Source organism: Pseudarthrobacter sp. WHRI 8279 (genome assembly GCF_040224115.2).
In the GTDB taxonomy this organism is placed as follows: domain Bacteria; phylum Actinomycetota; class Actinomycetes; order Actinomycetales; family Micrococcaceae; genus Arthrobacter.
Map to the genome: position 1 here is coordinate 1889277 of NZ_CP168162.1, position 54935 is coordinate 1944211.

A 54935-nucleotide genomic window follows, 5' to 3' on the forward strand; every position below is an offset into this window, starting at 1 on the left:
GACGCGGGTGTGCCCATCGTCCTGGGCCAGTCCGGGACTCCTGCTGCGGCGGCCCTGTCAGGTATCGCTGGGCAGCTGGCAGCAAAACCGCGTGGGTTGGCCGGCATGAAACTGGGGCTTCAGCCGCGCTGAGCCGGCGCCAGCCATCCAGCGAGGCTCAGCCAGTTGGGTGCCGGCAGACGAATGCAGTGCCGTGAAACCCGTGCAGGCGTTCTAGGTGGCTTCGGTGTCGAAGGGGGCAGCTTCGCCGGGCGGCAGTGACTGGATCACGCGTTCAGGCCGCTTCGGCGCGGTGTCGGCTGCCACGGCGGCGGCTCCGGAGACGGCGGCCACTGCGGCCGGCGCGCCTGCGCTGACGGGTTTGGAATCGTCGTCGAGGAGCGCCTCTTTAATGATGCGCCGGGGATCGTACTGCCGGGGGTCGTACTTCTTCCAATCGACATCATCGATGTCGATCCCGACTTCTTCCTTGATCTGCTCGCGGGCACCGGAGGCCATGCGCCGGACTTCCTTGACCAGGTTCGCCAGCTTCTGGGTGTATTCGGGCAGCCGCTGGGGGCCGATCACCAGAACGCCAATGATCAGCAGAAGAAAGAACTCCGGGCCGTTGATTCCAAACACTTTAGGAAGATTACCCTCTCCGGGCTGCCAGTGACGATTTCAACCCGGGGCCCGGGAGAAGTGCATGCGCTATGGGGTGAAAAAGGCCACGATCCGGTTCGCTCCCCGCTGCAGCCGCGTGGTGAGCGGCTCCCCTCCTGCTTCGGGGGACGCCGATGCTCCGGCGGCAACCCCTTCTTCAGCCCTGGCGCCCAGGCGCTGCAGGATGGCGACGGCGTCATCGGCCCGTTCCGCCGGCAGGTCGGACTCGTAAGTGAAGCTGTGCCCCGGTGTCCGGTAGGTTGCCAGCCACGGCGATGACTGCAGAACGAGAAGGTTGGCACCCGCTTCCCGGTCGGCAGTTCCAGCCTGCTCTCCAACGGCTTGCGCGGGAAGCCGCTGTTCGGTCACGGTGGCGTAGTGGGACCCGTCCGTCAGCCGCAGCTCGACCGCCGGCTGCCCGTTGAGCACCGTAGCCTTCGCCGACTCAAGGTGGAAGCCCATCGCTTCAAGTTCCGGGCAGGCCCAGCCTTCTGAGCGAAGCAGGGTGAGCTGTTCAGCGTTCAACTGCCTGCCGTCCGCCGGTGTCCGGGACGAAACTTGCGAGAAAGCGGCGGGATTCCCTGGGGCCTCCCCTGGCAGGGGATCCCCGGCCGCCGCAAAGGCACCTGCAGCCAGGACAGCTGCCGCGGCCGTGCTGCCGCCGGCGGCCAGCGCCAGGACCCGGACAGCCGTGCGGGGCTGCGCGGGCCGTTGCAAGGGAACCTGGGGGACGGCGGCGAGCTCCTGTGTCCGTGCCAGCAGCCGGGCCGTCAGGTCATCGCTGGCGGGAGGGATGGGGGCATCGCGGAGCCGCTCCAGGTACTGGCGTTCCCGCCGCACCGCTGCAGAGCATTCGTGGCAGGACTGGAGATGGCTGCTGGTGCGCTGGTGCCTGCGTCCGAAGGGAGCCGGGGACCTCATGCGCCGTTCAGAGGATGCCGGCGATACGCGGCATGGACAGTTTCCGGCGCGACTGCTGGGGACGCGGGTCCCGGTGCGCCAGCTTCTCCCGAAGCATGGTCCGGCCGCGGTGGATCCGTGAGCGGACCGTGCCAAGCTTCACGCCCAGCGCTTCCGCCACTTCGTCGTAGGACAGGCCTTCGAGGTCGCAGAGGACGACGGCGGCGCGGAAGTCCGGGGGAAGTTCCTCGAGCGCAGCCTGGACATCCAGGTCCAGGTTGTTGAGCTCGAAGCTCTGTTCCGGACCGGGCTCACGGCCGGGAAGCCGCGACTCCGCATCCTCGGCGAGGGCGTCGAACCTGATCCGGGTTTTCCGGCGCGCCTGGTCCAGGAAGAGGTTGGTGGTGATCCGGTGCAGCCAGCCGTCAAGCGTGCCTGGCTTGAAGTTCTCCAGTGAGCGGAAGACGCGGACAAACACCTCCTGGGTGAGGTCCTCGGCGTCGTACTTGTTGCCCGTCAGGCGGTAAGCCAGCCGGTAGACCTTCGCCGAGTGGTTGGTGACCACTTCTTCCCAGGTGGGACGAACCCACTCAACCTCAGGATGGTTTGTTGCAGGGACAGGTGCCACAACTGAAGATGACATCGTCCACTCCCCTCGTGGAATACTAACGCCCGGATACTGTTGACATCTCTGATTCGGCGCCGGTCACCTTTTGGATGAGCGGATATTAATCATTTCAAACTTGTCTGGGAATTTCCTGATTGTGGAAAAGTTCAGCCCTAGGCGCAACCGCCCGCCTCCCCTGCCGTTGCCACCGGACACAGTAGGCTGTAAAGGACATTCCCTGCCGCCCAGAAAGCGAAACCCATGAGCGCCGACAAGTCCACCAGCTGGTCCTATGCAGAAGATCTTCCTGCTGAGGATGAGGTCATGCTTCGGGCCAGGGAGCGCTCCTTCGAGCTTGGCGTGACGCCCATTGGTCCGGGAGTGGGAGCAGTCCTCACTGTGCTGGCTGCCGCGTCCAAAGCCCAGACCGCCGTCGAGATCGGGACAGGGGCTGGAGTTTCAGGTGTGTGCCTGCTCCGCGGCCTTGGCCCACAGTCCGTGCTCACCACCATTGACGTGGACGTCGAACACCTTCGGGCGGCGCGGGAGGCGTTCTCCGAGGCGGGCAGCCCGGCAAACCGTACCCGGACCATTTCCGGCCGGGCGGGCGACGTCCTTCCCCGCCTGACAGACCGTGCCTATGACCTGGTGTTCATTGACGCCGACAAACCCGGGCTTCCCCGATACGTGGAACAGGCCATCCGGCTACTGAAGCCTGCAGGGCTACTGATCATTAACGACGCGCTGGACAAGGACAAGGTGGCCAACCCGGCAAGCCGCGAAGCCAACACCGTGGTCCTTCGCCAGGTGGGCAAGGCGATCCGCGACGACGACAGGCTGGCTTCGGCCATGCTCCCCACCGGCGACGGCCTGCTGGTAGCGGTCAAGAAATAGGGATCCGAAAAAGGCAGGGCCCGCAGCCGGTGGCTGCAGGCCCTGCCTTTTCACGATTATTCGGTAACGCCGACCAGGCATTCCTTGAGGTTGGCTGCCTCGGCAGCGTTCAGCTCGACCACCAGACGCCCGCCGCCTTCGAGCGGGACGCGCATGATCAGGCTGCGGCCCTCCTTGGTGACTTCCATTGGGCCGTCGCCGGTGCGTGGTTTCATAGCCGCCATGAGGAATTCCCCTCCATTTAGTCCCAGGACTGATCAGCCCGGGCGGGCTGTGTCCGCATGTAGATGAAAGCTGCCATGGCGGAGTGGTTGGACACCGCCCGGGCTGCGCGTATTCTGAATGCTTTTTGTCCTTGCTTACTAACTATTATCGCGGAATTACCCGCACGTAGCTAATCGATGGACATTTCCTGCGTGCCGCTATTTCCGCCCTGACCTGCGCGGAAGCCCCAATGGCCAGGGTGGATAATCCCCTGGCTAGGGAGGGTAATCCCCTCCGCCCGGCAATTGCGCCCAGGCCCACAGCCACACGATCCAGACAATCTGCAGCAGCAGGAACATGAGCACCACCGTCCCGCGGTAGGCCCGGGACATGGAGGCCAGGGCGGCTCCCAACGCCAGCGGAAACAGTGGCAGCAGCATGCGGAAGGTGCTGGTCTGCGGATGCAGGAACACCACCAGGTAGGCCATATAGCAGGCGCACCACAAGCGGAGTTCGACGCCGAGCTGCCGGACGGCGGGCAGGAAGAGCATGGCGGCGAAGAGCGCCACGTAAATGAAGGGGGCCAGTACCCCCAACACCGGCCCGAAAAGGCTGATGCCGGTGTCGAACCATGGCTTGAAGGGCACCAGGTCGTGGCCGCGCCATACCGTTTCCGTTTTGGTGTAGGCCTGGATGTCTCCGGTGGCCGCCCAGGCTGCCGCGGGCCAGGCGAGCGCCATGGCGCCTCCGACGCCGATCAGGACGGCGAGTGCTGCGAGGTCACGGGTGGCATGGGTTCCTTCCCGCTGCCCTGCGGGCGGTGGTGCATTGCGGAACCGATCTTTGCCGAACCGCGCCCAGAGATGGTGCAGGAGGAGCAGCCCCAGGGTGGCGGCAAAGGGAACGCCTACCGGGCGGGACAGGCACAGGAGCACCACCACGGGAATGGCCCAGAGGTACTGCCTCCGGATCACCAGCAGCAATGCTGCGGCGAGGAGCAGCAGGGACAGCGGTTCGGCATATGGCACCTGCAGGACGGCCGAGACGGGGAAGGTAGCGAAGAAGGCAACACCCCAAAGCGCGGGCGCGTGGGAGGCCTTGTGCCGGAAAAGGACGTAGACAACCAGCGCCGCTCCCCAGCCCGCAAGCATGGCGATGATGGTCAGGGCAGCTGCGGGAGCCATGCCGGTAAGTCCGCTGAGCCCTCCGGCCAGGGCAGGAAACAAGGGATAGAAGGCCCACGTGTTTTCCTGGACGTTGCCTGCGGCGTCCGTCGGGAGGACGGAAGGGTAGCCGCCGGCAATGACCTGGGCATACCAGCGGGCGTCCCAGATGTTGATGAAGTTCCAGTAATCGGGCTTGGCCGGGAACCAGGGGTTCGGGCCTTGGTGGAGGGCAGCAGCCATGAAGATGCAGGCGCTGGCCAGGCGGGCGGCCAAGTAGATGGCGGTAACCTGCAGCCACCACGGCAAGCCTCGGAGGGCCGCTCCCGCCTGCCCGGCTAACCCTTGAAGCGAGGGGAGGATGCCTGCGCGGCGCCGCGCCACTGTGCTCACAGCGTGTTCTCTCCAGTGGGCCCGGTCCCGCCGGCTTCCGTGGCGGCGTCCTCCTGCAGGGCCAGCAGCTCTGCCCGCAAGGCGTCAATCTCCTCCTGTTTGGAGGCGAGCTGGTCCCGCAATTCATCCAGGACCTGGTCCACCTGGTCCATCCGGTAGCCCCGGAGGCCAAGGGAGAAGCGCACGCGGTCCACATCCTCCGGCGCGGCCCGGGCAGGAAGCAGGACAGGGGGAAGGTTGGCAGGCGGCTGTTCAAAGCCGCCGTCGAGCAGGACGGGCAACGGACCGTTGCCTTTCCTGCCGGAACGCAGCCCGAGGCCCACCCAGAAAACTGCCCCGACCAGCCCGATGGCCAGGAAAACCAGAAAGAAACTCACCGTTCCATCGTGCCAGACCGGGTGGCTGCCGCCAGCCCGGACACCCGGGCGGGCCCGGCTACTCCGGCCGCTGCTCTCCCTTGAAGGAGGGCGTAACTGCCCCGTGGAGCACACGATCAACGGCCTCGGCGGGATCGTCAACCACCTGGATCAGGTCCAGGTCCTTTTCGGAGACCATGCCTTCGGCCACCAGGGTGCCCCTGATCCACTCGATCATTGGACCCCAGAAGTCGACGCCGAGGAGGACGATCGGGAAGGATGTCACCTTCCGCGTCTGCACCAGGACCATGGCCTCGAACAACTCGTCGAGGGTTCCCAGCCCGCCGGGCAGGACGATGAACCCCTGGGCGTATTTGACGAACATCGTTTTGCGGGCAAAAAAGTACCGGAAGTTGATGCCCAGGTCCACCCACTGGTTCAGACCCTGCTCGAACGGCAGCTCGATCCCCAGGCCCACGGACACGCCGTTGCCCTCCACGGTGCCGCGGTTGGCGGCCTCCATGGATCCGGGGCCGCCGCCGGTGATGACGGCAACGCCGGCCTCCGCCAGTTTCCGCCCCACCTCCACGCCCATCTCGTAGTAGGGGCTGCCGGGCTTGGTGCGTGCTGAACCGAAGACGCTCACGGCCTTGCCGATGTCCGCCAGGGCACCGAAGCCTTCCACGAACTCGCTCTGGATTCGCAGGACCCGCCAGGGATCGGTGTGGACGAACTGCCCGGGGCCCTTGGTATCAAGCAGATGCTGGTCCGACATCTCCACGGCCGCTTGTTTGCGGCGCAGCTCAAGGGGCCCCTTGCGGCGTGGTTGGGAATTTCTTGCCGGATCTGCACTGATGCTCATTCCCCTAGGCTAACCTGCCAGCCGGAGGTATCTCTTGAATCACGATCCGCAGGAACATGGGGTGATTCGCGTCATAAGCCTGTGTTGTTCGCTAGATTCTTCCTATGACTACTCATGTGCCCGGCGATGCCCTCGTCTCCCTGAACGCCGTAAACAAGCATTACGGCCAGCTGCACGTACTGAAGGACATCAACCTCCAGGTCCGCAAGGGCGAGGTTGTTGTGGTCATCGGGCCTTCGGGCTCCGGTAAGTCCACCCTTTGCCGCGCCATCAACCGCCTCGAAACGATCGAAGGCGGGACCATCAGCATCGATGGAAAGGTCCTGCCCGAGGAAGGCAAGGAACTGGCGCAACTGCGTGCCGACGTCGGAATGGTCTTCCAGTCCTTCAACCTTTTCGCCCACAAAACCATCCTCGAAAACGTGACCCTCGGGCCCATCAAGGTCAAAGGCGTCTCCAAGGCAGCCGCGGACAAGGACGCAATGGCGCTCCTTGAACGCGTTGGCGTGGGCCACCAGGCCCCGAAGCTCCCGGCGCAGCTGTCCGGCGGGCAGCAGCAGCGCGTCGCGATCGCCCGGGCGCTGGCCATGAAGCCCAAGGTCATGCTCTTTGACGAGCCCACCTCGGCCCTCGACCCGGAAATGATCAATGAGGTCCTGGACGTCATGATCCAGCTGGCCAAGGAGGGCATGACCATGATCGTGGTCACCCACGAGATGGGATTCGCCCGCAAGGCCGCGGACCGCGTCGTATTTATGGCGGACGGCCAGATCGTTGAGGACGCCACCCCGGAGGAGTTCTTCACCAATCCGAAGAGCGACCGCGCCAAGGACTTCCTGTCCAAGCTCCTCACCCACTGATCCACCCGGACAAACACTCCAAGTTCGCACCCAGGCCGTGACCCACGGCCGCAATGAAAGGAATGTCATGAAGGCATTTATGACCCGGCGGAAGTCATTCTTCGTGGCGGCTACCGCCGCTCTCGCCCTGTCCCTGAGCGCCTGCGGCGGGGGCGGCACCGACGCCGGGGGCGATCCCTCGGTTGCTGCAGAGCCCACGTTCGCTGCCGGCACCACCATGGAAAAGCTCGCCTCGGCCGGCACCATCAAGATCGGCACCAAGTACGACCAGCCCCTCTTCGGCCAGGTGGGCCTGGACGGCAAGCCCATCGGCTTCGACGTCGAGATCGGCAAGCTGATCGCGGCCGAGCTGGGCATCCCGGCTGACAAGATCGAATGGTCCGAGACTGTTTCCGCCAACCGCGAGCCGTTCATCGAACAGGGCAAGGTTGACCTGGTCATCGCCACGTACACCATCAACGACAAGCGCAAGCAGGTCGTCAGCTTTGCGGGCCCGTACTACGAGGCCGGCCAGGCGCTGATGGTCAACGCAGACAATGACTCCATTAAGACCCCCGAAGACGTCCGCGGCAAGAAGGTGTGCTCGGTGACGGGCTCCACCCCGGCCGCCACCATCGTGGACCAGTACGGAGCGGAACTCGTTCCGGCTGCAACCTACTCGGCCTGCCTTGAGCCGCTGCGCAACAAGCAGGTAGAAGCCGTCACCACGGACAACGTGATCCTGGCCGGCTTCGTGGACAAGGAGCCGGAAGCCTTCAAGCTCGCCTCCGACGAGACCTTCACCAAGGAGCCCTACGGCATCGGCCTGAAGAAGGACGACACCGAGTTCCGCAACTGGATCAACGACCAGCTGGAAAAGTTCGAGGAAAACGGGTCCTACAAGAAGGCCTGGGAGGACACTGCGGGCTCGGTCATCAAGACTGCCCCCGAGCTGCCCGAGATTGACCGTTACTAAGTAACCCCAGTGGTTGCCGGGGCTGCTCCGCGGCCCCGGCAACCACCGTCTCCGCTTCCGTCCACGCCCACATCCAAAGGATCCTATGGACGTCATTCTTGAGAACCTTCCCCTCTACTGGAACGGTTTTCTTCGCACGCTTTTCCTCTCCGCCGTTTCCGGCGTCATCGCGCTGGTACTCGGCACCCTCCTCGCAGCAGCCAGGGTTTCCCCTGTGGCAGCGCTCCGCGGATTCAGCACCGTTTACGTGGAGGTCCTCCGGAACACTCCGCTGACCATTGCCTTCTTCTTCGCCGCAATTGTCCTTCCCCGGCTCGGAGTGAAGTTCGAGCAGTTCGAAATTGCCGCCATCATTGCACTGAGCACCTACACCGCAGCGTTCATCGCCGAAGCTGTCCGCTCGGGTGTCAACAGCGTTCCGGTGGGCCAGGCCGAAGCGGCCCGCAGCATCGGGATGAACTTCGGGCAGGTCCTGAACCTCATCATCCTGCCGCAGGCCCTGCGGACGGTGGTCCCGCCGCTTATCAACATCCTGATCGCACTGGTCAAGAACTCCTCGGTTGCCGGCGCATTCTTCGTCCTGGAGCTGTTCGGCTACGGCCGGCAGCTGGCAAACGCCAACGGTGACGCCGTCATCCCCGTCCTGCTGGGCGTTGCGTTCTTCTATCTGCTCCTCACCGTTCCGCTGGGCATCCTGGCCAGCACGGTGGAACGAAAGGTGGCGATTGCCCGATGAGCTCAGTCCTCTACGACGTGCCAGGCCCCAAAGCCCGGCGCATTTCCCTGATCGGATCCATCGTGGGTTCGCTGCTGATCCTGGGCCTGCTGGCCTGGATCATCATGACTTTCGCGCAGCAGGGCATCTTTGAAGGACGCCGCTGGCAGATCTTCACCCGGGCCGATGTATGGACGCTCCTGGGCAACGGCCTGGGCGCAACGCTCAGCGCTGCAGCCCTCGCGGCTGTCATCGCCTTCCCCCTGGGCCTGCTGCTCTGCCTGCTCCGCATCTCGGATGTGGCCTTCATCCGGATCCCCATCCGGGTGGTGCTGGAATTCCTCCGCGGCATGCCGGTAGTCCTCATGATGCTGTTCGTCCTGCTGGGCTTCGGCACCTCGCCGTTCATTGCTGTTGTCACCGGCCTGGTGCTGTACAACTCCGCAGTGTTCGCCGAAATCATCCGTGCCGGCATCCAGTCGCTGCCCAAGGGGCAGCGAGAGGCCGGGCTTGCCATCGGCCTGACCAGCTTCAAGTCACGCATGCTGATCGAGCTGCCGCAGGCGATCAGGCGCATGATGCCGTCCCTGGTGGCGCAGATGGTGGTGCTCCTCAAGGACACCTCGCTCGGCTACATCGTGGCGTACGGCGAGCTCCTTCGCGCCGTGCAGGTCATGGCGGACTTCCTGGGTACGCAGTTCCTGTTCCCGATCTTCTTCGTGGCGGCAGCCATCTACATCGCCATCAACATCCTCGTTTCGAGGATCGCGGTGTGGATCGAGCGGCGCGGATCGAAGAAGGCGGCTGGCGGCGTGGCTAAGGCCGAGCCCGAAAAGGCTGAAGCACCCGTTCCCTGATCGTTCTCCCTGCAACGATGGCCCGGACCAACTGGTCCGGGCCATCGTTTTAAGTTCAGGTTGCGAGCCAGTCCTGCAGCGCCCGCAGGCAGGTGCGGATGGCATCCGCGTGGACGTGTTCGTTGTCCTTGTGGGCCAGCAGCGCGTCCCCCGGACCGAAGTTCACCGCCGGGATCCCCAGCTCGCTGAAACGGGCGACGTCGGTCCAGCCGTATTTGGGCTTCGGCTCGGCTCCCACGGCGGCAACGAAGGACGCGGCAGCCGGGTGGTTCAGTCCGGGCCGGGCTCCTGCGGCAGCATCCGTGCGCACAACGTCGAAACCCGCCAGCAGCTCCCGCACTACGGCTTCAGCCTGGTCGGGGTTTTTGTCCGGCGCGAACCGGTAGTTGATTTCCACCACGCACCGGTCCGGAATCACATTGCCGGCCGTACCGCCGTTGATCTTCACGGCGTTGAGGCTTTCGCGGTACTCGAGTCCGTCCACAGCGATGGTCTGCGGTTCGTAACCGGCCAGCCTCGCCAGGACGGGTGCCGCGGCGTGGATGGCGTTGCTGCCCATCCAGGCGCGGGCGGAGTGTGCCGCCTCCCCCACCGTTGCCACCTCGAACCTGCTGGTGCCGTTGCAGCCGCCCTCCACCGTGCCGTCCGTCGGTTCCAGGAGGATGGCGAAGTCGCCGTGGAGCAGGTGGCCGTGGTTGCGGACCAGGCGCCCCAGGCCGCTCTTGACGGCTTCCACTTCCTCGTGGTCGTAAAACACGAAGGTGACGTCCCGCTTCGGCGCGGCGCCGTCGTCGAACATTGTGGCCGCCAGGGCCAGCTGGACCGCAACGCCGCCCTTCATGTCCGTGGCACCCCGCCCGTACAGGATCCCCTCCCCCGGGATACCGGACTCCCAGCTGGAAGGCACGGTCCCTTTGGCACCCCCTGCCAGCGGCAGCGGCACCGTATCGAGGTGCCCTGCAAGGATGACGCGCTCCGGGCGGCCCAATTCGGTGCGGGCAATGATCGAATCGCCGTCACGGAGCACGCTCAGCTGGGGAATGGCCAGCAGGGCCGCCTCCACGGCGTCCGCGAGTTCCTTTTCGTTCCCGGACACGCTGTCGATGTCCATGATGGCGGCAGTAAGGAGCGCAACATCCTGGCGGAGGTCGAGCTGCAGGGTGGAAGGCTGGGGAGTGGTTTCGGCAGTCACGAAGCCAGTCTAGTTCGGACCCTGTCCCCGCCCGTCGATAGACTGGGGCCATGACTGAGACTGCTTCTTCTGCCGTGCCCGAAACCTCGCCTGCATCCACTGACCACCGCTCTGCCTACGGCTTCGGCGTGGCCACCGTTTCCACCAGGGACGCCAGCGTCCTGGATGTCTGGTTTCCTGCTCCGGCCCTTGGCGTGGCCGCCGAAAACCTGCGTTCGGTCGAGAACGCGGATGAGGCGCTGACCAGCATTGCCGAAAATGGTGCCGACCAGGACCGCGGCACCGAGCAGAAGGTCGTTTTCGTCCAGATCCACCTCGATGAAGCCCCGGCAGATACCGCCGACGCCTACCTGCGGCTGCACCTCCTCTCGCACCGCCTGGTCCGCCCCAACACCATCAACCTCGACGGCATCTTCGGCAGGCTCCCCAACGTCGTGTGGACCAACTTCGGACCCGCCGCCGTGGAAGGCTTTGAGCTCACGCGGGCGCGGCTGCGCCGCCGCGGCGCCGTCACCGTCTACGGCATCGACAAGTTCCCGCGCATGGTGGACTACGTTGTTCCTTCCGGAGTAAGAATTGCCGACGCCGACCGGGTGCGGCTGGGTGCGCACCTGGCCGAAGGAACCACCGTGATGCACGAAGGCTTCGTGAACTTCAACGCCGGAACCCTGGGCACGTCGATGGTGGAAGGCCGCATCTCGGCCGGCGTGGTCACCGGCGACGGCAGTGACGTGGGCGGCGGGGCTTCCATCATGGGCACGCTTTCCGGGGGCGGCAAGGAAAAGATCACCATCGGCGAGCGTGTGCTGCTGGGGGCAAACTCCGGCGTGGGCATCAGCATCGGTGACGACTCCGTGGTGGAAGCCGGCCTGTACGTGACGGCCGGGACCCGGGTGCGGGTACCGGGGCCCAAGGACGAGGTGGGCGAGGACACCACCAAGATCGTGAAGGCTGCCGAGCTGTCCGGTGTGCCCAACCTGTTGTTCCGCCGCAATTCCACCACCGGCGCGGTAGAGGTCCTCCCCCGTAAAGGCCAGACCGTGGAACTGAACGACGCCCTCCACGCCAACTGATCATTCCATGGCACGAAGACGCGGACTGCGCCGCCTCGCAGGACTGGTGCTCACCCTGGCACTGGTGGCAGGCGGCATTTACTCGGCCGTGTTTTTCCTGCAGCGCTCGGAAACGCTTGTTTCGGAGCGCTGCAGGGCCTCTATCGGTGAGCGTACGTCGGAACTCGCCCCGGACCAGGCCGTCAACGCATCCCTGATCACCGCCGTGGCGGTGCAGCGCGGGCTTCCGCCGCGTGCTGCGAGCATCGCCCTCGCCACCGCCATGCAGGAGTCCAAGCTCCGGAACATTGACCACGGGGACAAGGCGGGTCCGGACTCCCGGGGGCTGTTCCAGCAGCGACCCTCCCAGGGATGGGGAACCGAGGCCCAGATCATGGATCCCTACTACGCTGCGAACGCCTTTTACGACGCCCTGGTCAAAATACCCGGTTATGAGTCACTGGAGATCACGGACGCAGCACAGCGCGTCCAGCGGTCCGCCTACCCCACCGCCTACGCGCAGCACGAGGAAATGGGGCGGACCTTTGCCTCCGGGCTGTCCGGCCAGACGCCCGAAGCCGTCCAGTGCACCCTGCGGGCGGCTGGTGCGGGCGGAGACACCGCAGCGCTGTCGGCTGAGCTGAGCCAGGCCTACGGGCCGCTCGGGACCGTTGTTGAGGGTGGAACGCTGGTGGTGGACGCCGCAGGCAGCCAGGCGTGGTCCGTGGCGCAATGGGCGGTTGCCAACGCGAAAGGCTTCGAGGTCACCCGGGTGGAGGTCGCCGGCCGGAGCTGGGACCGGGAAGCGCGGGACGGGTGGCAGGCCTCGGCAGCCACGGACGGACAGGTCCGGATCACCGTGGCGGCGCAAGGAACCGGCAGCTGAACGGTTGCCGCAGGAAGACCTCCCGGCTGTTGCTTGGTGGACGTCCCTACACGAGGATCTCGACCACCGGCTGCACGTAGCTGCGGAAGAGCTCAGGTTCGGCCATCAGCCGGTTGCTCATAATAATCTTGTCCGGCTCCAGGTACCAGGCCCGCTGCTCATTAAGGGGCAGCTCGATGATCGTCAGTTTGAAGTCCCGGGAGTCCCGGCCAACCTCCATAAGCCTGTCGTCCACCATGTCCTCAAGAAGCTGGTCCGCACCGCTGGCGGCCCGCTCCGCCTCAAGCTCGGCATATTCGCTCCTGCGCTCCCGCGCCCATGTGAGGGCGGAGCCGAAGTGTGCCTGGAGCACGCGCTGCAGGGCGGGAGAATTGCCAAAAGCGTCGAATTCCGGCGGCGACAGCTCAGGTGAAGTCTGGGGGTGCGCCTTGAGCAACTGCTCCCACCACGCCTCCCACTCGGTCTTCAATGCGCTCAGGCCGCCCACATCCGCGGTCAGGTGTGAATGATCGGCGCGGCGTACCTTAGGCGCTGCATGGGACAACGCGGGGTGCCCAACGCCGTCCAGGCCTGCAGTATCCCGGACGAACAGGGCTATCATCATTGGCCCCGACGTGTCCGCGGTGATTTGCCACCTGGTGCCGCTTGTCTGATACATCCGACGTCCTTCCGTCGCGCGCCCATGCCGGGGTGATCCGGTAGCTCCCCCGGCTCCCAGTCTATTCCCCCTTGTGCCCACGTTAGTGGCACTCATCACATCCCGTCGAGGTGCTGTTCCAGGACTTCGATGCACATCTCCCGGGTCATCCATCCGGGCTGCAGCAGGGCGTGCATGCACAGCCCGTCCAGGGTGGCAAGAAGCCGCTCGGCTTCCACCACCAGGTTTTCCTTTGGCTCGCCCTCCGGCCTCAACGCACTGATAACGGCGCCCACGATGACGGCCACCTCCCGGTGGCTCCTGTCTGCTTCGGCGGCCAGGAACGGACGCACCCTCGCCGCGTTCCGGAACGCCATCCACGCGCAGACCTCAAGCGCGCGGGGCCCGTCCAGGGGCAGGAGTCCGCACAGAAGGGTTAATATGGCAGCCCGGTGCCCGGGGCTACCAGGATCCGCCGCATGAACGTCAGGCAGTGACGCTTCAAGCCTGCGAACGATGCGGTCCACCACTGAGGCGAAGGAGAATGCCAGCAACTCCTCGCTGCCTGCGAAATAGTGCCGGACAGAACCAACCGCCAGCCCGGCTTCGTCCGCCGTTTCCCGGAGGGAAGCCCGCTCCAGGCCGTCACCCGCAATGATGCGGAGAACTGCTTCAACAACGTCCTGGCGGCGGGCTTCGGCATCTACAATTTTTGGCACTCCTCCTATTTAGCACGGATGTGCTCCTTGAGGGGGTCCGGCATGCCGTGCCGCAACTTCGCGCCGGCCCGGGGTTCGGCGGCCCTGCCCGGCATCCGGAACACTGCGGCGGCAGCAAGTGTCCGTGGGATAGCGTTAGAAGCATGAAAATTCTGGTCACCGGGGGCACCGGCTACATTGGTTCCCACACTGTTTTATCCCTGCAGGAAGCCGGCCATGATGTGGTGGTCATCGACAACCTGGTCAACTCCAGCGAGGAATCGCTCCGCCGGGTTGCCGAGCTCAGCGGCAAGACCGCGGAGTTCCACAACGTCGACCTGGTGGACGAGGCCGCCGTCGAGCGCGTCTTCGCCGCCAGCCCCATTGACGCGGTGATCCACTTCGCCGGGCTGAAAGCCGTTGGCGAATCGGTCCGGGAACCGCTCAAGTACTACCACAACAACCTGGTGGGGACCCTGAACCTCATCCGGGTCATGGACCGCCACGACGTCCGGTCCATCGTTTTCAGCTCCTCAGCCACCGTCTATGGCGAACACAACCCGATCCCCTACGTGGAGAAGATGGAGATCGGGGCCAACAACCCCTACGGCCGGACCAAGGAGCAGATCGAGGACATCCTCTCGGACCTGGGCGCCGCGGACTCCCGCTGGCACATAGCCCTGCTGCGCTACTTCAACCCCGTCGGCGCACACCCCTCCGGCCGGATCGGCGAGGACCCCCAGGGCATCCCGAACAACCTTGTACCCTTCATCGCCCAGGTGGCAGTCGGCCGCCGCGAGAAGCTGATGGTCTTCGGCGGCGACTACGACACCCCGGACGGCACCTGCCTGCGCGACTACATTCATGTTGTGGACCTTGCCGAAGGGCACGTGGCCGCGCTCAACTACGTTGCGGAGCGCACAGGCGTCTTCCGCTGGAACCTGGGCTCCGGCAAGGGCTCCTCCGTCCTGGAGGTGCTGCGCTCCTTCGAGAAGGCAGTCGGGCAGCCCATCCCCTACGAGATCACCGGCCGCCGCGCCGGCGACCTCCCCGCCTTCTGGGCCGACGCTACGTCCGCCCTGGCGGACCTCAGCTGGTCCACCACCAAAACCGTTGACCAGATGTGCGAGGACCACTGGCGCTGGCAGAAGAACAACCCGCAGGGCTACAACGCCTGATCTCCCCCATCAACGCAAGCGGCCGCCCACCTTTGGAAGGTGGGCGGCCGCCGTCGTACGTCAGGCCTTGCTGAAACGGAGGTCAGCGGACCGGGTAGTCACGCTCCGGTTCGCCGATGTAGAGCTGGCGCGGACGGCCGATCTTGGTGTTCGGGTCGCTGATCATTTCGCGCCACTGGGCAATCCAGCCAGGGAGGCGGCCGATTGCGAACAGTACCGTGAACATCTTCTCCGGGAAGCCCATGGCCTTGTAGATCAGGCCGGTGTAGAAGTCCACGTTCGGGTAGAGCTTGCGCTGGATGAAGTAGTCATCGTTGAGTGCCTTCTCTTCAAGGCGCAGTGCGATGTCCAGCAGTTCGTCGTTGCCGCCAAGCTTGCTGAGGATCTCGTGGGCAGTGGCCTTGACGATCTTCGCGCGCGGATCGTAGTTCTTGTAGACACGGTGCCCGAAGCCCATGAGCCGGACGCCGTCTTCCTTGTTCTTGACCTTCTCCATGTAGTCCTCGGGCTTGGTGCCGTCGGCCTGGATCTGGCGGAGCATCTTGAGCACTGCCTCGTTGGCACCACCGTGCGCGGGCCCGAAGAGCGCGTTGATGCCCGCGGACACCGATGCGAACAGGTTGGCGTTGGACGAGCCCACCAGGCGCACAGTGGACGTTGAACAGTTCTGTTCGTGGTCCGCGTGCAGGATCAGCAGCAGATCCAGCGCCTTGGCAATGACCGGGTCGACTTCGTACTGCTCGGCCGGGAGGCCGAAGCTCAGGCGCATGAAGTTTTCCACGAGGTTGTGGGAGTTGTCCGGGTACAGCATGGGCTGGCCAATGGACTTCTTGTGCGCGTATGCCGCGATCACCGGCATCTTGGCCATCAGGCGGATCGTGGAAACTTCCACCTGCTCGGCGTTGAACGGGTCCAGCGAGTCCTGGTAGAACGTGGACAGCGCCGACACTGCCGAGGACAGCACGGGCATGGGGTGCGCGTCCCGCGGGAATCCGCTGAAGAAGCCCTTCAGCTCTTCATGCAGCAGGGTGTGGCGGCGGATCTTCTGGTCGAACTCTTCCAGCTCCGTGGGGCTGGGCAGGTTGCCGTAGATCAAAAGGTAGGACACCTCAAGGAAGCTGGAGTGCTGCGCCAGCTGCTCGATGGGGTATCCGCGGTAGCGCAGGATGCCAGCATCGCCGTCGATGTAGGTGATCGCCGAAGTCGTGGCTGCCGTGTTCATGAAGCCGGGGTCAAAGGTGACTGCGCCCGTCTGCTTCAGCAGTTTGGAAACGTCGTAGCCCTCGTTTCCCTCAACAACCTGGATGCGCGGCAGCTTGAGCTCGCCTCCTGCATGGTGCAGGGTGGCCGCATTGTTGGTCTCAGTCATGGAGTCCCCTTCATGAGGCTTCTGGGCCTCTGTCGAAAGCTTGATCCAACATCAGGTGAGCCGCGCACGAAGCCTGAGAACACAGGTTCCAACACCCGGGCTGCCTTCTTGTAGAAAGCCACCATTGATAGTCACTTAAAAAGTACCGCCCCTTGGCGGGTGCCACTAATCCGAGACCATCCGGAAGCCCCTAAAACCGTGCCGTTGTGGCGCGAGTCACAGTATTGTTACGGCGCCGCAACGAGCCGGGACACCGCTGCGTCGATGCGCTCGTCCGATCCCGTCAAGGCGACGCGGATGTAGCCGTTGCCGGCCTCACCGTAGAAAACCCCGGGGCCCACCACAATGCCCCGCTCCGCCAGCCGCCCCACGGTGTCCCACGTGCTTTCGCCGGCGGTGGACCACAGGTACAGCCCGGCGTCGGAATCCTTGATCTCAAGGCCGAAGTCCAGCAGCGCGGGAACAAGCCGCTCGCGGCGCCCCCGGTAAAGGTCCTTTTGTGCCTCCACGTGGGCGTCGTCGCCGAGCGCCACACGCATGGCCTCCTGCACCGGATAGGGCACGATCATGCCTGCGTGCTTGCGGCTGTTCACGAGGTTGGGCATGAGCCCGGGGTCGCCGGCCACGAACGCTGCCCGGTAGCCCGCCACGTTGGACTGCTTGCTCAGGGAGTAGACGGCCAGCAGGCCTTGATGGGAGCCGCCGGCCACGCGCGGATCCAGCATGCTGGGCACGGCCTGTCCGCCGCGCTGGACATCCCAGTCGCCCCAGCCAAGTTCCGCGTAGCACTCATCGGAGGCCACCACGGCGCCCAAATCCCTCGCCTGCTCCACCAGTGCCTTCAGGGAGTCGACCCCCCGGACGCTGCCCGTCGGGTTGCCCGGCGAATTGACCCAGATCAGCCGCACGCGCGCACGGGTGGCGTCGTCCAGTTCGTCCAGGTTGTCCGTCGCCACGGACGTAACACCTGCGAGGGTGGCGCCGATGTCATACGTGGGGTAAGCGACCTTGGGGCGGACGACGACGTCTCCGGGCTTGAGCCCCAACAGGAGCGGCAGCCAGGCCACCAGTTCCTTGGAGCCAACAGTGGGCATGATGTTGCGGGGATCAAGCCCCGCGACGCCGCGGCGCCTTTCAAACCATCCTGCGATGGCTTCACGCAAAGCCGGGGTGCCGTGCACGGTGGGGTATCCCGGAGCGTCAGCAGCGGCCTTCAGCGCATCCTGGATCAGGGCGGGGGTCGGGTCCACCGGGGTCCCGATGGACAAGTTGACGGCCCCGCCGGGGTGCTTCGCTGCCTTGGCGGCATATGGCGCCATGGCTTCCCACGGGTAGTCGGGCAGGTCCAGGCCAAACGTCCTCGCTGCTGCGGTCACGGTAGATTCCCGCGTCAGTGGTCTTGGTTCTGCGGCGGCAGCGCGGCAATCATCGGGTGGTCCTTGCCGGTGTTGCCGACCTTCGCTGCCCCGCCCGGCGAGCCGAGGTCGTCGAAGAACTCCACATTCGCCTTGTAGTAGTCCGCCCATTCCTCCGGGGTGTCGTCCTCGTAGTAAATGGCTTCAACAGGGCACACCGGTTCACAGGCACCGCAGTCCACGCACTCGTCCGGATGGATGTACAGCGAACGCTCACCCTCATAGATGCAGTCGACGGGGCATTCCTCAATACATGCCTTGTCCTTGACATCTACACACGGCTGCGCGATTACGTACGTCACGTCCCTGGCCTCTCCACGTTGGTTCCGGCAACCCGCCGGTACTTGCATCCGGCGCTGGGCCGGACCATTGACATCTGAGCCTATTATCTCCCAGCCCGTTCCCGCGAACCTAGCCGGACACCCTAGTATGAACTGGTGAGTCAGCCTGTACCTGCCCCTGCCGGGTTCCTCTCCGGCGCAGCACCCGGAATGCGCGTGGTGGTGCGGTACCGCATTGAGGGCGGCCTGACGGATGCCTTGGGCCATCTGGTGGCGTGCGACGCCGGTGCGTGCACCATCCGCACGCGGAAGGCCGACGTCGTCATCCAGCTCTCAGACGTAGTGGCCGCCAAGGAAGTTCCGCCGGCACCCGAGCGGCGCCGGCCCGCTCAGTAGGCGCGGTCCTCACTGCCGTGCGGCCTTCAATGCCCCGGGAAGCAGAAAAAGCCGGTACGACGGCGGGAAATCCGCGCCGCCGTACCGGCTCTTCGATAAGTTTTTGTCCAGCTATGCGGGGTTCAAGAGCCCTCAAGCCACCTTATCTGGACAAAAACTCTTAGACCTTGGCGCGGGCGCGGTTGGCCTTGGCGCGCTCGTTGGTGTCCAGGATGACCTTGCGGATGCGGATGGCTTCCGGGGTCACTTCCACGCACTCGTCCTCGCGGGCGAATTCGAGGGACTCTTCGAGGGTCAGGTCGCGCGGCGGCGTCAGGTTCTCGAAGGTGTCGGAGGAGGCTGCACGCATGTTGGTGAGCTTCTTTTCCTTGGTGATGTTGACGTCCATGTCGTCGGCGCGGGAGTTCTCGCCCACGATCATGCCTTCGTAAACCTCGGAGGTGGGCTTGACGAAGAACGAGCCGCGCTCCTGCAGGTTGATCATGGCGAACGGCGTGACAACACCGGCGCGGTCAGCAATCATCGAGCCGTTGGTGCGGTACTCGATGGGGCCGGCCCACGGCTCGTAGCCCTCGGAGATGGACGCTGCGATGCCGGCGCCGCGGGTGTCCGTGAGGAACTTGGTGCGGAAGCCGATGAGGCCGCGGGCGGGAACGATGAATTCCATCCGGCACCAGCCGGTGCCGTGGTTGGCCATGTTGGTCATGCGGCCCTTGCGGGCTGCCATCAGCTGGGTCACGGCGCCGAGGTACTCCTCGGGGACGTCGATGGTCATGTGCTCCATCGGCTCGTGGATCTTGCCGTCGATCGTCTTGGTGACAACCTGGGGCTTGCCCACCGTCAGCTCGAAGCCTTCACGGCGCATCTGCTCCACCAGGATGGCCAGCGCCAGCTCGCCACGGCCCTGGACTTCCCAGGCGTCGGGACGCTCGGTGGGGAGAACCTTGATGGAGACGTTACCGATCAGTTCCTTGTCCAGGCGGTCCTTCACCTGGCGCGCGGTGACCTTGGCGCCCTTGACCTTGCCGGCCAGCGGCGAGGTGTTGATACCGATGGTCATGGAGATCGCGGGATCGTCCACGGTGATCAGCGGCAGCGGCTGCGGGTTCTCGGCGTCGGTCAGGGTCTCGCCGATGGTGATGTCCTCGATGCCGGCGACGGCGACGATCTCGCCCGGGCCTGCAGACTCAGCGGGAACGCGGTCCAGGGCCTTGGTGGCCAGGAGTTCGGTGATCTTCACGTTCTTGAGCTCACCGTTGGCGCGTGCCCAGGCAACGGTCTGGCCCTTGCGCAGGGTGCCGTTGTAGATGCGCAGCAGGGCGAGACGGCCCAGGAACGGGGAGGCGTCCAGGTTGGTGACGTGTGCCTGCAGCACACCCTCCGGGTTGTAGGTGGGTGCCGGGATGTGCTCGATGATGGTCTTGAACAGCGGCTCCAGGTCTTCGTTCTCCGGAGCGGTGCCGTCAGCGGGCTGCTCCAGGGAAGCGCGGCCAACTTTGGCAGCTGCGTAGACAACGGGAACTTCGAGGATCTTGTCCAGGTCCAGGTCCGGAACTTCGTCCGCCAGGTCCGAGGCAAGGCCAAGGAGGAGGTCCATGGACTCGTGGACGACCTCCTCGATGCGGGCATCGGGACGGTCGGTCTTGTTGACCAGCAGGATGACGGGCAGGTGCGCGGCGAGGGCCTTGCGCAGCACGAAGCGCGTCTGGGGCAGCGGGCCCTCGGAAGCGTCAACGAGGAGGACGACGCCGTCGACCATGGACAGGCCGCGCTCCACCTCGCCGCCGAAGTCGGCGTGGCCGGGGGTGTCGATGACGTTGATGGTGATGGTCTCGCCGTTGGAGGACGGTCCGTTGTAGGCCACGGTGGTGTTCTTGGCCAGGATGGTGATGCCCTTTTCGCGCTCCAGGTCACCGGAGTCCATCACGCGGTCTTCAAGGTGGTTGTGCTCGGCAAAGGAGTTGGTCTGCTTGAGCATGGCGTCGACCAGGGTGGTCTTGCCGTGGTCAACGTGGGCCACAATCGCGACGTTGCGGAGGTCACTGCGTGATGCAGTGGCTACCGCGGTGTTGGTGGTGGTTTCAGACATGCGTAATGGCTCGATTCAGTGGTGAAAGTCAGCTGTTGTATCGCGACATTTCCAACCGGAACGCACGACGGATCAGGCCCTTAGCACAGGGCGCCTTCCTCCATTCTAGCGCCAGTGCCATTTATTGGCCTAAATTCTCCGGCAGTGTGCGGGCACCTCGTGGCGCCGGCCCTGCTCCGCCACGGAAAATTGTGGGCAATATCACTGGTCATACGGATCGCCATGCCACATGATTGCTCTGACAGACCGTGCAAGCCCGAAAGACACCAGATGCGAAGATCCCCGGCCGCCAGGGCCTGGACCCGTTGTGCCGGCGTCGCTGCGGTTGTTGCCTTGTCTGCTGTTGTCCTCTCCGGCTGCGGCGTGCCCGCCCCGTCCCCCGAAAATCCCGTCCGTCCAGTTGCGGCGGAGGCAGTACCGGGCGGTTCCCAGGGGGCACCAGGGAATCCTGCTGGAATAGCTGCCGGTTCCCGCGTTGTGAATCCGGCCAACGGGCGGCTTGAGGCCGTGATCCCCGAGATCAGCAGGACTGTCCTGCTGATCGGTGATTCACAGGCGGAACCGGTGGACGGCTGGCCACGCCTCGGCCTGGCTGCGGCAGGGTACAAGGTGTACTTCTGCGGCCGGGGCGGGACCGGTTTTGTCTCCTCGAACGGCGCAACAGGCAACTACATCGATGCCCTACTGAGTGGCGACTGGCTGCTTCCCTCCGGCACGCCGGCGCTCATCGTTATCCAGGGAGGCGGCAACGACGCCGCCGGCGGAGCGAGTAACAGACGGATAGCCGCCAACGCCGAACGCCTTATCGCCGAGCTCCGGGAGCGCTACCCGGGCACGCGCATGGCGATGATTGGAACGCTTGCCCGTGGCGAGGCCCACGGCGGCGGCCGCCGAACCGAAGTTGATGCCGTGCTGGGGTCGGTGGCTGCGTCCCATGCCCTGCCCTTTGTATCCGTGGGCGACTGGTTGACCCGGTATGGCCTGGTCAAGGACCTGGCCGACTCCGTGCACATGAACCCCGCAGGCCACCAAAAATTGGGAACCCTCCTCGAGGCTCGCCTCCGGGAACTGGGCCTGGACCGGAAGCCGACGGCGGACCAGCAGCCGTTGCGCGCCTCGGGCACCGTGGACGGCGCCCCGGGACAGGACTGACAAGCAGACGGCTGGAGCCGGGGCCCGAAGGCCCCGGCTCCAGCCGTTCCTGTTGTGCTGCCTGGTCCTTATGCAACTTCCGGCGGAAGCATCAGCTTGGCCCCCGGGATGGCGTTGAGCAGCGCCTGCGTGTACTCCTGCTGCGGAGCGTCGAAGACGTCGTCCGTGGATCCTGTCTCCACCAGGCGCCCCTTCTCCATCACGCAGACGTGGTCCGCGATCTGGCGGACCACCGCGAGGTCGTGGGTGATGAAGAGGTAGGTCAGGCCCAGGTTGGACTGCAGGTCAGCCAGGAGGTTCAGCACCTGCGCCTGGACCAGGACGTCCAGGGCGGACACCGCCTCGTCACAGATGATGACTTCGGGGTCCAATGCCAGCGCACGGGCAATGGCAACGCGCTGCCGCTGCCCGCCCGAGAGCTCGTTCGGGTACCGCTGCATGGTGGATTGCGGCAGCGCCACCTGGTCCAGCAGCTCGCGGACCTTCTTCTCGCGGCTGGCCCTGTTCCCGATCTTGTGGACCCGCAACGGCTCCTCAATGGTCCGGTAGATGTTGTACATCGGATCCAGGGAGCCGTAGGGATCCTGGAAGATGGGCTGCACCCGGCGCCGGAACTTGAACAGTTCCGAGGGCTTCAGCAGCGAGGTGTCCACGCCGTCGAAAAGAATCCTGCCGTCGGTGGGCTTCTCCAGCTGCAGCACCATCTTGGCCACTGTGGACTTGCCGGAGCCCGACTCCCCCACGATCGCCGTCGTGGTTCCCCGAAGGACGTCGAAGGTAACGCCGTCGACGGCCGCAAAATCGGATGATTTGCCCAGGCCCTGCCGGAGCTTGTACACCTTTCGCAGGTCCTGGATCTGCAGCACGTTGTCAGCGGCAAGTGCCTCAGCGGCCGGAGCCAGGAGGTCCGCCGCTTCCACGCCCTGTTCCTTGGCAACTTGGATCCGCCGGCTGGCCAGGGACGGTGCCGACTCCACGAGCCGCTTGGTGTAGGGATGCTGCGGGTTCTGCAGCAGCTCCAGCGACGGCCCGGATTCGACCACCTGACCCCGGTACATGACAACAACCTTGTCCGCGCGTTCAGCGGCAAGGCCAAGGTCGTGGGTGATCAGCAGGACAGCTGTACCAAGCTCGGAGGTCATGCCTTCAAGGTGGTCCAGGATCTGCCGCTGCACCGTGACATCCAGCGCCGACGTGGGCTCATCCGCAATCAGCAGCCGGGGCTGGCAGGACAGGCCGATGGCGATCAGGGCCCGCTGGCGCATGCCGCCGGAGAACTCGTGCGGGTACTGCTTGGCGCGGCGGTGGGCATCCGGAAGGCCTGCCTCGGACAGGACCTTCGCGATGTCCTCCGGTCCGCTGGGCCTGCCGTTGGCGCGCAGGGTTTCCTTGACCTGGTATCCGATTTTCCACACGGGGTTGAGGTTGGACATGGGGTCCTGGGGCACCATGCCGATGGTGTTGCCGCGCAGCTCGATCATCCGCTTTTCCGGCGCGTGCGAGATATCCTCGCCGTCCAGCAGGATCTGTCCGCCGGAGACCCGTCCGTTTGCCGGCAGCAGGCCGATGGCCGCGAGGGCGGTTGTTGATTTGCCTGAGCCTGACTCGCCCACGATCGCCACGGTCTCGCCCGGCATGATGGTGAGGTGGGCATTGCGGACAGCGTTCACTTCGCCGTTGCTGGTGTTGAACGTGATGGCCAGGTCCCGGATTTCCAGGAGCGGCCGGTTTGCGGGTGATCCGGCTTCGGTAATGGTGACGTCTGATGCAGTCACATGTGCCTCTTTCATCGCTGGCGGCTCTTCGGGTCAAGAGCATCGCGCAGGGCGTCGCCCAACATGATGAAGCTCAGGACGGTGATGGACAGGGCGGCAGCCGGGTAAAGGAGCACTGCGGGGTTGGTGCGGATTGAGGACTGCGCCGCGGAAATGTCGTTGCCCCAGGACATGATGCTGCCGGGAAGGCCGATGCCAAGGAAGGACAACGTCGCCTCCAGCACAATGAACACGCCCAGCTCCATGGTGGCCAGCACGATGATGGGGGCGAGGGCGTTGGGCAGCACATGCTTGATGAGGCTTTGGATCCTGGACACACCCAGCGACCGGGCGGCCGTGATGAAGTCGGCATTGCGGACTTCGATCACCGCGCCGCGGGTCAACCTTGCCATCTGCGGCCAGGCAAGCAGCACGATGATCATGATGACCGTCCATACACTCTTGTTTTCGCGGAAGAACGGCAGCTGGGTAACCACGAGTGCGCCGAGCACCAGCGGCAGTGCAAAGAAGATATCGCCGAGGCGGGCGATCACGGCATCGAGCCAGCCGCCGTAGAAGCCGGCCAGTGCGCCCAGGGTCACCCCGATGATGAGCACGCCAATGACGGCGAACACGCCAACCATGACCGAGGCTTGCGTGCCGTAGATGACGCGGGCGTACACGTCGCAGCCCTGGAAGGTGAATCCAAACGGATGTCCGGCCGAGGGCGCGCCGTCCGAGTTTGCCAGCTGGCAGTTGTCGTTCGGCGGAGTCTGGGTGAACAGGCCCGGGAAGAACGCCACAACAAGGATGACCAGGATCATCACTGCCGAGACGATGAACAGCGGACGACGGCGGAGCTTCCGCCAGGCGTCAGCCCACAGGCTCAGCGGGGCCTGGTCAGTCTTCACCGCATCCGTTGCCAGCAGAGGGGTCTCCTCCAGCGGGGCAACGAAGTGCGTGGTGTCTTGGTTACTTTTCATAGCGAATCCTCGGATCAAGCCAGGCGTACAGCAAATCAACCAGCAGGTTGGCGATAACGAAGACCAGCACCAGCACGCTCACGATCGCGACGACGGTGGGTCCTTCGCTGCGGAGAATTGCCTGGTAGAGCTTCTGCCCCACACCGGGGACGTTGAAAATGCCTTCGGTGACAATGGCGCCGCCCATCAGGCCGCCGAGGCTGGCGCCCAGGTAGGTGACGACCGGAATCATCGAGTTGCGGAGGATGTGCGCCATGACTACCCGCGGCCGGGACAGGCCCTTGGCAGTAGCGGTACGCACGTAATCGGCCGTCGAGTTTTCAATCACGGACGCGCGGGTGAGGCGGAGCACGTAGGCGAAGGAGACCAGCGCAAGCGCGAAGGCCGGGAGCAGCAGCGTGCTCCAGCTGACGTCAGTGCCCACGGTGGGTTTGGCCCAGCCGAGGTAGACGCCGAAGACGAGCTGCAGGACGAAGCCGAGGACAAAGATGGGGATGGCGATGACGACGAGCGAGGCCAGCAGGACGGTCGAATCGAAGATCTTTCCCTTGCGGAGGCCGGCGATGAGTCCGAAGCCGATGCCGAACACTGCCTGGATGACCAGCGCTTCGACGGCCAGCATCACGGTGACGGGGAAGACGCGGCCGAGGGTGGCGGCGATGGGCTGGCCGGTGAAGTCAACACCCAGGTTGAACGTAAAGAGGTTCTTGAGGAACAGGCCGTACTGGACCCAGAACGGCTGGTCCAGGTTGTACTGCTGGCGAAGGGCCGCGATCACGGCTTCGCTCGGGGGACGGTCTCCGAAGAGCGCCCTGATGGGGTCCCCGGGAAGGGCAAACACCATGAAGTAGACCAGCAGGGTGGTGCCCAGGAAAACGGGGATGACTTGGAGCAACCGCCGGAGAATGAACTGGATCACAGCAGACCCTCCGGGGTTTGTGGAGATGGGGGGAATTTCATGTAGGACAGCTTCCTGCCGGTATCAAGGCTATGGGGGCCCGGCTGGTGCCGGACCCCCACTAGCTATTTGAGTTGGACGGTCTCAGGACTACTTTGCGGTGATGTTGTAGTACTGGATGACACCGTTCCAGCCGCTGTCCACGTTCGTGACATTCTGGCTCCACACGACCTGGCGTGCGGAGTACCACAGCGGGAGGTTGGGCAGGTCCTGGAACAGGATTTCCTGGGCCTCGGTGAACTTCGCGTTGGCGTCGTCGGTGGACTTCGAACCCAGGCCTTCGTCAAGGAGCTTGTCGAACTCGGGGTTCGAGTAGCCCTCGTAGTTGGCGCTGGCGCCGGTCCGCAGCAGCGGGCCGAGGAAGTTGTAGAGCGACGGGTAGTCTGCCTGCCAGCCGGCCCGGGCGAAGCCGGGAAGCGTCTGGGACTTACGGAGGTCCAGAAGTTCGGCAAACTTGGCGAAGGGCTGGCCTTCGACCTGGATGCCGAGGTTGTTCTTCAGGTTGTTGGCGACGGCGTCGATCCATTCCTTGTTGCCGCCATCGGTGTTGTAACCGAGCTGAAGGGTCTTGTCAGCCGGCCACGGGCTGATGGCGTTCGCCTTTTCCCAGGTTTCCTTTGCCTTGGCGGCGTCGAACTTCAGGACGTCGGATCCTTCGACGTTCTCGTTGTAGCCGTCCACGGCCGGGGAGGTGAAGTCCTTGGCCGGAATGCGGGTACCGCTGAAGATGACCTTGGTGATCTCGTCGCGGTTGATGGCCATGGAGATGGCCTGACGGCGCAGCTTGCCGGCTTCGCCCTGGAACTCGGGCAGGTAGCCCGGGATGTTCAGGGTGGAGTTGCCTGCGTAAGGCTTGTTCAGGTGGTTGTCCGGGAAGTCCGTGGTGTAGGTCTTCAGGGCGTTGGTCGGAAGGACGTCCGTGACGTCCAGGTTGTTGGCCTGGATGTCGGTGTAGGCGGGAGCCGGGTCCGTGTAGAACTTGAAGGTCACGCCGCCGTTCTTGGCTTCGCGGGTACCGGCGTAGTCCTCGTTCTTGACGAGTTCAATCTGGCTGTCGTGCTGCCAGGCGCCTTCCTTGGCCATCTTGTAGGGGCCATTGCCAACGGGGTTCTCGCCGAAAGCCTTGGGATCAGCGATGGCCTCGGAGGGAAGCGGCATGAAGGCCGTGTAGCCAAGGCGCAGGGGCCAGTCGGCCTCCGGCTGCGTCAGCTTGACCTCAATGGTTGAGTCATCCTTGAGGACCAGGCCGGAGAGGGTCTCGGCCGTGGGGGCGGGAACCTCCGTCTCGCCTTCCTTCTTGGTGGCGCTGACGGCGTCGTAGCCCTCGATGGACTCAAAGAAGCTGCTGTTCGCCTGGGCGTTGGTGCTCAGCGCTGCGAAGTTCCATGCGTCAACGAAGCTCTTGGCGGTGACTTCCTCGCCGTTGGTGAACTTGGTGCCGCTCTTGACCTTGATGGTGTAGTTCTGGCCATCCGGGGATTCGATGGACTCTGCCAGCGCGTTGACCGACTCGCCGCTGGGGCTGTAGCTGGTCAGGCCTTCGAAGAGAAGCTCTACAACGCGGCCGCCGTAGACTTCGTTGGTGTTTGCCGGCAGCAACGGGTTCTGTGGTTCGTTGCTGTAGGCGGTGATGATCTTGGCCGGATCGCCTGCGGCGTCGCTTGCCCCTTCATTGCTGCCGCCTCCAGCGCCGCAGCCGGTCAGGGCGAGGGCGGCGATTGCCACCATGCCCAGTGCTTTGGAAGTGCGCGTAAAACGCATTCCGCCTCCTATGAGTTGTGGGAGATAACGAGGGGGAATCTGGTGCTTCCCCGCAGGTGAGACGCAGCTTTCGACTGTGACGCAACCTACATATACGAGTAGCCTAACCGCACGAAGTCCAGATACTGGTACTCCGTTGCCAAACCGTGACCGGCTCGAACTGAACGCCTAGTCGGTCAACGGAAGTTGTGCAAGTCACATGCTACTCGCCGGTAGCCCCTACGGCGAATCGGCCAGGCTGGAAGCTTTTGTCCGCCAATTTCAGGATGCTGACGGCTGCGCCAGGCGCCAGTCCCACACGTTCCACCAAACACCCAGGGGGCCGGCGCTCGTCTTGACGCCCGCCACCCGGGCGCTGAAGGCAGTGGCACCAACGGTCTGGTAGAGCGGGAGGCCATAGGCGCTTTCCCAGATCTGTTTGTCGATCTCCGCCAGCAGCTCATCCTGCTTGCCCAGGTCCGTGGTGCCGGCAAGCTGTTCCATCAGCCTGTCGGCGTCGCCGTCGGAAAAGCCGTTGAAGTTGCTGCCGGCCCCGGTACGGAAAATCTGGGGGACGCGGCTGACCCCCGCTGCGGTGCCAATCCATCCCAGCAGCGCGGCATCGTAGCCTTCCCCGCCGAGCGCCCGGGCCCAGTCAGCACTCCCCTCCCCCGCATCGGCCACCTGGAAGCCTGCCTGCGCGGCAGAGTCCCTGATCAGGGAAAATGCTGTGGCGCGGTTGGGGTTGTCCCGGTTGTAGAGGATCCGAATGGTGGGGGTGGCACCATCCAGGAGCGCCTTTGCCCCATCGATGTCCACCTCCGCGTAGTCCGACGAGCCGTTGTCCTTAACGGTGTCGTTGTATTTGGGCTGGGAGGGCAGGAACACGTGCGAATCCAGCGGTGCCGCATCGGGCTGCCGGTCGCCCACCACGGCGTCAATAATGGCTTGGCGGGGTACCGTTTTAAGGAACGCCTGGCGGATGTCCTCGTCGGCGAACGGCCCGGAGAAGTTGAGGTCCAGGTGGTCGTAGCCTGACTGGTTGTACCACTCGACGGTGTTGCCCTGGTCCGCAAGCCCTGCCAGGAGTTCCCCGGTTTCGGCGGAAGGCTGCGGCGAGATGATGTCCGCCTGGCCGTTCCGGAGCGCTTCGACTGCCGTGGGCACGGAGCCGGTGAAGCGGATGGTTATTTCGTCCAGCCAGGGCTCCTGGCCCCACACGTAGTCGCGGTTCCGGACGAGGGTCATGGAGACCTCGGGGACGATGTCGCGCACTATGTACGGGCCGCTGGAGAGGAACACGGAAGGATCCTCGGGCAGGCTTTTGGTGTCGAACCCGGAGTTCCAGAAATCGCTGACCCGTTTGAGGGGTTCATTGACGGCAGGCTCCTCCCCGTTGCCGCGGGGCGAGTCCCGGATCAGGTCAACCAGGTCTTCCTCGTCGTTCAGGCCGCTCTTGGCTGCCACCACGTGCGCCGGCAGGCCGACGTCGAACGCCACTTCCCAGTCAGCGTAGGGGACGGCGTATTCCAGGGTGATGGAGCGGCCGTCTGCCCCGATTTCCGGCAGGACGGTTCCGGCAAGGCCGCTGGTGTCGGAGGCTACTGAGAAGTATGTGGTGCCTGTGCCCGCCAGGGGGTCGGCGTCGTCGAAATAACCTGACCCGGCCGCCCAGCTCAGGAGGAGGTCGCCGGCGTCGACCGCCTCGCCGTCGGACCATTTAACGCCCTCGTTGACGGTGTACCTGACCTTCAGCGGCTGGTCCGAGACCTTCTCGAAGCGCCCGAATTTTTCGTTCCGCACTACCTTTGCGGCGTCATCCAGGTAGTAGAAGCCTGAGTGGGTGATGTAACCGATCTTGGAGTTGATATCGGTGTTGCCGTCCGCGCTGTAAGGGTTGAAGGACGAGAAAGTGTTGGCCTCCGCCACGGTCACGCTGCCGCCGCGTTTGGCTTCCCCCACCACCACGGGAGCGGTGCCGCCGTTGCCTGAACACCCAGACAGGACCAGGGCGGCCGCCACGGCCGCGGTGATGTAGTGCACCAGACGCCTGAACGGCATGCCGCCTCCTTCTTTTCCTTCTGCGGGAGGGGCTCCTGGAATCGCCAGGATCACGCCCTGTACTCAGGATAGTGCGTGCGGCCCCTTGATTGCCGGTGCCGCCCGCAGCAGCCGTGTTGCCTCCTGCCCTGCGCCGAGCAGGGCTTCAGCACGACGGCGGTGCTCCCGCCGCTTCTCCGGGTCCATGGCGTCCAGCAGGGAGACCGCCATCCGGGAGCGCGGATTCCGTGCGAAGACCTCCCGGTGGTCATCGATGAAGGTCCAGTAGAGCCCGTCCCAGTCGTGCACCCATTCCCCCGCCGGCAGGTCCGACATCCTGCGAAGGTAATTGCTGCCGGAAACGTACGGTTTCGTGGTGATCTCCTCCCCCGCGGCGAACTGGCTCATGGCATACACGTTGGGGACCATCACCCAGTCGTACGCGTCGACGAAGAGTTCCATGAACCATTCGTAGACGTCGTCCGGATGGACCCGCAGCAGGGACATGGCGTTGCCCAGGACCATCAACCGCTCAATGTGGTGGGCATACCCCGTGGCAAGCACCCGCGGATCACCAGGTCCACCGGAGTCAACCCGGTACCTGCATCCCACCATCCGTCCCCCAGCCCGTTGCTGTGGCTCAACCGGTTGGCGGTGCGCATCTGCCAGCCGCGGGTCCGGTAGGTGGCACGCATGTATTCACGCCAGCCAATCACCTGCCGGACGAAACCCTCCAGGGAGGCGAGGGGAGTATTTGGGCCTGCACCCTCGAGCACGGCCTCCAGGACCTCCCGCGGGTCCAGCAGACCGATATTTAACGCCGGAGTGAGCAGGCCGTGGGCGATGAACGGATGCGTTGTGGAAATTGCGTCCTCGTAGGGGCCGAAGTCGTCCAGCCGTTCGCGGACGAATTCTTGCAGGTGGCTGCGTGCCTCGTCCGCGCTCGTGGGCCAGGCAAACAGGGCGGGATCGCCCGGAGCATCCGGAAACTCCTCCGTCACCCAGGCAATCGCCTGTTCGACGTCGTCCGACCCCGCGTCCCCGGGAGGGGCTTCCGGTCCGGTCAGGGAGTCAAGGTCAAAGGTACCTTCCGGCCGCTGGATGGGGTGGCGGGCGAACCGGCCTACCGTGGGAGGCGTGTACCCCCGGGGAAGCTTCTTCCGGTTGTCTGCGTCAAAGGACCATTTCCCGCCTGCCGGCTCCCCGCCGTCGACCAGGATGCCGAGGCGGCGGCGCTGCCACACGTAGAAGTCATGCATGCGGGCAGCGTTGGCGGCAAACCACTGGTCAATCTGGCTTCGGTCGGTGAGGAAGTTAGGCGTCTCCAGCACATCCTCGCCGCGCATCCGGTAGCCGCCGTCGGCCAGGCCGGCATGGAGGTCCTGTTCAAGCCAGTCGTCCACCACGTCGAACCAGGTCACCCGGGCCGGGCGGCGGCGGCGCACCAGGTCAGCGAGCTGCTGGCGCGAGCTGCGCCCGGAGTCGCTGCGGAGGACAATGACCTCTTGGCCGTTCCCGCCCAGGCGGCGGGCAAACCGGCTCATGGACGCCCGGTGCAGGACCAGTTTGTGGGAGTGGAACGAGTACTGGCGAAAGAGCAGGTCATGCTCGATCAGCACAAATACGGTCCCATCTGCCGCATTGACTTGCTCGCGGAACAACTGATGCGGCAGAACCAAGCGCAGGTGCGGGCCGGACGTCATTTTCCAACCATAAGGGGCCTGGGCGCCTGCGCCGTCAGCAATGAACCCTGGACGGAATTCATTAGGTTCTTTGGCGCGCAGTTATGGACTTGGACGAGCGTGGAAGGCGGTGCTGGGCAGATCCTTCTCGCCGTCGACGATCGCGGTGATAATCCGGGCTGCAACCAGGTCCGGATCCAGTGCCGCGCCGAATTGCGGCGCTGACCCGGCGATCGGATGATCGGACAGCGTGGTGCCAGTGTGGCCTGGGCGGGCGTCTACGATCCGGATGCCCGCACGGCGATACTCCCGCGCCGCTGCGACAACGAAGGCCGCAAGCCCGGCCTTCGACGCCGAGTATGCCGCCAGGCCGGCGACGGGTGCTTCGGCCACAACGCCGCTCAGTGTGACAACGAACGGTTCCCGGCCCTCGCGTGCCGAGGCCTCGAGGTAGGGCTGGCTCCGCGTGATGAGCTGGATCGGACTGGTCGTGTTCACGGCGAAGAGTTCGTCCACCGTGGCGGGTTCAAGCCCTGATGCGGCACCGAAGGCCACGACCCCGGACGCAACCACCAGCCCGTCGAGGCGTCCGTACTGCGCTGTTGTGTCATCCAGCACCTTCTGGATCACGGAGGGGTCGCGCAGATCGTGCCCCGCAGATTTTGACGACCGGGCGACGATGGCGCCGTTGCTTTCCAGCTGGGCGGCGATGCGCGAACCGAGCCCGCCGGTGGCGCCAACTACCAGAACAACCGCACCCTGAAGAGTCGTCATGGGTAGATCCTAGGTCACGTGCTGCAGGCAGCCGAGCGCGGGACGGTTCCCTGATGCTGGACGAGACGGGCCCACGCGCGGCAGCAGATGGGCCCGTCTGGAGATTCTGTGGCCTAGACGTTGAAGCGGAACTCCACCACGTCGCCGTCGGCCATGACGTATTCCTTACCCTCAATGCGGACCTTGCCGCGGGATTTGGCCTCGGCCATGGACCCGGCTTCCACCAGATCGTTGAAGGACACCACCTCGGCCTTGATGAAGCCGCGCTGGAAGTCAGAGTGGATTACCCCTGCAGCCTGCGGTGCCGTATCGCCCTGGCGGATGGTCCAGGCGCGGGTTTCCTTGGGGCCGGCGGTCAGGTAGGTCTGCAGCCCCAGCGTGTGGAAGCCGACGCGCGCCAGCTGGTCCAGGCCGGATTCGTCCTGGCCATTCATCTCCAGCATCTCGCGGGCTTCTTCCTCGTCCAGTTCCACGAGGTCGGCTTCGAGCTTGGCGTCAAGGAAAACGGCGTCCGCCGGGGCAACCATAGCCCGCAGTTCTTCCTGCTTTTCGGGACTGCCCAGGATGCCTTCATCGGCGTTGAAGACGTAGATGAACGGCTTGGCCGTCAGGAGGCCGAGCTCCTTGAGGTGTTCCATCTCCAGCTTGTCGCTCTTGATGGAAGAGAAGATGGTGTCGCCGCGCTCCAGGACCACCTGGGCTGCCTTGATGGCGGCAAGCTCCGCGGCTTCCCGCTTCTTGATCTTGACTTCCTTTTCGATCCGCGGAATCGCGTTCTCGATGGTCTGCAGGTCAGCCAGGATCAGCTCGGTATTGATGGTTTCCATGTCCGAGCGCGGATCAACCTTGCCGTCGACGTGGATGACATCGGGGTCGTCGAACACCCGCACCACCTGGGCAATAGCTTCGGCTTCGCGGATGTTGGCCAGGAACTTGTTGCCCAGGCCTTCTCCTTCCGAGGCACCCTTGACGATGCCGGCGATGTCCACGAACGACACCGGTGCGGGCAGGAGGCGCTGCGAACCGAAGATCTCAGCCAGCTTCTGAAGCCGGGGGTCGGGCAGGTTCACGACGCCGACATTGGGTTCGATGGTGGCGAACGGGTAGTTCGCTGCCAGGACCTGGTTGCGGGTGAGCGCGTTGAAGAGAGTTGATTTGCCGACGTTGGGCAGTCCGACGATGCCAATAGTAAGAGCCACGAGGATTTATTCTACCCGCAGCGGGCGGCCCGGGGTCCGGTGCCGGCCGGGGGAAATGTCGCTTCGGCAAAATGTCACAGCCCCGTGCGACAGTGAGGGCATGGATGGTTTCGCCTTGATTCTTGCTTTGTTCATGCTGCTGCTGGGCGCCCTGGCGGGTGCTGCCGTTGTGTTCTTCGTGCTGCGGAAAAACACGCGTGGCCTGGAGGAGGACTTCGACGCCGTGTCGTCACGGCTTTCCGAGGTCAGCGCGCAGTTTGCCGCGGCCGACGCCGAGCGAAGGCTTTTGGCGGCACAGAACCGCGAGCTGGGAGAGGCCCGGACACAGGACGGCAGCGTGCTGCGGGCGCTGGCCCCGGTGGCGGAGAAACTGACGGCCGTCCAGCAGCAGGTGGCGCTGCTGGAACGGGACCGGGTGGAGCAATACGGCCAGCTCGCCCAGCAGTTGCAGGAAGCGCGGCTCTCCGACGAACAGCTGATCCGCTCGACCCATGCACTGGAGTCTGCCCTCCGGTCGAACAGCGCCCGCGGCCAGTGGGGTGAAGTCCAGCTCCGGCGGGTGGTGGAAGCCTCCGGCATGCTGCGGCACGTCGATTTCGTGGAGCAGGTCCACAGTGCCGGGCACGATTCGGGCGTGAGGCCGGACCTGGTGGTGCAGCTGCCGGGAGAGAAACAGCTGGTGGTGGATGCGAAAGTACCGCTCTCCTCCTACCTGGAAGCCCAGGAACTTGGCGCGGCGCAGGACCTCCGCGCCGCCGACGGTTCCCGCGCCCGGCAGGCCGGACCGCTGTCCGGGAGCGACCGCCGGAACCAGCAGGCGCTGCTGGCCGCCCATGCCAAGGCGTTGCGGGCTCACGTTGATTCCCTGAGCAGCAAGAAGTACTGGGACATTCCGGGCAACTCCCCCGAGCTGGTGATCTGCTTTATCCCTGCCGAATCCATCCTGGCCGCCGCGCTCATGGCGGACGCCGGTCTCCTTGATCATGCACTGTCCAAGAACGTGGTCCTGGCATCGCCCAGCACGCTGCTGGCCGTGCTCAAGTCCGTGGCCTTCACCTGGCGGCAGGACGTCCTGACGGACAGCGCCCGGGAGTTGTTCGAACTGGCACGGCAGCTGTACGACCGGATGGGGACCCTGGGCGAGAACGTCACCAAACTGGGCTCGTCCCTGAAATCGTCGGTGGACCGCTACAACGCCATGGTGGGGACCCTGGAGGCCCGTGTCCTTCCCACGGCACGCAAACTGAACTCGCTTGAGGAATCCGGACTTGCTGCCCCTCCCGTTGTTGAGGTCACCCCGCGGGCCCTGGCGGCGCCTGAACTGCAAAGCGACCACGAGGCAGCCTGAAAGCCACGCCAAGGGGACACAAAAGTGGGCCCGGCAGTTGCCGGGCCCACTTCAACAACAATCACTACGAACTGCAATCAGATGCACAGTCACCGGCTGCGCACACCACGAACCTGCGCACACCACAAACCTGCGCCGGTTCGGCTGGGTGCCGGTCAGTCCCGGGAGCGGCGTCCACCCAGGGCACGGCTGACGTCGCCGGCCTGCTTGAGTGTCGCCCTGAGTTCCTTGGGCAGCGAGAAGAGCAGGTCTTCCTCAGCGGTGACGACTTCCTCCACGGTGCCGTAGCCGTAGTCGGCCAGCAGGCGCAGGACGTCCTGGACCAGGACTTCCGGAACGGATGCCCCGGACGTCACGCCCACAGTGGCCACGCCTTCGAACCAGGCCTCGTCCACCTCGTTGGCGAAATCCACGCGGTAGGACGCCTTCGCCCCGTACTCCAGGGCCACCTCCACGAGCCGGACAGAGTTGGAGGAGTTCGCTGAGCCCACCACGATCACCAGGTCTGCCTGCGGCGAGATCTTCTTGATGGCCACCTGGCGGTTGGTGGTGGCGTAGCAGATGTCATCGCTGGGCGGATCCTGCAGGGTGGGGAACCGCTGCTTGAGCAGCCGGACGGTCTCCATGGTTTCGTCCACGCTGAGGGTGGTCTGGGAAAGCCAGATCACCTTTTCGGGGTCCCGGACGGTGACCTTGTCCACTTCGTGGGGGCCGTTGATGATCTGGATGTGTTCCGGGGCTTCGCCGGCCGTGCCCTCGACTTCCTCGTGGCCGTCGTGGCCGATCAGCAGGATGTCGAAATCGTCCTTCGCAAACCGGACAGCTTCCTTGTGGACCTTGGTCACCAGGGGGCAGGTGGCATCGATGGTGCGCAGGCCGCGGTCCTCGGCGGACTGGACAACTGCCGGCGATACGCCGTGGGCCGAGAAGATGACCAGGGCACCCTCGGGCACTTCGTCGGTCTCGTCGACGAAAATGGCACCCTGCTCCTCCAGGGAGCTGACCACGTGCACGTTGTGGACGATCTGCTTCCGCACGTACACCGGAGGGCCGTAGTGCTCCAGGGCCTTCTCGACGGCGATGACGGCACGGTCAACGCCGGCGCAGTAACCGCGGGGAGCAGCGAGCAGCACCTTCTTGGTCCCGGAGACGGGGGCTGCGGCAGCAACTTCCTCAGGTGAGCGGCGCCTACGCGGGATGGTGGGCATCGAAAGGGAAACAGCTGAGGGGGTCATTACTCCATGCTACCGGCTTGCCCGCGCCCGCTTTCGCGTGGCCAGCCCGGCCACCACGCCCAGCAGCAACAAGGCACCGCCCCCAACCGCCGCTGCCATGGTCCAGCCGCTGAAATCTGCTGCAGCGGCAGCCACGAACTCGTCCCTGAACATGTTGGCAACCTCATTTCCGCTGTCCGCGGACACAACAGCAGCGGACGCGATCCCGGACCCCAGGGACCATGCAGCCGCGAGGACGAGCGCGCCTGCTCCTGCACCGGCAACCACTGACCACCGCCGGTTCGCCGCCACCAGGGCCAGGAGCAGTGCGATCGCCGAGCCTGCGGCCAGCAGGTATCCGGCGGGGGCGTACGTGGTGAGCCTCTCGGTCCATTCCTTGTGCTCGGGCTGGCCCACATTGATGAGGGTCTGGTCCGGCGGGTCCAGCGGCAGCCCCGTGGTGCGCGAGATCTCCCCGGCGCCCAGCGACACCAAGGGGGCGACATCAAGGGTGAGCGATGAAGCGGGCGCTGATCCGCCGTCGTCCGTTGCCGGGCCGGCGAAGCTGAGCCGGTGGCTCTTGCGCAGCGTTTCCTCCCAGGCGGCCGGATACTCCGGCAGGGCGGCCAGTGCTGATGCGGAATCCTCCAGCACCGGCTGGACCAGGTCCGAAAGAAACCCGGGAACGGCGCTGGTATCGATGGTTGCCACTGCGGCCGTGGCCAGCTGCTGCTGGAACCCCGGATCCCTGCCGAGCGGAGCCGCCAGCTCAACGAAGCCCTGTTCCTGGACGATGTTGCGGTCCAGCCAGATGGCGGGGACTGCCACTGCGGCCAGCAGGACTGCCAGCACGGTGGCGGCAGCGGAGACAAAACTTCGCACGGAGCATCCTTCAGGTTGGCGGGCGGTCAATCCATCCTAGGCGGGGCTCCGGGCGGGATCCTGTCAGTCCTGGGTGGTAGAGCTTATGGATAAGGTTGAATGACCGCCGAAGAACCACCAGCCCTACAAAAACCGGCCGTATAACAACCGGCCCTATGAAAACCAGCGCTGCAACAAACAGCCCACCAACGGATGAAGGACCCCATGCCCGCAGCTCCAGCCCGCCACGAGCGTCCGCATGTCTGACCAGGCGTCGCTTCCGGTCTCCGGCCAGCAGCTTGCGGCGCCCACAACGCTGCCTGCCACGGCCGCCGAAACCAGCCCGGACAACCCGTGGCCGCTCCAGCTGCTGTCACAGAAGCTCAAGGCCCATATCGACCGGACCCCTTCGGCATGGGTTGAGGGCCAGGTCATTGAGCTGAACCGCCGTGGCAGCAACGCCTACCTCACCCTGAGGGATGTCGACGCCGAGGTTTCGCTGCCGGCCTCTGTCTGGACCAAGGTGCTGGAACGCCAGAACCTGCCGCTGGAGCGGGGCTCGCGGGTGGTTGCACTGCTGAAGCCGGAGTTCTGGATCAAGACCGGCCGGCTGAACATGATGGTCAGGGACATCAGGCCGGTGGGCCTGGGCGATCTCCTGGCCCGGATCGAGCGGCTGCGCCAGGCCCTCGCCGCCGAAGGCCTCTTTGCGGACTCCCGCAAGAAGCCCCTGCCACTGCTGCCCCATCGGATTGGCCTCATCACCGGCCGTGATTCCGACGCCAAGAAGGACATCCTGCGCAACGCTGCCCTGCGCTGGCCCGCGGTCGAGTTCGAAATCCGGGAGGTGGCCGTGCAGGGAAACACAGCGGTGGCCCAGGTGGTCCGCGCCCTCCGCGATCTGGACGGCCTGCCCGAAGTGGATGTCATCGTGATCGCCCGCGGCGGAGGCGCCCTGGAGGATCTCCTGCCCTTCAACAGCGAGGAACTGATCCGAGCCGTGGCCGCTGCCGCCACCCCCGTGGTCAGCGCCATCGGCCATGAGGCGGACCGGCCGCTGCTGGACGACGTTGCGGACCTGCGGGCTTCAACCCCCACGGACGCCGCCAAGCGGATTGTCCCGGAAGTGTCCGAGGAACTGGCAGGGGTGCGCCAGGCACGCGTGCAGCTGCGCCGGTGCATGGAACGGCTGGTGGACAGGGAAGCGGACCGCCTGGCGTCCCTCCACTCGCGGCCGGTGCTGGCTGCGCCGGAAGGACTCGTGACCATCCGGTCCGAAGAAATTGAGCGGCTGCTCAGGAGGTCCTCCGCCGCCGTCAGCTCCTCCGTGGTCCGCGCGGCTGACCAGCTTGGGCACCTGAAAGCCCAGGTGCGGGCGCTGTCGCCGCAGAAGACGCTGGACCGGGGGTACGCCGTCGTGGAACTCGCCGGAAAGCAGGCCGAAGAAGCCGGCACCGCGGGCCATGCAGTGGTGCGCCGCCCGGCGGAGGCTCCGCCCGGCGCGCCCCTTTCCATCCGCGTGGCTGAAGGCCGTTTCGGCGCAACCTCCACCGGCACACTTGAACAGCCCACTACGGAAACCGGAGAAGTCAATGACTGAGCAGAAACCAGCGGCCGACATCAAGGCACTGAGCTACGAGGAAGCCCGGGAACAACTCATCGCCGTGGTGGGAAAGCTTGAGGCCGGCGGCGCCAGCCTTGAAGAATCCCTGGCACTGTGGGAACGCGGCGAGGCCCTGGCGGCGCGTTGCGAGGAATGGCTGGAAGGCGCCCGGAAGCGGCTGGCAGCTGCCCGCGACCAGCCGCTCTAAGCCCGCAGCCGGAGCCCTGAGCCCGGGCCCCCGGATCCGCAGCCAAGTGTCAGGACCGTGCCACCAGCTCCCGTTCCAGGGCGACGTCGAATTCGGCCTTGGGCCATTGAAGGTCCATGCCGTTCAGCGCCCCCAGCAGCAGCTGCTGCACGGCGATCCTTGCAAACCACTTCTTGTTGGCCGGAACCACGTACCAGGGCGCGTTCGCGGTGTTGGTTTCATCGATGGCTGACTGGTAGGCGCTCATGTAGTCCTCCCAGAACGCCCGTTCGTCGAGGTCCCCCCGGCTGTATTTCCAGTGCTTGGCCGGGTTGTCCAGCCGGGCCAGCAGCCGCTCCTTCTGTTCCTCTCCACTGATGTGGAGCATCACCTTCACAACCGTGGTTCCGGAGCCGCTGAGCCTGGCCTCAAACTCGTTGATGGCCACGTACCGGCGCTTGAGTTCCTCCGGGCTGGCCCAGCGGTGGACACGGTGGATCAGGACGTCCTCGTAGTGGGAACGGTCAAACACGCCCACCATGCCTGCAGCGGGCACTTCCTTTTCGATCCGCCACAGGAAATCGTAGGATTTTTCAACATCCGTAGGGGCCTTAAAGGCCTTGAACTGGACGCCCTGGGGATCCATTGCAGCCATCACGTGGTTGACGATGCCGCCCTTACCGGCGGTGTCCATGGCCTGCAGGATCAGCAGGATGCGCTTGCGCCCGCCGAACCGGGACTCTGCGAAGAGTTTTTCCTGCAGTCCAGCCAGTTCGTCGTCCATCGCCGCGAGCAGGGCCTGGCCGTCCTCCTTGGTGCCATCGAAGCCCGGCGTTGAACCAGGGTCCAGGTCGCTCAACGAAAAGCCCTTGCCGGCCCGCAGGGTCTCAGAGGGGTCCTGGTGAAAGCCAACGGCACCGGCCATGGGAAGTCCTTTCGCGAAGTTCCACGGGACCGAAGCGCCCGTGACCACAGGCTAGTTGCCCTGGTACCTGCTTAGGAAGTCCCCCATCCGGCCCACGGCCTCTTCGATGTCCTTGACGTTGGGCAGGGTGACCATGCGGAAGTGGTCCGGGCGGACCCAGTTGAACGCCCTGCCATGGGACACCAGGATCTTTTGTTCCCTGAGCAGGTCCAGGACGAACTTCTCGTCGTCGCGGATGTGGTAGACCTCGGGGTCAAGTTTCGGGAAAAGGTAGAGTGCGCCCCGCGCCTGCTGGGTGCTGACGCCCGGGATTGCGTTGAGCATGTCGTAGGCCTTGTTGCGCTGCTCCAGCAGGCGCCCGCCCGGCAGGATGAGGTCGTTGATGCTCTGGTAGCCGCCCAGTGCAGTCTGGATGGCATGCTGGGCCGGAACGTTCGCGCAGAGGCGCATGTTGGCCAGGAGGCTGATGCCCTCGAGGTAGTCCGCGGCATCCTTCTTGGGGCCAGAGATGGCCATCCAGCCGGCCCGGTAGCCGCACACCCGGTAGGCCTTGGACAGGCCGCTGAAGGTCAGGCACAGGACGTCGTCACCGGTCAGTTTGGCCAGGTTGATGTGGACGGCGTCCTCATACAGGATCTTCTCGTAGATTTCGTCGGCGAAGACCACCAGGCCGTGCTTCTCTGCAAGGGCAACGATTTTCTTCAGCGTCTCTTCCGGGTAGACGGCGCCGGTGGGGTTGTTCGGGTTGATGACCACGATGCCCTTGGTGCGGGGCGTGATCTTGGCTTCCATGTCCTCCAGGTCCGGCTGCCAGCCCGTTTCCTCGTCGCAGAGGTAATGGACGGGCCTGCCGCCGGCGAGCGCCACGGATGCGGTCCACAGCGGGTAGTCCGGGGTGGGGATCAGGACTTCGTCACCGTCATCGAGCAGGGCCATCAGGGACATGGTGATGAGTTCGCTGACGCCGTTGCCCAGGTAGATGTCATCCACATGGATGTTGTGGATGTCCCGGGTCTGGTAGTACTGCGACACGGCGGTCCGTGCGGAGAAAATGCCGCGGGAATCGCTGTAGCCCTGGGCGTGCGGCAGGTGGCGGATCATGTCCACGAGGATGGCGTCCGGTGCTTCGAAGCCAAACGGCGCGGGATTGCCGATGTTCAGTTTAAGGATCCGGTGCCCCTCGGCCTCCATCTGCTGGGCAGCCTGGAGGATCGGTCCACGAATGTCATAAAGGACGTTGTTGAGCTTGGTGGACTGCCTGAATTCTGCCATCCCTCAAATATGCCACAGGAAGGATGGACGGCCGTGAGACGTCAGCCACAGGCGGCGCGCGCCGCCACCAGGAACGGACGACGGCGGCTGCCGGACTTCGGGAAGTCCGGCAGCCGCCGTCGTACTGCCTAGGGCCAGGAGGGCAGCCCTACTTGACGATGCCCTTTTCCTTCAGCCACGCGTCCGCAGCCTCCTTGGCACCCTGCTTCTGACTGCCACTGACGGCCCGGTTCAGGTTGATGAGGTCCTCGGTGGTCAGGATGCGGGACACCGAGTTGAGGGCCTCCTTGGCTGTGTCGGTCATTTTCGCCTCGTTGTACAGCGGAACCACCTGCTGGGCGATGAAGTTGTTCTTGGGGTCTTCCAGCACAACAAGATCGTTGTCTGCGATGGACGGGGTGGTGGTGTAGATGTCCGCCACCTGCACCTGGTCCTCCAGGAGCGCCTTGAGCGTCACGGGACCGCCGCCGTCACTGAACGGCTCCAGCTTCTTCGGTTCGCAGTTGTAGTTCTCCTTCAGGCCGGGCAGTCCGTAGGCGCGCTCGGCGAAGGTGGCGGGGGCGCCCACCACGATTTCGCTGCACACCTTGGCCAGGTCCTCGAGGGACTTCAGCTGGTACTTCTCGGCGGTGGCCTTGGTGACCACCATGGCGTCCTTGTTCTCGGCCTCGGAGGGTTCCAGCACCGCCAGTCCGTCCGGCAGCTTCTCCGGCAGGGCTGCGGCGATGTCGTCCGCCGATTCCTCGGCGGCTTCCTTGTCCACGTGCAGCAGGAGGTTGCCGGTGTAGTCCGGAACCACGTCCACCGAACCGTCCTGGACGGCCTTGATGTACACCTCGCGGGAGCCGATGTTCGGCTTGGTGGTGGCGGTGATGCCGGCGGCGGTCAGGGCTCCAGCGTAGATTTCTGCCACAATCTGGCTTTCCGGGAAGTCGGCCGAGCCGACAACGAGGGACGTTGTTTCCCCGGAGGCTGCCCCGCTGGTGGCCGGCGCGTTGCTCAGCGGATCGGAGGATCCTCCGCACGCGGACAATGCCATGGCCAGGCCGAGCCCGGCGGCGAGCCCGCTGAATGCACGCCTGCCGAGATGGTGTGGACGGCTTTCCTTCATGATTTACCTCCTTGTACCACAGCCTCCGCCAGGACGGGGTCTGTGAGATCGGCCGCAGCCTGCTGGCTGCGGCGGGACTGGCCGGAGGCGCCTGTTGCCAGGAACAGCCTCTGGAAAAGGGACAGGACGAGGTCGACGGCGATGGCCAGCGCTGCGATGAGCAGGGACCCGCCGAGCATCTGGGGGAAGTCGCTGAGGACCAGTCCGTCGAATAGGTAGCGGCCCAGGCCGCCCAGGTTGATATAGGCCACCACGGAGACGGTGGCGATGACCTGCAGCACGCCGGTCCGGAACCCGCCGAACATAACGGTCAGGGCGTTGGGCAGTTCAGCCCGGAACAGGACCTGCAGTTCGGTCATGCCCATGGCCCGGGCGGCATCCACCACGTTGCGGTCCACGCTGGAAATACCGGCGTAGGTGCCGGCCAGCAGCGGCGGAACCGTGAGGATCACCAGCGCCCAGATGGGCGGCATCAGCCCGATTCCGGCGAGCAGCACGAAAAGTGTCAGCAGCCCCAGGGTGGGCAAGGCGCGCAGTGCACCGGCGAGCGCCACTACGGCAACCCTCCCCCTGCCCGTGTGGCCCACGTACATGCCAACGGGGACGGCAATGGCAACGGCGATCAGCATGACCAGGCCCGTGTACTGGAGGTGCTCACCCAGCCGGGCGGGAATTCCTGCAGCGCCGGTCCAGTGCAGGGGGTCGGCCAGCCAGGCGAACGTGTCCGTGAAAACGTTGCTCATGCGTTTCCGCCTCCGGTCTTCGGCATGGAATAACGTGCGGCTGCGTCAACTGCTTCTACCGCGTTACCGCCGTCCTGCTGGCGGGTCCCCCGCCGCCCGGCCCGCTCCCACGGCGTGAGGAGCCGTTCCAGCAGGACGAGCAATGCGTCCATGAGCAGGGCGAGGACAAGGATGGCGATGATCCCTACCACGATTTCCGTGACGAAGCCGCGCTGCAGTCCTGAGGTGAACAGCATGCCGAGGTTTCCGATGCCCAGCAGCGCTGCCACGCTGACCAGGGAGATGTTGCTGACGGACACCACCCGGAGCCCGGCAAACATCACCGGCAGGGACAGCGGCAGGTCCACCCGCAGGAACCGCGCCAGCGGTTTGTATCCCATGGCCACCGCGGCCTGGCCCACGTCCTCGCTCACCGAGTCGAAGGCGTCCAGGGCGGCACGGACCAGGAGGGCAACGGCGTAGATGGTCAGGGCCACCACCACGTTGAGCGGGTCAAGGATCCGGGTGCCCAGGATGGTGGGAAGAATGATGAACAGTGCCAGGGACGGAATGGTGTACAGCAGCGAGGAGGCGGTCAGCACCACCGAACGGAGGGTCCGGTTCTGGCGGGCCAGCTGCGCAAGGGGAAGGGAAATGACCAGTCCCAGGACCATGGGGACGAGGGCAAGCACCAGGTGCTGGCCGGACCGCTCCAGGACCATGCCGCTGTTGGCCAGGAACCATTCCATCAGAGTGCAGCCTGCCGCAGCTGGCGGGCTTCCTCGATGAGGGCCAGCACTTCGCCGCCCCGGATGACACCCTGCACCCGGCCGTCGGCATCCACTGCGACGCCAAGGCCCGACGGCGAGGACAGCGCAGCGTCCAGTGCCCGGCGCAGGCTCTCCCCGGGACGGAACAATGAACCTCCCGGGATGAGGCCGGTATCCGTGCCGGGCGTGGACCAGCCCAGCGGTCGCATGTTTTCATCCACCACCAGCTGCCAGCCGCCGGCTGCCTCCGGATCCGTCCCGGAGCCGCTGCCTCCGCGGATGATCGTCGGCACCGTGTGGAGGGTGACGCCGTCGGACGGGGTGAAGCCCAGGTGCCTGAAACCCCGGTCCCGTCCCACGAAGGAGGCCACGAAGTCGTTTGCCGGGGCACGGAGGATTTCCTCCGCCGTGGCGTACTGGGCAAGCTTTCCGCCCACCGCGAAGACGGCCACCTTGTCGCCCAGGACGGTTGCTTCATCGATGTCGTGGGTGACGAAGACGATGGTCTTGGCCAGGTCCTTCTGGAGCCGCAGCAGCTCCTGTTGCAGCTCGTCGCGGACCACGGGATCCACGGCGCTGAACGGCTCATCCATGAGCAGGATGGGCGGATCGGCGGCGAGCGCGCGGGCTACCCCCACGCGCTGCTGCTGGCCGCCGGAGAGCTGGGACGGGTAACGCTTGGCGAGCGGCCGGGCCAGGCCCACCACGTCCAGGAGTTCCTCAGCGCGGCGGCGGGCATCCGCCTTGGACACGCCGTTCAGCCGGGGAACGGTGGCAATGTTGTCCAGCACGGAGCGGTGGGGCAGGAGCCCTGCCGACTGCATCACGTAGCCCATGGAACGGCGGAGTTCGGGCGCCGGCACGGAGGTGACATCCTTGCCGTCCACAGTGATGGTCCCGGAGGTTGGTTCCACCATCCGGTTGATCATGCGCAGCGAGGTTGTCTTGCCGCAGCCTGACGGGCCCACGAAGACGGTGATGGAGCCCTTGCCGATGGACATGGAAAGGTTATCCACGGCCGGCTGCCCGCCCTGGAACTGTTTGGTAACGCTCTGAAACTCGATCATGGCCTGGTCCATGGCGCGGACTCACCTGTTCTCTGGGACGGCCTCTGGAAGCACCGCGACATTGTCATCAGCACGCTGTTAGTTACGGTAACCCAAACCGGGGCCGGCAACACCTGCAGCGCCCCGAATCCGGGCAAAGGAATCCCTACTGTAACCATTCGGAGCCGCGGCCGTGCCGGATGGGAACCGCCCTTCCGGCCTGGGAACACCATGGCGTGGGGCGCTGTTCCGCCGCGGGCAGACCGGCCTAAAGTGATGGAGTGACCAATTTGGAAATAGCGCCGCAGCAGGAAGTCTGTCCGCCGGCGGCCCCTGAAGGCAGTTCCGGACCCTGCCTGCAGCTGTGGCCGCAACGCGAGGTGCCGCTCGGCGGGGTCCGCGCCATGAACGTCCAGCGGACGCTGCCGCAGCGTGGCCTCCCCACCATCGGGGCATGGTGTTTCCTGGACAGCTTCGGTCCGGACAGGACTGCGATGTCCGTGCTCCCCCACCCCCACACCGGCCTGCAGACAGTGACCTGGCCCCTGGCCGGGCACATCCGCCACCGGGACAGCGTGGGCAGTGATGTTGTGGTCCGGCCGGGTGAACTGAACATCATGACTGCAGGCCACGGCGTCTCGCACTCCGAGTTCGCGGTGCTTCCTCCGGCTGGCGGGGCCCTGCCGGTGCAGCGCGGGCTGCAGCTCTGGGTGGCCCTGCCGGATAGTGAAAGGCACAGGGAGTCGGCCTTCGAGCAGCACCGCGAGCTTCCCCGCGTCAGCGGCCACGGCTTCACCGCCACGGTGATGGTGGGTGAACTCGCCGGCGCCACCTCCCCCGCCACCATGTACTCACCAATCGTGGGGGCGGACGTTTCGTGTGAAGGCGCCGCCGTGGTGCCGCTGGACGCAGGGTTTGAGCACGGCCTCCTTGTGCTCGACGGCGGCCTGGCGGTGGACGGGCAGGAGATTCCCCCCGGCCCGCTGGGCTACCTGGGCACCGGCCGCACGGAGCTGCGGGTGCAGGCGCTTCCCGGCACCCGTTTCCTCCTTATCGGCGGCGAGCCCTTCCAGGAAGAGCTGCTGATGTGGTGGAACTTCGTGGGCCGCACCCATGACGAAGTGGAGCAGGCCAGAAGCGACTGGGAAGCGCAGGCCGGCCTGCCTGAAACGGAAACGGCGGCAGCACGGTATGGCCTGGTCCCCGGCCACGGCCCGGACGCGGGGCCGGAGGCGGGACGCATTCCCGCCCCTCCCCTGCCCGGCGTGCGGCTGACTCCCCGGAAGCGGCTCTAAAGGGCCAGCCCGGGTCAGGCCTGCTCGGCCACCAGCTGCAGCACCCCGAACACGGGTTCCTGGTCCAGCACGCGGATATCGGTCACGCCGGCGTCCGTCAGATGGCGGCGGAAGGAGTGCTGCAGCGGTGCCACGTTCATGCCCAGGCCGCCGCCCAGGATCACGGGACCGGTGATACCCAGCTGGTCCAGAACCTGCAGCGCGAGGCCGGCGAGGTCCTTCCCGGCCTGGTCCAGCAGCGCCTGGCTCTCCGGGTGGCCTCCCGCCGCCGCCTCCACCACGTACCGGGCCTGCTGGGCCCAGAAGCGCCGGCCGGTCTTGGGCGAGTGGAACAGCGCAATAAGGCGGTTGGGGTCACCCACCCCGCAGGACTGCAGCAAGGCCGTGGTGAGCTCATCGGCAGGCAATCCCCTGTTCATTCGTGCCAGGCTGTGCCGCACCGCTTCGCGGCCCAGCCAGTAACCGCTGCCTTCGTCGCCCAGGAGGTAGCCCCAGCCGCCTGCCCTGGCCTCGCCGCCGTCGGCATTCCTGCCCCAGGCCGCCGAGCCGGTGCCCGCAATCACCGCGACTCCCGTGCTTGCATGCCCGGCAGCCAGCAACAGGCGTGAATCATGGACTACCGTCACCCGGGCACCGGGCACGTGCGGCTGGATCAGGGACGCCAGCGCTGCGGCGTCCTCTTCGGTATCAATGCCGCCCGAGCCCGCATAGACCCGGGACACCTGCCCTCCGCCGATACGTGAGAAGAGGTCAGCGAGGTTGGCAGCCGCCTCGTCGCGGCTGACGTTCTGCACGTTGGAGCTGCCGGCGGACTGGTCCGCCACCGGTACGCCGTCCTCGAAGCGGACCCCATGGGTCTTGGTCCCGCCGATGTCGAGTCCGATGATGACACCGCGGAGCGGGCTCGATGCGGGAACCTGGGCAGCGGCGGGGAGCGCGGAGGAATTTTCGGTGTTGGTCACGTCACAAGGGTAATGGGGTGGGGGCAGGGAAGGCCCATGCCCTGCCTTGCCGGCCGCTGCTAAAGGGACCGCTGCCGCACCAGCCCGGCCAGCAGTCCGGGTCCTTCAGCCACCACCATGTCGCGGAACAGCCGGACCGGCACGGGCTCTGACCCGGCTTTCCGCCGCCGCCAGGACAGCCCCACCTCACGGAACGCCAGTGCGGAGTCGAGGGGAACTTCAACCCAGCCCAGGTTCCCGGTTTCGGGGCTGACGGTGCGGCCCGGGGCGTCACCTCCCGGCGGCAGGATGCTCACGCCCAGGCCGGCGGAGACCAGTCCGCGCACGGTGTGCGAGTCCTGGCTCTCAAAGGCGATGCGCGGCCTGTAGCCGGCCTCGCGGAACAGCGCATCGGTGAGCGAACGCATCCCGTATCCGGGGCCGAGCGCCACGAAGGGGTCTGCCCTGATGTCCGCAAGACGGGCGGAGGCCTTTGCAGCGAGGGGATGGCTGTGGTGCACCACCAGCCGGAGCGGCTCGCGGTAGAGCGGCGCCGAGGACAGGTTCCGGCCCGGCGGCGCCACGGGAGCCGTCAGCGCCAGGTCCGCTCCACCCGAGGCCAGCTCGTCAAGGCAGGCGTTCCGGGCCCCCTGGCTCAGGATGAAGGCGGCGCCGGGATGGCGGGTCCGGAAGGCACTGATCAGGAGCGGCAGGGCTGCCTCGCCGAACGTGTGCTGGAACGAGACGGAAATCCTCCCCCGCATTACCTCCGACTCGTCGCGGACCAGATCCAGTCCCGCCTGGAACGCCGTGAGGGCCTGCTCGATGTACGGCAGCAGGGTGCGGGCGGCGGGTGTCAGCCGGACTCCCCTGCCGTCCCGGACCAGGAGTTCGGTACCGACGACGGCGCTGGCCCGGGCCAGCGCACGGCTCACTGTGGACTGCGGTACTCCGAGCACTTCCGCGGTTTCCGTCACGTGCTCGGTCCGTCCCAGCTCGGCAAGCACAGGCAGGAGCGGCAGCAGCTGCACGAGCTGTTTCTGTTCGGGTTCCACGGGAGTCCTCCTTCCTGCCCCCGCCGGGAAAAGCATGCGAAATTGCTATCAGTTTTACACAAAGCATGCATTGGATGCATCTATCGGTTGAAAGCTAGGCTGGCCGGATGGCACACATCGTCCGCCCAGGCAGCACCCTCCCTCCCGGCTGGGACGGTCATGCCAAAGGCTCGACGGCGTACGCCAGGATCCTCGCAGGCCTCTCATTCGCCGGCGTGGCCACCTTCGCCCAGCTTTACTCCACCCAGGCCGTGCTGCCCATCCTGGCGTCGGACCTGCAGGTCAGCGCGGCCGATGCCGCCTTGACCATCTCGCTCGCCACGGTGGGCCTTGCGGTGACGGTGATTCCCTGGTCCTTCCTGGCGGACAGGATCGGCCGGGTCCGGGCGATGGCATGGGGCATTTCGATAGCCACCGTCCTTGGCCTCCTGGTTCCGCTGTCCACCAGCTTCGGCATGCTGCTTTCCCTGCGGCTCCTCGAAGGAATGGCGCTTGGCGGGATCCCGGCCATCGCCATTGCGTACCTCAATGAAGAAGTCTCCAAGGCCCACGCGGCCCTGGCGGCAGGGAGTTATGTCGCCGGGACCACCCTGGGCGGGCTCGCCGGCCGCCTGGTTGCCGGGCCTGCCGGCGAACTGTGGGGCTGGCGCGCGGCTGCACTGGCCGTGTCCGTCCTGGCAACCCTCGCCGCCGTCGCCTTCCTGGTCCTGGTGCCGCGGGCCCAAGGTTTCGTCACGGCACCCGCCGCCGGGCTGCGCGGTGCTTTCCGGACCCTCGGCGGCCATCTAGGGAACATCAGGCTCCTGGTCCTCTACGGCCAGGCTTTCCTGATGATGGGCGGGTTCGTGGCAGTGTACAACTACCTGGGGTTCCGGCTTTCGGGCGAGCCGTTCGGCCTTCCGGGAACGCTGATCAGCCTGATCTTCCTGGCTTACCTGTCAGGGACCGTCACGTCGCGCTGGTCGGCGGGGCTGACCCTTCGCTTCGGCCGCCGGCGCGTCCTGCTCGCCGGCCTGGCGTTGTCCACCGCAGGGCTTGCCCTGACGCTGACGCAGTCCCTTGCCCTCATCCTGGCCGGCCTGGTGGTGTTCACTGGCGGGTTCTTCGCCGCCCACAGCATCGGGGCCGGCTGGACCGGCGCGCTCGCCAGCACCGGGCGGGCCCAGGCCGCCTCGCTGTACAACCTGGCCTACTACCTCGGGTCCAGCATCATCGGCTGGGCCGGTGGCCTGCTCTTCCAGTCCCTCGGCTGGAATGCGCTGGCCGCGGCAGTCATGGTCCTTGCCTGCCTCACCGCGGCGGCTGTCGCCGTCGTCCATCCCCGGACGGAACCCGCCCGGGCGTAAGGGCCGGAGGTGCGGGAATTTCCGTTAATACTCCGGTGCGCCGTCAATAATCTGCCGTGTGCCGACAGGCAGCTACGGGAAATTCGGCGGTCAGCCCGCACGGTACGTGGTCCCGCAGCCGGGCGCGGCTAGGATGAAACGCAGGATCGTCACGAGGAGCTGCAGTGAGCACGAATGCCAGGAACGCCAGGCCGGGAGCGCATCTGGAACCGCTGGACGCCATTGACGAGCGGCTCCTGGCGGCTTTGGTGGCTGACGCCCGGATCTCCAACAAGCAACTCGCGGAACTGGTGGGAATCGCGCCTTCAACCGCCCTGATGCGCACGCGCGCCCTGTCAGAGCGGGGAATTGTCCAAGGGTACGAGGCGAAGCTCAATCTGTCCTCGATCGGCCGGTCCGTGCAGGCGCTGGTTGCCGTCCGGCTCCGTGCCCACGACCGTGACCAGATTGACCGCTTCACGGGCAGGGTGCCGCATCTGCCTGCCGTGCTGTCCACCTTCCACACCTCGGGCTCAGTGGACTACCTGCTGCACATCGCGGTGGCAACCACCGAGGACCTGCGGGACTGGGTGCTGGACAACCTGGCTACGGACCCTGTTGTGGGGCATACCGAAACCACCCTGGTCTTCGAACACATCCAGGGCAACCACGGCCCTCTGCCGGACTAGCGGCACGGCCGGAACTTGCAGGGCTGAACTGTCTGGGTTGAACTGCCCGGGTTGAACTGCCCGGGTTGAACTGTCCGGGCAGGTTACCCGGGTCCGACAAGCGCCAGCCGCAGCGTCACGGCCGACAGGATCAGCGCCGCCCCGCCGCACAGCGCCACGAATCCAGCCACGGCAGCAGGCAGGCCGAAGGTGCCTGCTGCCCAGCCGAGGCCGAGGACCGGCACTGCGCTGCCAAGGTAGGTGATGACGTAGACGGTGCTGACAATCTGCGCGTGCCGGGACGCCTCCACTTTGGCGGCGACGTCGTTGAAGACGGTGCGGAACGCAGTACCCTGCCCCACACCGGCGGCGACGGCTGCAGCCACCAGCAGCGCGGGACTGTGCCACGTTCCCGCCGCCCCCAGGAGCAGGACCGACACCCCCAGGACCGCCAGGCCGGCCGGGACCGTGTAGCGGCCACGGAAGGTCACCAGCTGGCTCAGCGCCGAGGACCCTAGGGCGAGGCCGGCCAGGACACCTATGAGGGGGCGGGAGCCGGTCTGCAGGACCTGCGCAAAGTAGCCTGGGGCCAGCGACAGGCAGAAGCCGAAGACCGCGAAGCTAAGGAATCCGACGCCGGCGGCAAGCCAGAAGGCTCCCCTCGCCTCCCGGGATACGGATGGACGGCGCGGCGCCAGTGCCTTCAGGGGCCGGGACGGCGCGGGGATGTTGATCGCGGGCCGGGCACGCAGCAGGAACAACGGCACCAGGAGCCCGCCCAGCACCAGTGAATGGACATAGTACGGGGCTGTGGTGGCGCCCGGGAGGAGGGACAGCAGTCCCCCAATGACAGGCCCGGCCGCCACTCCCCCGGATGAGGCCAGCAACGTGAAGCGGGACGCCCATTCCGGACGGGACGGAAGGAGTTCGCGCAGGGCGGCGGCACTGGCTCCCGTGGCCAGCGCAACCGCAGCCCCCTGCAGGGCCCTGCCCGCACACAATGCCGCGAGCGTCTGGGCCTCGGAGAAGACCCAGCCGCCGGCCAGTCCTGCAAGAACGGCCAGGATCAGCGCAGCCCGCCGGCCGATATGGTCAGACCAGTGCCCGGCCAGCATCAGCGTGGCAACCAGGGACAGGACGTAACTGGAGAACGCGGCGGTGATTCCCAGCGTGGACAGCCCCAGCTCGGCCTGCAGGAGGGGATACAACGGCGTGGCCAGGTTGGCGCCCACCAGGAGGGTGAAGATTACCGTTCCCGCCATAACCAGCCGGGTTGTGGTGGATGCATCCCAGCCGGCGGACGCAGCAGCGGGGGCCGGGCGCATGCGGAGTTCACTGAAGACCGTCATCGTGTGCCGCCTCTGGTTCATGCCACGGCGGGGGTCCTTGTGGGAGTCCGGCGCGGGGTGGATATCCGATGCCTCAAGAGTGCGTTATGACTGCTTTTTTGAGCGGCTTTTCATGGAAGAATTGGGCAGGATCATCAATAATGCCGTTCTTTTGTGATTGGAAGTGACTATTTGAACCAGCTGGACCCCACCGACCTCAAGATCCTCCTGGCCATGATCCGCGACCCCAGGATCCAGATCGGCGAACTGAGCGAATCGCTTGGCATTGCCCGGAACACGGCCCAGACACGGGTCCGGCGCCTCCTCCGCGCAGGCGTTCTCCGGCCCGGCGGCCGCGAGGTGGACCTGGAAGCGGTGGGCTATGACGTGGTGGCCTTCGTGACCATCGAGGTATCCCACAGGGAACTGGACGGCGTGGTCGCTGCACTGCGGCTCATTCCCCAGGTGCTGGAGGTTCATGAGATCTCGGGCCGTGGAGATGTGTGGTGCCGTGTTGTGGCCACTGACACCCACAACCTCCAGGCCTCGCTTCGGCAGGTCCTGAGGATCAAGGGTGTGATCCGGACCGAAACGGTCCTGGCATTGCACACCCACATCCCCTACCGCACCGAGCCCCTGATCAGCGGGCTCGCCAGGGCGTCCGGCACCTGACGCCCTTGGCGGACGGCTAGGATTTCCAGAATGGATTGGCTCTCATACGTCTCACAGATCAACTGGCTTGCCGTGCTGCTGGCCTTCGCCGCAAGCATGGTCATCGGTTTCCTCTGGTACATGCCTGCAGTACTGGGTAACCGCTGGATGGCCGCGATCGGCAAGACGGAGGAGGACCTGAAAAACATCAGCGGCGGCGCCGGGATCTGGGTGCCGATGATGCTGGCTGCCGCGCTGACGGCAGTGCTGCTGGCTGTCCTGATCGCCCGGCTCGGACTGGACAACGCTGTGGCCGGCGCCCTCTTCGCCCTGGTAGCAGGACTGGTCTTCCGGGCAGGCGGCCACGTCATCCACAATGGCTTTGCAGGACGGCCCGCGGCCGTCACCCTTATCGATTCCGGCCACGACCTGGTAGCGATGACGGTCTCCGGCGCAATTATTGGGGGAATGTCCTGATGGCCGCATTCCCGTCATCGGGAGCCCGGCGCCCATGACCATCATCGACAACGCCGTCTACGTGGACGGCGTCCGCCACGTGGAACCCGAAACCCTGGAGCAGACCTTTGACATGCTCGCCCACCACGGCGGGATGGCCTGGATCGGGCTTTACCGGCCCACGCCCGAGGAAATGGCTGCGGTGGCAAGCGAATTCGGCCTCCACGACCTTGCAGTGGAAGACGCCATCTCGGCACACCAGCGCCCCAAACTGGAACGCTACGACGACAGCCTGTTCACAGTGCTGCGGCCTGCCCGGTACATCGACGATACCGAAACGGTAGAGTTCGGTGAACTGCACATCTTCACCGGCAAGAACTATGTGGTCACCGTTCGCCATGCCGAGATGGCCGGCGTGGCCCGCGTCCGGCGGCGCATGGAGGCCCGGCCCGACCTTCTGCGCCACGGGCCGGAAGCCGTTTTGTACGCGCTGCTGGACCGGGTGGTGGATGACTACGCACCCGTGGTGGCCGGGCTCGAAAACGACATCGACGAAATCGAGGACCAGCTGTTTAGCGGCGACACCACGGTGTCCCGCCGGATCTACGAGCTGGCCCGGGAGGTCATCCAGTTCCAACGGGCAATCCACCCCCTGCCGGACATGATGCACCAGCTGGAGCAGGGTTTCGAGAAGTACGGCGTGGAAACGGACCTGCGGCACAGCCTCCGCGACGTGGAGGACCACGTGGAGCGCGTGATCTCCCGGGCAGACTCCTTCCGGGACCTGCTGCAGAACGCCCTCACCCTGGACGGCACCCTTACGGCGAACCGGCAAAACGAGGCCAGCGCCGAACAGAACGAACAGGTGAAGAAAATCTCCTCCTGGGCCGCGATCTTCTTCGCGCCGTCCTTCGTAGCCGGCGTATACGGCATGAACTTTGACCACATGCCCGAGCTCCACTGGGAACTGGGCTACCCGTTGTCCATTGGCCTGATGATTGCGATGGCGGCCCTCATGTACGGAATCTTCAAGAAGAAGGGCTGGCTGTAGGCCGTGCCCGCCCAGCCGGAGCTGCCGGTCCTCCTCGAGGGCCGCATCCTGGTGCCTGGCAGCAGCCGGCAGTTGGCTGTCTACGGCCTCTTCCCGCCGGCTCCCGGTCAGCACCGGAGGGCAGGCACCGGGTCCCGCGTCTTTGCCGCCAAGGCCTGCGAGCAGGAACTGCTGTGGATCAGCTTCGACGAACTGTGCGCACCGGGTGCGTCCAAGGAGGATTACTCCTCACTGGCTGAGGGGCCAGGGTTGTGGGTCATCGATGATGTTCCGGCACCGTCACCGTCGGATGCAGGCCCGCGGGCCGAGGCGTGGGAGCTCTTTGCTGCCGCGCTTACGGTTGCGGCGGCCCGGGGAATCACGGTGTTCGTAGCCGGCACCGCGCCCATGGAGTGGGCCGCTGCGTCCAGGTCGGCGGACGATGCCCGGCTGCGGTCCGCACTGGCGGAGGCCGCCCGGCTCCTTGCACAGCTGAAGCGGGTTCAGTCGGATGAAGAGGTTCCCGTGGAGGGTGTTTCCGGAAGCTAGGAGGGTAACCTGCGTGCGCCGCCTCGCAGCGGTCGGAGCTGAAAAGAATTGTGGAGCTAAGGAGATTCGAACTCCTGACCTCTTCGATGCGAACGAAGCGCTCTACCAACTGAGCTATAGCCCCGGATGGATCCGCTCCTGCAGGAGCGGCACCGGTGACCCTAGGCTACAAATATTCCCGGCTTAATGCCAAACTGCAGCCCCGAGCCCCGCACCGTGTTCCGGAGGATGTTTATGCAGGGCACCGAACCGTCAGGCGCGGCGGCGCTGCAGGACGTCGTCGAGGTTGCTGAGGGCGCTCTGCGCCTTGGACAGTTCCTGGCCTTCTGCGGATGCCGGGGCGGCAGGCGGCGCGGCGGCAACGCCCTGCTTGAGGGACGGCTTGCCCGCGGCCTTCGGGGCCTCCGGGAGCTCCAGCGGCTCAGGCGCCGGGCGCTCGGCCTTGGCTGCCTCAACGTAAACAGGCTTGGGCACCTCCACCGGCTCCCAGGTGGTGGGAGCAGTTCGGGTGGCCGTGGAACTGGCCTTGGCCGCGCTTGAATCGCCTGCGGCAACCGCGACAGCCAGTGCGGCCTCGCGCAGTTCCATGGCAGTCAGCGGCTTGACCCGGGGCTCGTGTGCCTGGGCGTCAAAAAGGGGGTTGTCCTTTTTTGCCGGTGCTGCCTGCGGCTTTGGGGGGACGCTGGCCACGGCTTCGGACTGCGGGCGTCCCTTGCTGGCCGGAGCGGACATGGCGGCCCGAAAAGCTGCGTTGACTTTTGCCCTCCTGTCACGGACGGCCAGCCAGCGCAGGAGGACGACGGACCCGGCGGTGAGCGCCAGGCAGGTCAGGGGAAGCACAGGAGTGCCCAGCCCAAAGAGCGAAAGCACACCGGAAACGAACGCGGTAAGAAGCGACAGCAGCCCCACCAAGGCAACGCCGGTGCGTCCGTAGCGGATACGGAACGTACCTCCGGATGGGGAGCCTGCAGTGGCGGTCGCGGGTCCGGCACTCTTCCTGGTGTCCATGGCTTTCTCCTGCTGGGCGGCGACGTTCAATACCAAAGCGGCTGGCGGTTCCAGTGTTTCATCTGCTGCGGAGTCCGCCGTAAACTCACCGGCGGGCTGGAACTGGTGCCTGCGGTTCCGGAGGACGTAGGGCGCAACCCACACAATCCAGAGCACGACGGCAACCACAAGGATCACTGAGCTGCTAAGGGGGAAGTCCACACTCAAAACCGTATGAGCATCCTGTCCGCTGCGGCAGCATTAGCTGCGGTGTGTCGTGGCGCAGCCGGCAAATCAATGGATTTATGACGCCCGCGAGGCGAGCCAGGGCCTGAGCAGCCCGTTCGGGACTTCCTCTGCGGTCAGCGCAAACGACCGGTGGTCAGCCCATTCGCCGTTGATATGCAGGTAGCGGGGCCGGTACCCCTCGTCACGGAAGCCCAGCTTTTCCACCACCCGCAGGCTCGGTCCGTTTTCCGGCCTGATGTTAATTTCCATCCTGTGCAGGCCAAGGGTGCGGAAGCAATGGTCCGTCACCATGGCGACGGCGGTGGGTGCGATTCCACGGCCTGCACGGTCCTTGTCCACCCAGTAGCCCAGGGTGGCCATCATCGCTGATCCCCATACGATCGACGAAACAGTCAACTGGCCAATGATGGCAGGACTTCCGGCGGTGGGAATGCGCTCGGTGATGACAAACGGCAATGC

Annotated in this window: 57 protein-coding genes and 1 tRNA gene (2 of these 58 cut by a window edge); 21 read left to right on the plus strand and 37 right to left on the minus strand. The window is 65.5% G+C overall.

What is annotated here, in order from left to right; all coding sequences use genetic code 11:
- A protein-coding gene (locus tag ABRP28_RS08535) for an Mrp/NBP35 family ATP-binding protein (protein ID WP_350001864.1) crosses the window boundary here: on the plus strand, positions 1-132 show its final stretch. The gene continues 1011 nt to the left of window position 1, outside the view; only the last 132 of its 1143 coding nucleotides appear in the window; its start codon lies off the left edge, out of view; its stop codon occupies positions 130-132.
- 81 nt (positions 133-213) lie between these two features.
- On the opposite strand, the gene ABRP28_RS08540 is transcribed toward ABRP28_RS08535, so the two are convergent.
- From ABRP28_RS08540 to sigE, 3 genes are all read right to left on the minus strand, one after another.
- The gene (locus ABRP28_RS08540) at positions 214-621 is read right to left on the minus strand and encodes a Sec-independent protein translocase TatB (protein WP_350001865.1); all 408 of its coding nucleotides are present in this window, start codon (positions 619-621) and stop codon (positions 214-216) included.
- A 69-nt stretch (positions 622-690) separates the two neighbouring features.
- The gene (locus tag ABRP28_RS08545; RefSeq protein ID WP_350001867.1) at positions 691-1563 is read right to left on the minus strand and encodes an anti-sigma factor; all 873 of its coding nucleotides are present in this window, start codon (positions 1561-1563) and stop codon (positions 691-693) included.
- Between the two features lie 7 nt (positions 1564-1570).
- Positions 1571-2185: an RNA polymerase sigma factor SigE gene (sigE, locus tag ABRP28_RS08550; protein ID WP_350001868.1), complete on the minus strand. Its 615-nt coding sequence runs from the start codon at positions 2183-2185 to the stop codon at positions 1571-1573.
- 225 nt (positions 2186-2410) lie between these two features.
- Between sigE and ABRP28_RS08555 the strand changes: the two genes are divergently transcribed.
- Complete coding sequence (locus tag ABRP28_RS08555) at positions 2411-3043, plus strand: O-methyltransferase (RefSeq protein WP_350001871.1); 633 nt, start codon at positions 2411-2413, stop codon at positions 3041-3043.
- A gap of 56 nt (positions 3044-3099) precedes the next feature.
- Here ABRP28_RS08555 and ABRP28_RS08560 read toward each other — a convergent pair whose 3' ends face one another.
- The 4 genes from ABRP28_RS08560 to ABRP28_RS08575 all read right to left on the minus strand — a co-directional run bounded on the left by ABRP28_RS08560 (position 3100) and on the right by ABRP28_RS08575 (position 6021).
- Positions 3100-3267 (minus strand): DUF3117 domain-containing protein, encoded by a 168-nt coding sequence (locus ABRP28_RS08560; RefSeq protein WP_009357720.1) that lies wholly within the window; start codon positions 3265-3267, stop codon positions 3100-3102.
- Positions 3268-3522: 255 nt separating this feature from the next.
- On the minus strand, positions 3523-4803 hold the full coding sequence (locus ABRP28_RS08565; RefSeq protein ID WP_350001874.1) for a hypothetical protein: 1281 nt from the start codon (positions 4801-4803) through the stop codon (positions 3523-3525).
- A complete protein-coding gene (locus ABRP28_RS08570; RefSeq protein WP_350001876.1) occupies positions 4800-5180 on the minus strand; it encodes a DivIVA domain-containing protein in 381 nt (126 codons plus the stop codon). The genes ABRP28_RS08565 and ABRP28_RS08570 overlap by 4 nt, the downstream gene beginning before the upstream one ends.
- 58 nt (positions 5181-5238) lie before the next feature.
- Positions 5239-6021 (minus strand): TIGR00730 family Rossman fold protein, encoded by a 783-nt coding sequence (locus tag ABRP28_RS08575; RefSeq protein ID WP_104185063.1) that lies wholly within the window; start codon positions 6019-6021, stop codon positions 5239-5241.
- Positions 6022-6125: 104 nt separating this feature from the next.
- On the opposite strand from ABRP28_RS08575, the gene ABRP28_RS08580 reads away from it, so the two are divergent.
- The 4 genes from ABRP28_RS08580 (at position 6126) to ABRP28_RS08595 (ending at position 9408) form a co-directional block, all read left to right on the plus strand.
- Positions 6126-6881 carry an amino acid ABC transporter ATP-binding protein gene (locus ABRP28_RS08580; RefSeq protein WP_231456382.1) on the plus strand — a complete coding sequence of 252 codons (756 nt, stop codon included), beginning with the start codon at positions 6126-6128 and terminating at the stop codon, positions 6879-6881.
- Between the two features lie 67 nt (positions 6882-6948).
- Positions 6949-7836: a glutamate ABC transporter substrate-binding protein gene (locus tag ABRP28_RS08585; protein WP_350001877.1), complete on the plus strand. Its 888-nt coding sequence runs from the start codon at positions 6949-6951 to the stop codon at positions 7834-7836.
- Positions 7837-7921: 85 nt separating this feature from the next.
- A complete protein-coding gene (locus ABRP28_RS08590; protein ID WP_102974984.1) occupies positions 7922-8572 on the plus strand; it encodes an amino acid ABC transporter permease in 651 nt (216 codons plus the stop codon).
- Complete coding sequence (locus tag ABRP28_RS08595) at positions 8569-9408, plus strand: ABC transporter permease subunit (RefSeq protein WP_350001878.1); 840 nt, start codon at positions 8569-8571, stop codon at positions 9406-9408. Before ABRP28_RS08590 ends, ABRP28_RS08595 begins: the two co-directional genes overlap by 4 nt.
- A 55-nt stretch (positions 9409-9463) precedes the next feature.
- Here the strand turns inward: ABRP28_RS08595 and dapE are convergent, their stop codons facing one another.
- A complete protein-coding gene (dapE, locus tag ABRP28_RS08600; RefSeq protein ID WP_350001880.1) occupies positions 9464-10600 on the minus strand; it encodes a succinyl-diaminopimelate desuccinylase in 1137 nt (378 codons plus the stop codon).
- A gap of 50 nt (positions 10601-10650) precedes the next feature.
- On the opposite strand from dapE, the gene dapD reads away from it, so the two are divergent.
- Positions 10651-11673 (plus strand): 2,3,4,5-tetrahydropyridine-2,6-dicarboxylate N-succinyltransferase, encoded by a 1023-nt coding sequence (dapD, locus tag ABRP28_RS08605; protein ID WP_350001881.1) that lies wholly within the window; start codon positions 10651-10653, stop codon positions 11671-11673.
- Positions 11674-11680: 7 nt separating this feature from the next.
- Positions 11681-12538 (plus strand): hypothetical protein, encoded by an 858-nt coding sequence (locus ABRP28_RS08610; RefSeq protein WP_350001883.1) that lies wholly within the window; start codon positions 11681-11683, stop codon positions 12536-12538.
- 46 nt (positions 12539-12584) lie between these two features.
- On the opposite strand, the gene ABRP28_RS08615 is transcribed toward ABRP28_RS08610, so the two are convergent.
- Positions 12585-13196: a hypothetical protein gene (locus ABRP28_RS08615; RefSeq protein WP_350001885.1), complete on the minus strand. Its 612-nt coding sequence runs from the start codon at positions 13194-13196 to the stop codon at positions 12585-12587.
- A gap of 95 nt (positions 13197-13291) precedes the next feature.
- Complete coding sequence (locus ABRP28_RS08620; protein WP_350001887.1) at positions 13292-13894, minus strand: TetR family transcriptional regulator C-terminal domain-containing protein; 603 nt, start codon at positions 13892-13894, stop codon at positions 13292-13294.
- A gap of 143 nt (positions 13895-14037) precedes the next feature.
- On the opposite strand from ABRP28_RS08620, the gene galE reads away from it, so the two are divergent.
- A complete protein-coding gene (galE, locus tag ABRP28_RS08625) occupies positions 14038-15051 on the plus strand; it encodes a UDP-glucose 4-epimerase GalE (protein ID WP_231456374.1) in 1014 nt (337 codons plus the stop codon).
- Positions 15052-15133: 82 nt separating this feature from the next.
- On the opposite strand, the gene ABRP28_RS08630 is transcribed toward galE, so the two are convergent.
- From ABRP28_RS08630 to fdxA, 3 genes are all read right to left on the minus strand, one after another.
- Positions 15134-16420, minus strand: a complete 1287-nt coding sequence (locus ABRP28_RS08630; RefSeq protein ID WP_066277559.1) for a citrate synthase — start codon at positions 16418-16420, stop codon at positions 15134-15136.
- Between the two features lie 227 nt (positions 16421-16647).
- On the minus strand, positions 16648-17796 hold the full coding sequence (gene dapC, locus ABRP28_RS08635) for a succinyldiaminopimelate transaminase (RefSeq protein WP_350001890.1): 1149 nt from the start codon (positions 17794-17796) through the stop codon (positions 16648-16650).
- Positions 17797-17810: 14 nt separating this feature from the next.
- Positions 17811-18137 carry a ferredoxin gene (gene fdxA, locus ABRP28_RS08640; protein WP_026265673.1) on the minus strand — a complete coding sequence of 109 codons (327 nt, stop codon included), beginning with the start codon at positions 18135-18137 and terminating at the stop codon, positions 17811-17813.
- A 135-nt stretch (positions 18138-18272) separates the two neighbouring features.
- Here fdxA and ABRP28_RS08645 point away from each other — a divergent pair, with 135 nt between their 5' ends.
- Positions 18273-18512, plus strand: a complete 240-nt coding sequence (locus ABRP28_RS08645) for a hypothetical protein (protein WP_350001892.1) — start codon at positions 18273-18275, stop codon at positions 18510-18512.
- A gap of 160 nt (positions 18513-18672) precedes the next feature.
- Here ABRP28_RS08645 and typA read toward each other — a convergent pair whose 3' ends face one another.
- Positions 18673-20601: a translational GTPase TypA gene (gene typA, locus ABRP28_RS08650; RefSeq protein WP_350001894.1), complete on the minus strand. Its 1929-nt coding sequence runs from the start codon at positions 20599-20601 to the stop codon at positions 18673-18675.
- A gap of 270 nt (positions 20602-20871) precedes the next feature.
- Between typA and ABRP28_RS08655 the strand changes: the two genes are divergently transcribed.
- Positions 20872-21753, plus strand: a complete 882-nt coding sequence (locus tag ABRP28_RS08655; RefSeq protein WP_350001895.1) for an SGNH/GDSL hydrolase family protein — start codon at positions 20872-20874, stop codon at positions 21751-21753.
- A gap of 68 nt (positions 21754-21821) precedes the next feature.
- Here the strand turns inward: ABRP28_RS08655 and ABRP28_RS08660 are convergent, their stop codons facing one another.
- From ABRP28_RS08660 to ychF, 9 genes are all read right to left on the minus strand, one after another.
- Positions 21822-23528 (minus strand): ABC transporter ATP-binding protein, encoded by a 1707-nt coding sequence (locus ABRP28_RS08660; RefSeq protein ID WP_350001897.1) that lies wholly within the window; start codon positions 23526-23528, stop codon positions 21822-21824.
- 11 nt (positions 23529-23539) lie between these two features.
- Entirely contained in the window at positions 23540-24490 is a 951-nt protein-coding gene (locus tag ABRP28_RS08665) for an ABC transporter permease (protein ID WP_350001898.1), read from the minus strand.
- Positions 24480-25409 (minus strand): ABC transporter permease, encoded by a 930-nt coding sequence (locus tag ABRP28_RS08670; RefSeq protein ID WP_066277571.1) that lies wholly within the window; start codon positions 25407-25409, stop codon positions 24480-24482. The genes ABRP28_RS08665 and ABRP28_RS08670 overlap by 11 nt, the downstream gene beginning before the upstream one ends.
- A gap of 129 nt (positions 25410-25538) precedes the next feature.
- Positions 25539-27209 carry an ABC transporter substrate-binding protein gene (locus tag ABRP28_RS08675; RefSeq protein WP_350001900.1) on the minus strand — a complete coding sequence of 557 codons (1671 nt, stop codon included), beginning with the start codon at positions 27207-27209 and terminating at the stop codon, positions 25539-25541.
- A gap of 261 nt (positions 27210-27470) precedes the next feature.
- Positions 27471-29249 (minus strand): ABC transporter family substrate-binding protein, encoded by a 1779-nt coding sequence (locus ABRP28_RS08680; protein ID WP_350001902.1) that lies wholly within the window; start codon positions 29247-29249, stop codon positions 27471-27473.
- A 63-nt stretch (positions 29250-29312) separates the two neighbouring features.
- The gene (locus tag ABRP28_RS08685; protein WP_350001903.1) at positions 29313-29753 is read right to left on the minus strand and encodes a hypothetical protein; all 441 of its coding nucleotides are present in this window, start codon (positions 29751-29753) and stop codon (positions 29313-29315) included.
- The gene (locus ABRP28_RS08690) at positions 29753-30931 is read right to left on the minus strand and encodes a cryptochrome/photolyase family protein (RefSeq protein WP_350001905.1); all 1179 of its coding nucleotides are present in this window, start codon (positions 30929-30931) and stop codon (positions 29753-29755) included. Before ABRP28_RS08690 ends, ABRP28_RS08685 begins: the two co-directional genes overlap by 1 nt.
- Before the next feature lie 81 nt (positions 30932-31012).
- Positions 31013-31684 (minus strand): SDR family NAD(P)-dependent oxidoreductase, encoded by a 672-nt coding sequence (locus ABRP28_RS08695; protein ID WP_350001907.1) that lies wholly within the window; start codon positions 31682-31684, stop codon positions 31013-31015.
- A 113-nt stretch (positions 31685-31797) separates the two neighbouring features.
- Positions 31798-32883, minus strand: coding sequence for a redox-regulated ATPase YchF (ychF, locus tag ABRP28_RS08700; RefSeq protein ID WP_350001909.1), 1086 nt, complete (start codon positions 32881-32883; stop codon positions 31798-31800).
- 100 nt (positions 32884-32983) lie between these two features.
- On the opposite strand from ychF, the gene ABRP28_RS08705 reads away from it, so the two are divergent.
- Complete coding sequence (locus ABRP28_RS08705) at positions 32984-34231, plus strand: DNA recombination protein RmuC (protein WP_350001910.1); 1248 nt, start codon at positions 32984-32986, stop codon at positions 34229-34231.
- Between the two features lie 155 nt (positions 34232-34386).
- Here the strand turns inward: ABRP28_RS08705 and ABRP28_RS08710 are convergent, their stop codons facing one another.
- Positions 34387-35466 carry a 4-hydroxy-3-methylbut-2-enyl diphosphate reductase gene (locus ABRP28_RS08710; protein ID WP_188809698.1) on the minus strand — a complete coding sequence of 360 codons (1080 nt, stop codon included), beginning with the start codon at positions 35464-35466 and terminating at the stop codon, positions 34387-34389.
- A 9-nt stretch (positions 35467-35475) separates the two neighbouring features.
- Positions 35476-36327, minus strand: coding sequence for a hypothetical protein (locus tag ABRP28_RS08715; protein WP_350001913.1), 852 nt, complete (start codon positions 36325-36327; stop codon positions 35476-35478).
- 238 nt (positions 36328-36565) lie between these two features.
- Here ABRP28_RS08715 and xseA point away from each other — a divergent pair, with 238 nt between their 5' ends.
- The gene (xseA, locus tag ABRP28_RS08720; RefSeq protein ID WP_350001915.1) at positions 36566-37906 is read left to right on the plus strand and encodes an exodeoxyribonuclease VII large subunit; all 1341 of its coding nucleotides are present in this window, start codon (positions 36566-36568) and stop codon (positions 37904-37906) included.
- The gene (locus ABRP28_RS08725; protein ID WP_350001917.1) at positions 37899-38117 is read left to right on the plus strand and encodes an exodeoxyribonuclease VII small subunit; all 219 of its coding nucleotides are present in this window, start codon (positions 37899-37901) and stop codon (positions 38115-38117) included. The genes xseA and ABRP28_RS08725 overlap by 8 nt, the downstream gene beginning before the upstream one ends.
- A 49-nt stretch (positions 38118-38166) precedes the next feature.
- Here ABRP28_RS08725 and ABRP28_RS08730 read toward each other — a convergent pair whose 3' ends face one another.
- The 6 genes from ABRP28_RS08730 to ABRP28_RS08755 form a co-directional block, all read right to left on the minus strand.
- Positions 38167-39021, minus strand: coding sequence for a polyphosphate kinase 2 family protein (locus tag ABRP28_RS08730; protein ID WP_350001918.1), 855 nt, complete (start codon positions 39019-39021; stop codon positions 38167-38169).
- A gap of 51 nt (positions 39022-39072) precedes the next feature.
- Positions 39073-40293 carry a pyridoxal phosphate-dependent aminotransferase gene (locus ABRP28_RS08735; protein ID WP_350001920.1) on the minus strand — a complete coding sequence of 407 codons (1221 nt, stop codon included), beginning with the start codon at positions 40291-40293 and terminating at the stop codon, positions 39073-39075.
- A 148-nt stretch (positions 40294-40441) separates the two neighbouring features.
- Positions 40442-41404 carry an ABC transporter substrate-binding protein gene (locus ABRP28_RS08740; protein WP_350001921.1) on the minus strand — a complete coding sequence of 321 codons (963 nt, stop codon included), beginning with the start codon at positions 41402-41404 and terminating at the stop codon, positions 40442-40444.
- Positions 41401-42147 carry an ABC transporter permease gene (locus ABRP28_RS08745; protein ID WP_231457031.1) on the minus strand — a complete coding sequence of 249 codons (747 nt, stop codon included), beginning with the start codon at positions 42145-42147 and terminating at the stop codon, positions 41401-41403. The genes ABRP28_RS08740 and ABRP28_RS08745 overlap by 4 nt, the downstream gene beginning before the upstream one ends.
- Positions 42144-42875 (minus strand): ABC transporter permease subunit, encoded by a 732-nt coding sequence (locus tag ABRP28_RS08750; RefSeq protein WP_350001923.1) that lies wholly within the window; start codon positions 42873-42875, stop codon positions 42144-42146. The genes ABRP28_RS08745 and ABRP28_RS08750 overlap by 4 nt, the downstream gene beginning before the upstream one ends.
- Complete coding sequence (locus ABRP28_RS08755; protein WP_350001925.1) at positions 42875-43975, minus strand: ATP-binding cassette domain-containing protein; 1101 nt, start codon at positions 43973-43975, stop codon at positions 42875-42877. The genes ABRP28_RS08750 and ABRP28_RS08755 overlap by 1 nt, the downstream gene beginning before the upstream one ends.
- A 248-nt stretch (positions 43976-44223) precedes the next feature.
- On the opposite strand from ABRP28_RS08755, the gene ABRP28_RS08760 reads away from it, so the two are divergent.
- Positions 44224-45237 (plus strand): pirin family protein, encoded by a 1014-nt coding sequence (locus tag ABRP28_RS08760; RefSeq protein WP_350001927.1) that lies wholly within the window; start codon positions 44224-44226, stop codon positions 45235-45237.
- Positions 45238-45251: 14 nt separating this feature from the next.
- Here the strand turns inward: ABRP28_RS08760 and ABRP28_RS08765 are convergent, their stop codons facing one another.
- Together ABRP28_RS08765 and ABRP28_RS08770 are read right to left on the minus strand one after the other, a co-directional pair.
- Positions 45252-46199 carry a BadF/BadG/BcrA/BcrD ATPase family protein gene (locus tag ABRP28_RS08765; protein WP_350001929.1) on the minus strand — a complete coding sequence of 316 codons (948 nt, stop codon included), beginning with the start codon at positions 46197-46199 and terminating at the stop codon, positions 45252-45254.
- A 59-nt stretch (positions 46200-46258) separates the two neighbouring features.
- Entirely contained in the window at positions 46259-47233 is a 975-nt protein-coding gene (locus ABRP28_RS08770) for a LysR family transcriptional regulator (RefSeq protein ID WP_350001930.1), read from the minus strand.
- A gap of 107 nt (positions 47234-47340) precedes the next feature.
- On the opposite strand from ABRP28_RS08770, the gene ABRP28_RS08775 reads away from it, so the two are divergent.
- Positions 47341-48579: an MFS transporter gene (locus ABRP28_RS08775; protein ID WP_350001932.1), complete on the plus strand. Its 1239-nt coding sequence runs from the start codon at positions 47341-47343 to the stop codon at positions 48577-48579.
- Positions 48580-48743: 164 nt separating this feature from the next.
- Positions 48744-49247, plus strand: a complete 504-nt coding sequence (locus ABRP28_RS08780; protein ID WP_350001934.1) for an Lrp/AsnC family transcriptional regulator — start codon at positions 48744-48746, stop codon at positions 49245-49247.
- Between the two features lie 83 nt (positions 49248-49330).
- Here ABRP28_RS08780 and ABRP28_RS08785 read toward each other — a convergent pair whose 3' ends face one another.
- Positions 49331-50575, minus strand: coding sequence for an MFS transporter (locus ABRP28_RS08785; protein ID WP_350001936.1), 1245 nt, complete (start codon positions 50573-50575; stop codon positions 49331-49333).
- 171 nt (positions 50576-50746) lie between these two features.
- Between ABRP28_RS08785 and ABRP28_RS08790 the strand changes: the two genes are divergently transcribed.
- Genes ABRP28_RS08790 through ABRP28_RS08805 form a run of 4 tightly spaced genes read left to right on the plus strand, consistent with a single transcriptional unit; the run spans position 50747 to position 53240 of the window.
- On the plus strand, positions 50747-51226 hold the full coding sequence (locus tag ABRP28_RS08790; protein WP_350001937.1) for an Lrp/AsnC family transcriptional regulator: 480 nt from the start codon (positions 50747-50749) through the stop codon (positions 51224-51226).
- Positions 51227-51256: 30 nt separating this feature from the next.
- Positions 51257-51682, plus strand: a complete 426-nt coding sequence (locus ABRP28_RS08795; RefSeq protein ID WP_350001939.1) for a DUF1761 domain-containing protein — start codon at positions 51257-51259, stop codon at positions 51680-51682.
- Between the two features lie 34 nt (positions 51683-51716).
- Positions 51717-52712, plus strand: a complete 996-nt coding sequence (gene corA, locus ABRP28_RS08800) for a magnesium/cobalt transporter CorA (protein WP_350001941.1) — start codon at positions 51717-51719, stop codon at positions 52710-52712.
- Between the two features lie 3 nt (positions 52713-52715).
- Positions 52716-53240 (plus strand): hypothetical protein, encoded by a 525-nt coding sequence (locus tag ABRP28_RS08805; RefSeq protein ID WP_350001942.1) that lies wholly within the window; start codon positions 52716-52718, stop codon positions 53238-53240.
- A 51-nt stretch (positions 53241-53291) separates the two neighbouring features.
- Here the strand turns inward: ABRP28_RS08805 and ABRP28_RS08810 are convergent.
- The 3 genes from ABRP28_RS08810 to ABRP28_RS08820 form a co-directional block, all read right to left on the minus strand.
- Positions 53292-53364 (minus strand) — tRNA-Ala (locus ABRP28_RS08810).
- A gap of 128 nt (positions 53365-53492) precedes the next feature.
- On the minus strand, positions 53493-54449 hold the full coding sequence (locus ABRP28_RS08815) for a hypothetical protein (RefSeq protein WP_374152957.1): 957 nt from the start codon (positions 54447-54449) through the stop codon (positions 53493-53495).
- 81 nt (positions 54450-54530) lie between these two features.
- Positions 54531-54935 carry the 3' portion of a GNAT family protein gene (locus ABRP28_RS08820; RefSeq protein ID WP_350001944.1) on the minus strand. It continues 216 nt past the right edge of the window, so only the last 405 of its 621 coding nucleotides appear in the window; its start codon lies beyond the right edge, outside the window; the stop codon is at positions 54531-54533.

Excerpts from the sequence above, each read along its gene's own strand:
- ABRP28_RS08680 (WP_350001902.1), bottom strand. The coding sequence starts at position 29,249 with ATGCCGTTCAGGCGTCTGGTGCACTACATCACCGCGGCCGTGGCGGCC.
- ABRP28_RS08630 (WP_066277559.1), bottom strand. The coding sequence starts at position 16,420 with ATGACTGAGACCAACAATGCGGCCACCCTGCACCATGCAGGAGGCGAG.
- ABRP28_RS08705 (WP_350001910.1), top strand. The coding sequence starts at position 32,984 with ATGGATGGTTTCGCCTTGATTCTTGCTTTGTTCATGCTGCTGCTGGGC.
- ABRP28_RS08655 (WP_350001895.1), top strand. The coding sequence starts at position 20,872 with ATGCGAAGATCCCCGGCCGCCAGGGCCTGGACCCGTTGTGCCGGCGTC.
- ABRP28_RS08690 (WP_350001905.1), bottom strand. The coding sequence starts at position 30,931 with ATGACGTCCGGCCCGCACCTGCGCTTGGTTCTGCCGCATCAGTTGTTC.
- ABRP28_RS08555 (WP_350001871.1), top strand. The coding sequence starts at position 2,411 with ATGAGCGCCGACAAGTCCACCAGCTGGTCCTATGCAGAAGATCTTCCT.
- ABRP28_RS08740 (WP_350001921.1), bottom strand. The coding sequence starts at position 41,404 with ATGAAGGAAAGCCGTCCACACCATCTCGGCAGGCGTGCATTCAGCGGG.
- corA (WP_350001941.1), top strand. The coding sequence starts at position 51,717 with ATGACCATCATCGACAACGCCGTCTACGTGGACGGCGTCCGCCACGTG.
- ABRP28_RS08615 (WP_350001885.1), bottom strand. The coding sequence starts at position 13,196 with ATGTATCAGACAAGCGGCACCAGGTGGCAAATCACCGCGGACACGTCG.
- ABRP28_RS08685 (WP_350001903.1), bottom strand. The coding sequence starts at position 29,753 with ATGGTCCTGGGCAACGCCATGTCCCTGCTGCGGGTCCATCCGGACGAC.
- ABRP28_RS08775 (WP_350001932.1), top strand. The coding sequence starts at position 47,341 with ATGGCACACATCGTCCGCCCAGGCAGCACCCTCCCTCCCGGCTGGGAC.
- xseA (WP_350001915.1), top strand. The coding sequence starts at position 36,566 with ATGTCTGACCAGGCGTCGCTTCCGGTCTCCGGCCAGCAGCTTGCGGCG.
- ABRP28_RS08610 (WP_350001883.1), top strand. The coding sequence starts at position 11,681 with ATGGCACGAAGACGCGGACTGCGCCGCCTCGCAGGACTGGTGCTCACC.
- sigE (WP_350001868.1), bottom strand. The coding sequence starts at position 2,185 with ATGTCATCTTCAGTTGTGGCACCTGTCCCTGCAACAAACCATCCTGAG.
- ABRP28_RS08745 (WP_231457031.1), bottom strand. The coding sequence starts at position 42,147 with ATGAGCAACGTTTTCACGGACACGTTCGCCTGGCTGGCCGACCCCCTG.
- ABRP28_RS08595 (WP_350001878.1), top strand. The coding sequence starts at position 8,569 with ATGAGCTCAGTCCTCTACGACGTGCCAGGCCCCAAAGCCCGGCGCATT.
- ABRP28_RS08725 (WP_350001917.1), top strand. The coding sequence starts at position 37,899 with ATGACTGAGCAGAAACCAGCGGCCGACATCAAGGCACTGAGCTACGAG.
- ABRP28_RS08560 (WP_009357720.1), bottom strand. The coding sequence starts at position 3,267 with ATGGCGGCTATGAAACCACGCACCGGCGACGGCCCAATGGAAGTCACC.
- ABRP28_RS08695 (WP_350001907.1), bottom strand. The coding sequence starts at position 31,684 with ATGACGACTCTTCAGGGTGCGGTTGTTCTGGTAGTTGGCGCCACCGGC.
- ABRP28_RS08590 (WP_102974984.1), top strand. The coding sequence starts at position 7,922 with ATGGACGTCATTCTTGAGAACCTTCCCCTCTACTGGAACGGTTTTCTT.
- ABRP28_RS08755 (WP_350001925.1), bottom strand. The coding sequence starts at position 43,975 with ATGGACCAGGCCATGATCGAGTTTCAGAGCGTTACCAAACAGTTCCAG.
- ABRP28_RS08710 (WP_188809698.1), bottom strand. The coding sequence starts at position 35,466 with ATGACCCCCTCAGCTGTTTCCCTTTCGATGCCCACCATCCCGCGTAGG.
- ABRP28_RS08665 (WP_350001898.1), bottom strand. The coding sequence starts at position 24,490 with ATGAAAAGTAACCAAGACACCACGCACTTCGTTGCCCCGCTGGAGGAG.
- dapD (WP_350001881.1), top strand. The coding sequence starts at position 10,651 with ATGACTGAGACTGCTTCTTCTGCCGTGCCCGAAACCTCGCCTGCATCC.
- ABRP28_RS08580 (WP_231456382.1), top strand. The coding sequence starts at position 6,126 with ATGACTACTCATGTGCCCGGCGATGCCCTCGTCTCCCTGAACGCCGTA.
- typA (WP_350001894.1), bottom strand. The coding sequence starts at position 20,601 with ATGTCTGAAACCACCACCAACACCGCGGTAGCCACTGCATCACGCAGT.
- ABRP28_RS08585 (WP_350001877.1), top strand. The coding sequence starts at position 6,949 with ATGAAGGCATTTATGACCCGGCGGAAGTCATTCTTCGTGGCGGCTACC.
- galE (WP_231456374.1), top strand. The coding sequence starts at position 14,038 with ATGAAAATTCTGGTCACCGGGGGCACCGGCTACATTGGTTCCCACACT.
- ABRP28_RS08795 (WP_350001939.1), top strand. The coding sequence starts at position 51,257 with ATGGATTGGCTCTCATACGTCTCACAGATCAACTGGCTTGCCGTGCTG.
- ABRP28_RS08675 (WP_350001900.1), bottom strand. The coding sequence starts at position 27,209 with ATGCGTTTTACGCGCACTTCCAAAGCACTGGGCATGGTGGCAATCGCC.
- ABRP28_RS08730 (WP_350001918.1), bottom strand. The coding sequence starts at position 39,021 with ATGGCCGGTGCCGTTGGCTTTCACCAGGACCCCTCTGAGACCCTGCGG.
- ABRP28_RS08735 (WP_350001920.1), bottom strand. The coding sequence starts at position 40,293 with ATGGCAGAATTCAGGCAGTCCACCAAGCTCAACAACGTCCTTTATGAC.
- ABRP28_RS08785 (WP_350001936.1), bottom strand. The coding sequence starts at position 50,575 with ATGACGGTCTTCAGTGAACTCCGCATGCGCCCGGCCCCCGCTGCTGCG.
- ABRP28_RS08750 (WP_350001923.1), bottom strand. The coding sequence starts at position 42,875 with ATGGAATGGTTCCTGGCCAACAGCGGCATGGTCCTGGAGCGGTCCGGC.
- ABRP28_RS08545 (WP_350001867.1), bottom strand. The coding sequence starts at position 1,563 with ATGAGGTCCCCGGCTCCCTTCGGACGCAGGCACCAGCGCACCAGCAGC.
- ABRP28_RS08575 (WP_104185063.1), bottom strand. The coding sequence starts at position 6,021 with ATGAGCATCAGTGCAGATCCGGCAAGAAATTCCCAACCACGCCGCAAG.